This is a genomic window from Ornithinimicrobium ciconiae, assembly GCF_007197575.1.
GTDB lineage: Bacteria > Actinomycetota > Actinomycetes > Actinomycetales > Dermatophilaceae > Ornithinicoccus > Ornithinicoccus ciconiae.
This window is the reverse complement of record NZ_CP041616.1, coordinates 3,313,378-3,369,326: the sequence shown is the minus strand read 5'-3', so window position 1 is coordinate 3,369,326 and position 55,949 is coordinate 3,313,378. Positions and strand designations below refer to the sequence as shown.

Sequence of the window (55,949 nt, the reverse complement as noted above, 5' to 3'; positions counted from 1 at the left end):
GGTTTCCGGCAGGTGACCTGCCCCAGTCGCGACCAGTTGATCCGCGGGTGGCGGACGTGACGGTCCTCGCCGGTGCCCTCCCAGGTGATGCCGATCGCGCCGACCAGGGTCAGTGCCTCGGCGACCCGCGGCAGGCTGACCTGCAGCAGGGCATGTCCGCTCCCTTGAGTGAGTCAGGAGTGCAGCAGTCTCAGCCGCACCTCACTCACTTCATGCTCCTCCCCGTTCGCGGGCGCCTCAATGGGTAGTTTTGCCCACGCTCTGGACACCCGATCACGCCTGGTGACGTGATCGGCATACAGCTCGGGATGTAGGCCGGGTGCGCCAGGCTCGCGTCCATCAGCACCTGCTCTGCCTTGGTTCCATGCCACAGCGCTCTCGTTGCCGATGGGATTCGCATGGTAGCGTATTCCCATGAAGGCGACGATTGACTCGGGCGGACGGCTCCTGCTGCCGAAGAGCCTGCGGGACGCATTGGGCCTCGGCCCCGGTTCGACGGTGGATGTGTCGCGTTACGGCAGTGGAGTCCAGATCACACCGGGGGGTCGCACGGCTCGGTTGGAGCGGACCGAGGACGGTCGCTTGGTGGCAACGTCTGAGACTGTCGTCACCGACGACGTGATGTTCGGGTTGATCGACTCGGGCCGGCGGTGAGCAGCGAGCCGCAGGTGGTGCTCGACACGAGCGCGGCCGTGCCGTTGCTTGTGTCGTCGCACGAGGCGCACGCCATGGTCTCCTCCTGGGCGGTCGGGCGAGTGCTCGGTCTCAGCGGTCATGCTCTTGCCGAGACCTATGCGGTCCTGACCCGGCTGCCCGGCGACTCTCGGGTGAGTCCCGCCGACGCGGTGCGGCTGATTGATGACAACTTCCAGTACCGACTGGTGCTCGACTCCGAAGTGGCGGGAGATGCTCATCGAGAGTTGGCGCGTTGCGGGGTGTCGGGCGGAGCGACCTACGACGGACTGGTCGCCCTGACCGCCCGGGCACACGACGCGGTTCTCGTCACCCGAGACGCCCGGGCCAGGCCCACCTACGAAGCGGTGGGTGCGCAGGTGCAGGTGCTCGTCGACACGCGGTGAGCGCCCTCGCCAAGGCGTACGAGTCAGTCGGGCCGCCGCTCGCACCCTTGACGACTGGACAGCAACGACGTGCTGCACGTCAATCCCTGTCGCGCACCTGATCATCGTGGAGCGGGTCGCTCAGCGGCGCAACGGGTTTCCTGCCTGCCACACCTCGCGCGGTGCCTCCGGGGAGGCGAGGACCTCGATGTCGGTGAGCGGGTCGCCGTCGACGAGCACAAGGTCGGCGACTGCGCCCGTGGTGATGCGCCCCAGGTCAGCGCGGCCGATGAGGTCGGCGTTGACCGACGTGGCCGAGCGCAGCGTCTCGAACGTGCCGACGGCGTCGGCCTGCAGCCGCAACCCGGTGAGCTGCTCGGTCTCCAGGGCGCCCATGAGGTCGGTGCCGAAGCCGACGCGCACGCCCGCGTTGAGGGCGATCTGCACGGCGCGCTGGCCCGCGTCGAGGACCTCGGCGTTCTTGGCCCGGGAGACTTCCGGCATACCGAGGTCTTCGCCGTGCCGGTCCATCGCGGCGTAGGTGGCCAGGGTGGGCACCAGGAAGGCGTCGTGCTGCGCCATCAGGGTCGCGGTCTCCTCGTCAAGGAGGTTGCCGTGCTCGATGCTGCGGATGCCGTTGTGCACCGAGTGCACGATGGCCTCGGGGGAGTAGGCGTGGGCCGCGACATAGCTGCCGCGGCGGGCGGCCTCCTCCGAGACGACCGCGAGTTCCTCGGCGGAGTACTGCGGGATGCGTAGCGGGTCGGCCAGTGAGATGACCCCGCCGGAGGTCATCACCTTGATCGCGTGGGCGCCGGTGCGGAAGCGCTCGCGCACGGCCCGGCGCAGGTCGTCAACCCCGTCGACGACCTCGACCGAGTGCCCATCGCACAGGCAGACGTCCAGGTCGGGGGAGCGTGGGTCGCCGTGACCACCGGTCTGGCTCAGCGCCGCACCGGTGTAGAGGTAACGCGGCGAGGCGAACAGTCCCTCGTGGATGGCCGCCGCCAGCCCGGCGTCCCCGCCGGCGACGTCGCGGACCGTCGTGAACCCGCGGCCCAGTGCCCGGCCCAGCCGGCGAGCGGCGACGTGCGCGACATAACTCAGCGGTCGGCCCTCGTTGATGGTCATGTCGAGAGACACGGCATAGGCGTGGAAGTGGGCGTCGATCAGCCCGGGCAGCAGCGTGCGACCACGGCCCTCGATCGTCTCGACCGGGCCACTGGCCTGGTCCTCGGCGCCGGGGCCGACCGCGACAATCCGTCCGTCGCGGACCAGGACCGGGCCGTCCTGCAAGGAGTCGGACTCGCCGTCGAAGACTGCCACGTCAGTGAAGAGGAGGGTCACGTCCCCACGATAGACGTGCGCGTCCTCGCCGTATGCCGTGCGATCGCCCCGGGTGCCGAGGTGAGGGACAGTGCGGTGTGCCGCCGCAGCTGGAGCGGCACATGAAGATGCAGGCCGTGCTCGACCAAGGCAACGACGATGCCGTCCGCGAGGCGATCACGGCGGCCTACGAGATGCAGCGGCGCTAGGTGCGTCCCTGCCCCTGGCGGTTCTCGGCCCGGTCCGACAGGCCCTTGAGTCACCTCGTGAATCACGCGAACTCGTCATAGAAGTTCACGCTCTTCTTTGAGATGTCCCCTGATTTGATCCTCTTCTTGATGTGGCGATACTCGCTTGACGTGATCAACCGGCCATAGTCGGAGTAGATGTTTTTGAGTCCGCCCTTCTTCATCTTCATTTCGCTCAAGGGCTTGGAGGGATCCCACTTCGGAGCCCCTGAGACGTTGAAGTGGATGGTATGCCCTCGTGACGCCGTGAAGTCGATGCCGAGCTTGCTCGTCCTCCGGAAGAACGCTGAGTAAATCCACTTGTTGAGGTCCGGGATTTGCTCCGTGGTGAACATCGTCTTGAGGTCGGCGTCGGCAGTGGCGGCCTTCCTTTTCCCACGCAGCCACCCACTAATCCTCGACGGAGTCAGGGGGGTCGATTTGGCGTGCTCGGCGTCCTTCAGGTTCTTCCCGAAACGGGTGCCTCTCATCCGGTCCATCGCGTCCGGGCCTTCGCCACCCAGGTCGTACAGGCCGATCCAGTCCTTCCTTCCTTTCAGGTAGGCAATCCAGGCCTTGAGGTCGTCATCATGCTGCAGCCCGGGATCCGCTTGGGTGAACTTGGACGACCAGTCAGCTATGTCGTCAACCTCCAGGGCTTCGCGGACGTGAAAGATGCCGGTCGCCGCAGGGTTCATTGCCTGGTTGATCCCAGCGTCCGCGTTGTATGCGTCGATGGTGCGGCGAGCGTGATTCCTCCCTTGGTCCTGGACAGCAAGGCGCTTCGACGTTTCCTTGCGAGCGGTGGATGTCCCGTAGAGGAGGCCGCGCGCATCAGCTCGATCGAGGTCCTTCAGCGGATCCTTGCCACTCTTGACCTTGGATCGTTGTACTACCGCTTGCTGGCGCGCTAGCACCCCGACCGCGGCGGCGTTGCCAGCCGTCCGTTGGAGGGCCATCAGGGCACCGGGGGTCAGGCCAGAGGTCGGGGCGACCCTGGGGTGGGGCGTGACGGGCTCGTCCGTCAGCGGCGGACGATGGCGCAGATTTTGCTGATCCTCGAGGCTCGGGTTGTGCCGACGCATGCTGCCTCCATCCGACGATCCCCCCTGGTGTCGAACATACTGAATCTGCTGCATCCATCACGGGCGAGTGGTGCAGCCGATCGGGCAGTCTTCGCTGCCCGGCTCGCCTGCCGCGCGCGGGGGGCTCCGTGCTCCTCCCAGGACTCCGCCAGCGACACGTCGGCGAAACCGCGGACGCTGTTCGGACGACACAGGCCATGCATGATGGGGACCTGCGTCAACGGAGAGGACAGCACCATGACTGAGCCGCCCCAGGCCGGTCTGGCGCGCGCCGCCAAGCTCTCCACCCTGCCGCTCGGTGCCGCTGCCCGTGCCGTCCGCGGGGTGGGCCGGCGGCTGTCCGGTCAGTCAGCCGAGGACGTCCTCGCGCAGCGCCAGGCGGAGTCCGCACGCCAGCTTTTTGAGGTGCTCGGTGGCCTCAAGGGCGGGGCGATGAAGGTGGGCCAGTTCCTCTCCCTCATGGAGTCGACCCTGCCCGATGAGCAGATGGAGGCCTATCGGGAGAGCCTGACCCGGTTGCAGTCCGCAGCGCCGGCAATGTCCTTCGAGGCGGTGGGCCGGGTCCTGGAGGAGGAGCTGGGGGAGGACTGGCGCTCCCTCTTCAACTCCTTCGAGGAGACCGCGGCCGCGTCCGCCTCCATCGGCCAGGTGCACCGGGCCGTATGGCGCGATGGTCGCCCGGTGGCGGTCAAGGTGCAGTATCCGGGGGCCGAGCAGGCGCTGATGGCCGACGTCACCGCGCTCAGCAGGGTCGCCCGGGTCAGTGGCAGTTTCCTGCCCGGTCTGGAGATGGAGCCGATCCTGGACGAGCTGCGTCGCCGGCTCCACGAGGAGGTCGACTACCGGCTGGAGGGCGACGCACAGCAGCAGTTTGGTCAGTTCTATGCCGGCGACCCGACCTATGCCGTCCCAGGAGTGGTCGACGTGACCCAGCGGGTCCTGGTCACCGAGTGGCTGGACGGCGTGCCCCTGTCCAGCCTGATCGACCGCGCACCGCAGGCCGACCGCGACCGTGCGGGCACGGCATACCTGCGGCTGTTGCTGGAGGCCCCGCAACGTGCGGGCCTCCTGCACGCCGACCCGCACCCGGGCAACTTCCTGCTGCTGCCGGACGGGCGCCTCGGGGTGCTCGACTATGGAGCGGTCAACCGGCTCCCTGAGGGTCTGCCTGACGGGCTGAGCCGGGTGCTCGGCGCTGCAGCCCACGGTGACGCCGAGGAGCTCGTCGAGGTGCTGCGTGACGAGGGCTTCGTGCGACGGTCCGTGGCGGTGGACGCCGAGGCGGTCCGCGGGTTCGTGAACCGGTTCCTGGGACCGTTGCAGGCGGAGGAGTTCACCTTCAGCCGCGAGTGGATGCGCGAGACCTTCGCCGACCTGCAGGACCCCCGCGCCGAGGGTTTCCGGGTGAGCCTGACGCTCAACCTGCCGCCGCAGTATGTGCTGGTGCAGCGGGTCTGGCTCGGTGGGCTGGCCGTGCTCTCGCAGCTGGAGGCGACGGTGCCGATGCGCGAGATCGTCCGGTCGGCGATGCCTGACGCCCTGCGCTGACCTCCGCCGATCGCCCGCTGACGAGAGAGGGGTGTCTCAGTCACCCGGTGACTCAGACACCCCCAGGGAAAGAACCTACGAAATCGTCAGGATGGAGACTCCGGGAGGTGCTGCCCGGACCAGTCGCTGGTCGGCGGTCAGCAGGGTTGCCTGGAAGACACGGCACAGCACCACGTAGTGCGCGTCGGTGACCCGCAGCGACTGGCGCAGGTCCCAGATGTCGTCCAGCAAGGGCTCGACGGAGACGCGTGTGCAGGGGAGCCGTTGCCACGAGGCGAGCGCGCGGTCCGCCTCGTCGGCCGTGATCACGTCGGCACGAGAGAGCCGTGCCAGCGCGGAGAGCACCTCGGTGTCGATGAGGTCCGGAGCGAGGAGTTCTGCGCCTTCCAGCCGACCGAGGGCCAGCTCGCGCAGGGGTCCGGGGAGGACGGCGTTGACGGCGGCGCTGGCGTCGAGGACTAGCCTCACGGACGCGTCGATCGGTTCTCGGGCGCCTCCGACTGGGTGCGCTCGTCCGGGTCATAGTCCATGCGGACCTCGTCAAGGGTCTGCACGACGTCGATGTGACGACTGGGCGTGCGGTCAGCCCGCTGCTCGGCGACCCACTCATCGATCGTGGGCCGGGCGAGATCGCGGCGTAGCAGACGCACGACGTATTCGGACATGCTCACGCTCTGCTCCCGTGCACGCTCGGCGAGCGCGGAGTGAAGCTCGTCCGGGAGGTTGCGAATCTGGAGCATGCTCATGTCATGAATCTAACATGAAGTGATCATGTGTCAGCCGCGTGGACGACTGCGTGCGCTTGGGAAGCTCTGTTTGACTGTTAACACAACTATGACGTAGGCGCTATAGTTGTGTCTATGGAAATCACCACACGGGAGGCGGGCGAGCTGCTGGCCGTGACGCCGGCGAGAGTTCGCGCGCTCATCGCAGCTGACACGCTGCGCGCTCGACGGGTGGGGACACAGTGGCTGATCGACATCGACAGTGTGGAGCAGCAGGCAGCGCTGACTTCGGCGCAGGCAAGGGGCCGTGGCATGGCCCCCCGCGTCGCGTGGGCCGTTGGAGATCTTGTGGATGGGGGAGGTGCTCAGTGGCTGTCCGCCGCGGAGCGCTCCCGTCTGCGTAAGCGTGTCAAGGGCGTGACCAAGGTTGAAGTAGTGCAGAAATGGCTGAGGTCCCGTTCGACCCGCGTCACTCGGTGCCGCATCGGAGTGAGTGACATCGAGGCGCTCCTGGCAGAGCAAGGTGTGGTCCGGACCGGGGTCAGCGCTGCCTCTGCCTACGGGCTGGGACTCGGTGGTGGAGCCAGTGCCGATGCCTACGTCACCAAGGACTTCGAGGAGCGTCTCACCCGGGACTTCTTCCTGATCGAGAGCAGGACTGGCAACTTGACCCTGCGAGTTGTTGACCACGACCTGCACCTGCGCACAGGCCGGTGCGTGGACGCCCAAGTCGTTGCCCCGCGCGTGATGGTCGCTGTCGATCTGGCAGCTGACACGGATGCCCGGACGCGCAGCCTCGGGCGCAGCCTATTGGAGGCCGTGCTCACCGAGTTCAGGGCAGCCGAGTCATGACCGATGATCCAAACCGGGCGGTCCAGGTTTTCCTGGCTGCCATCGCGGCGATCACTGGACAGCAGCCATCGGTGGTGGCAAGCGTCTTCGAGTCGGCCCAAGCGGAGGTGCCGAAAGTGGCGAGAGCAGGTTCAACGGCAGTCGACCGGTTCATAGACCAGATCAGCACTCGACTTGGTCTGGCGCCAAGGGTCACTGCCGAAGAGGCGATCACCCACCGTGATGTGCTTGCCCTGTCCATTGGCGAAATCGAGGACCTGACCCACAGGGACCTACATGCTTTGAGTTTTGCTTTGCGGCACGTGACAGAAGTGGTGCCGACCCTGGACCGAGACCAGGTGGCGTTCCCACCTTTGCCGGCCCACCAGACGGCGATGTGGCGGATACTGCTCGACCTGGAGCAGACTGACCTGCCGTGGGTGCTCGTCGGCGGGCAGATGACGATGCTTCACTGCCTCGAGAACGGGATCGTGCCGCCCCGGACGACTGATGACGGGGACATCGCGCTGAATGTCTGGGTCCGTCGCGATGCGCTGCGACGCACGAGTCGGTTCCTTCACGATCGCGGCTTCACGGAGGACAAGACCAGTGACGGTTATGGCTATCGCTTCCGGCGGGAGGAGAAGACCCTGATTGATGTGCTGCTCCCCGAGGGAATTGATCGGCAGGACTCCCATCCGACAACAATCTCAGGACGACCCGGCGTAAGCGTTGAGGGTATGAACCAGGCGCTCAGCAGAGCCGAGCGCGTGCCCGTCACCATCGCTGGGGTTGACGGGCACATCCGACGTCCGGACCTGCTGGGCGCAATCGTGCTCAAGGCAGCTGCCTATGTCATTGACAGCCGAGACGTCGAGCGGCACGCTCAGGACATCGTGGCCCTGACCGAGATCGCGCTCCAGGATCCTCGGGCCACGCTTTCCCGCGTCACCCCGCACGACCGCCGGCGGCTCAGGCCCTTCGTCAACAAACTAACCGCAGATCACCGCTACCGGCGGCAGGCTGCCGACCGTGAGGCCGTGCACCGGTTCCTGATCCGCTTCGTCGACGAGCCGACCTGAGTCGGAAGCTGGGTTCAGGCCGATCAGCCCTCCGGCCAAAGCGCAGCCCGCGCCAGGGCGACCGCCCGGTGGTCCCCGGGATGTGCCACCGCGTCCTGGCCGCGAGACGTGCGCTCTGTCGTGGCACGCAACGCCATCCACACGGGCCTGACGTTCTCTATCACGTGCCAGCTCTCCACTCCGGAGGGGCCGGTCCCCAGCCCGCAGGCCGTGAGCAGGGCGGCGGTCGGCTCGACGTGGTCGGAGACCGCCTGTCCGGTCGCGGCCGTGAAGAGGGCAAAGAGAGCCACAGTGGCCCGCTGATAGGGATGCTTGTCCTGCAGCAGGCGCGCGGCGATCGCCGCCAGGTAGTCCTGGTCAGAGTTCAGTGACTGCGCCAACTTGGTCCTCCCGGTTGCCCTTGCCATACCAGTCTTCGTCGAAGCCCAGGTCGGTGTAGATCTGCTGGACGTAGGTCGGCTTCATCCACCCGGCGCTGGTCAGCGCGTCGTCGCCGGCCAGGTCCACCATGTAGCGGAACGGCCGCGCGATCAGCGCGATGTCCTCTGCGGTGAGGTCGGCCTCCTGCTCGGACTGCGCTCGCACGCACAGCCGAGACAGCTCGGTCGCCACCGCCGGCGACGCCAGCGCGCGCAGCGGCTCTAGTGCCTCGGGCCAGTCGACCGGCTCGATCCCTGCGGCCCGGGACATCGCCGCAAGGACCTCATCCGCATCGAGCCCGACCAGTGCATCATCACCAGCATCGAAAAAGGGTCAGGCGCCGCTCTCGCCTTGACGGTTCTAGGGGCAGAGGTGACCCGGTCAGGTGGTCGGTCCGGGCACGGGGGAGCGCTCGTGTCGCTGGTGGACCACTGTGCGGGCTTCTCAGTCGGCCGGGCTCACGACGCCGTTCTCGTAGGCGAGCACGACTGCCTGCACCCGGTCTCGCAGACCGAGTTTGCCCAGGACGCGGGCCACGTGGGTCTTCACGGTGGTCTCCCCGAGGAACAGTTCCCCCGCGATCTCCTGGTTCGACCGACCTCGCGCCAGCAGGACGAAGACCTCCTGCTCGCGGGGCGTGAGCCTGGCCAGCAGTCTCTGGGCGTTCCGCGCCGGGGGTTGCCGGGTGAACCGCGCGATCATCCGTGAGATCACGGTCGGAGCAAGGATCGACTCGCCCTGTGCCACGGCTCTGACTGCCGCTGCCAGTTGCTCCGGCGACGAGTCCTTGAGCAGGAACCCACTGGCGCCGACGCGCAGAGCCTCATACACATACTCGTCGAGGTCGAAGGTGGTGAGCATGAGCACCCGTGCGTGCTGACCCGGTTGCTGCAGGATTCGGCGTGCAGCCTCGAGCCCGTCGAGAACCGGCATCCGGATGTCCAGGAGCACGACGTCGGGCCGCATCTCGGCGGCAAGGGCGACAGCCTGGGCGCCGTCCTTGGCGTCCGCGACGACCTCGATGTCCTCCTCGGCCTCGAGGATCAGCCTGAACCCGCGACGGACCAGGTCCTGATCGTCTGCGATGAGAATGCGCAGGCCGCTCACCCTAGGGCTGCTTCCGGCCCCAGGGGCAGAGTCGCCAGCACACGGGCTCCGCCGGCCGGGAGCTCGCTCAGCTCACAGGAACCGCCATACATCTGCGCTCGTTCCTCCATGCCGCGCGTCCCCAGGCCCAGTGCGGTCCCCTCCCGCAGCCCGCGACCGTCGTCCTTGACCTCGATCGTCACCCGGTCCGGGTCGTACGTGATGACCACCTGCACGCAGGTGGCCTCAGCGTGCCGGATCACGTTGGTCAGCGACTCCTGGACGATCCGGTGCGCAACCAGATCCACCCCGCCCGGCAGGCTGCGACGATGCCCCAGGACGCTCAACTCGACGTCCAGCCCGCCGGCCCTGGCCCGGTCGACCAGCAGTTCGAGCTCGGACATGCCGTGGGCCGGCCCGGCCGCGGCACCGGGGTCAACGAGGTCCAGGAGGGACTGCAGCTCGTTTAGCACCTCGGCGCCCGTGCTGGCGACGGCGGTGAGCGACTCGGCCGAACCGGGACGCCCTTTCTCCAAGGCGCGTCGCGCCGCGCCCGCCTGCACCACCATGACCACGAGATGGTGGGCTACCACGTCGTGGAGCTCTCGGGCCAGGCGCGTCTTCTCCTCGACCACCGCCGCCCTGGCGGCGTCCTCACGCAGTGCTTGCAGCTGGACGGTCTGGTGTCGGACCCTCGCCAGGATCTCGCCTTGGCGCTGCATCGCACGGACCCCGAGAGCCGCGAGCGCCACCAGTGCCAGCGGGAAGGCGTAGTCCGCCACGGCCGTGAAGCCAGCGGCGAGGTTGAAGAGCACGACTGCGGTGGCCGCGAGTCCCAGCCCGAGGATGAACGTCCAGGGCCGGTGGCTGCTAGCTGCGGCCGGCCCGGCGTGAGCGACCTCCTCGGCTTGACACCCTGGGCCGGGATCGCTGGCGTCCGCCCCACGCAACATCCCCAGGGTGATGCGCATGTCCTGCAGGGCCGATCGACCCTCGGCCTCCACGATGCACAGGCGCTGGGCGGCGGCCTGCGGATCGGTGCGACGCTCGAGAGCGGCACGTCCCGCCAGCTCGATCATCTGCCGCACGCGCTGGGTCAGGGTGACCTGGACCTCTGCGGCGATCTGCTCTCGTGACTGGCGGGCGTGCCACGACGCGGCCACGGCTGTGGCGGTGGCGATCTCCAGCGCCTGTCGCTCCAACGTCTGCCGGGTCGTGACACGAACCCGGACGGCGTGCCCCACCCCGATCGATCCGGTGACGATCGTGGCGGCCAGGATTGCGGACACCAGGCTCTGGTCGATGAGACCGATGGTCAGTCCTCCGGCCAACGGCCCCGCCATCGAGGCAGCGGACATCACGGGCGAGCCGGCGTGGCGGGCGCAGGAGTAGGTGGCCCAGAGCAGCGCGAAGTAGCAGGTGAACGTCCCGTCCACCACGCGCACCGACTCCGCCACAACCTGGACAAGGAATCCGGCACTGATGACCAGCATGCCAAGCGCTGGCTGTGACCGCCGCCATACCAGGGGAGCGGTGAGGACAACGACCAGCATCAGGCGACCGGGATCCGCTCCGTAGGCGAGCCAGGTCTCGACCAGGCCGGCCGCGCACAGCACCGCGGGAGGGCCCGCACTTCGCCACCACGTCACAACGCCAACCTAGGCGACGGCAGTGGGGGAGATCGTCCTCCTGGGGGAGGACGGAAGGTCCTGCTGCGGTCCACCGACCACGGCCCGCAGGGGGACGTGACAGGAGGCGCGGAACCGTCAGCCTGGTGATCCCAACCGCACGACTCAGGAGAACCTCATGCCTCGACCCACCCTCACGCAAGCAGACCTCGTGGCGCTCTGCTGCGCGCCGATCCTGATGGGAGCGGCGATGCTTCTTGATCTCACGCCGCTCGCCGACGACACGACCGAGTTGCTGACCCTGGTTGCAGCGAGCCCTGGACGGTGGATGTGGGCGAATCTCGTCTTCCTGTGCGCGGGGGTGGCGTGGACGGTCGCCGCCCTCGGCCTGCTCCGGCGACTGGGATCACGATCACGCACCGTCGCGCTGGGCGCCGTCGGTGTGGCGGCCGGAGGTGTCACGCTGGGGCTGATCGAAGCCACCATGGCCTATCTTCCTGCCCTGGCACAGAGCGGAGCATCCATGTCCGATCGGGTGGGCGTTGTCGAGACGCTCGACGCGTCACCCCTGGTCCTGACCTTCGAGCTGGTCCATATCGTCGGCTGGCTCGGCGGTCAGCTGCTGATCGTGGTGGGTCTCTTGCTCACCCGTGCCGTCCCGCGCTGGGTGCCTGTGACGCTGCTCGTCGGTCTTGTCGGACTGGTCGCCTTCGCCACCGGACCCGGCCTGGCTCTCGCCAGCTGTGTCCTGGCAGCGGGCTCGACCGGCCTTGCGGTGCACTTAGCGCGGGCCCGCCAGCTCCCTGCACCGGCGCCGCACACGCTCAGCGTCCCGTGAAGCGGCACACCGACGATCGCACTGGAACTGGTAGTTTCGCTGGCACTTTCGAACTGAGCCACGGGCCTCATTGCCTGCTGGTCAGAGCTCGAGGAGGGACACGGTCTGAATGCCGCAGTGTCGGCGGAGCACCTCGAAGTCCCGGTCCCGGTGAAGCACAGGCACATCCAGGCGCAGGGAAACGCTGGCAATGAGGCAGTCGCCGAGGTTGCGGACGGACTCGCCTTCGCGGCGGCACGCACGCTGGAGGCGCGCCGCAGCCAGTGAGTCAACAACGGGTTCGGTGGGTGTCACCTCGAAGGACTCGAGCATCCGGAGGCGACGATCAGCAGCGACCTCATCAGCCGTGCCACTCAGCAACTCCATCAGCACGGTCTCGGGGACCACGAGCCGTTCCTGCTGCCGGATCAGGGACTCAAGATGGTCACCAGCCTTGGAGGGACCGGGTCGCAGGAACTCGATCCACACCGAGGTGTCGACGATCACGTGGAGACCGCCCAGTCTCCCTCGATCTCCTCGTTGTCGACCTCGAACCCGCTGCCCCTCATGGCAAGGATCTCGTCCAGGGTCAGAGGCTCGCGAATCAGCTGCCGGAGGGCGAAGTCGACTGCGGCGCGCTTGGACTCAAGCCGATAGCGCGCCATCACTGACGTGACCAGCTCGTCGTCAAGGTCGATGTTGGTCCGTGCCATGACACCATAATACACCTGCATGTGTATTCGATCGTTGGGCGACCAGTGGCTCCATGAGCCACCGTGAGCGCACGTCGTCAGCGGGTCCGGCGCTCGCGCGCGAGCGCCAAGAACGGCTCCAGCAGGCTCGGGTCGTCCAGGGCGGTGCGCTGCACGACGGTGTCGGGGTCAGCCCCCTGCATCATCCGCTTGAGCGGCACCTCGAGGCGCTTGCCGGTGCGGGTGTGCGGCAGGGCGCGCACCTGGTGGATCTCGTCGGGCACGTGCAGGGGGGAGGCCTGCGTCCGGATCGCTGTGCGTATGACATCCCGCAGGTCATCGTCCAACTCACCCTCGGGGTCGGCCAGGACGACAAAGAGCGGCATCCACCCACGTCTCCTTGGACTTCAGCACGATGCCGTCCGGACCCAGCGGGATGCGCAGGAGATAGGGCAGCGTCGTGCCCTCCTCCGGGTTGCGGGCGATGAGGAAGTCTTCGGGCACGGCACCAGGGTAGGGCCCGGCGTGTCAGAGACCGCGTTCTCCCGGTCACCCCTCCACGCCTGAACCTCAGCCGGCGAGCTGGTCGCGGCGCCGGGCCAGATAGGCCCGCTCCGCGGGGTTGCCGGCCAGCGTGATCGCCCGGTCATAGGCCGCGCGCGCGTCACCGCTGCGGCCGAGCCGTCGGAGCAGGTCGGCGCGGGTGGCGTGGAAGGCGTGGTAGCTGTCCAACGCGTCACTGAGCCGGTCGACCTCGGCCAGCCCCACGTCGGGTCCGTCCAGCTCGGCAACCGCGATGGCCCGGTTGAGCCGCACGATGGGCGAGGGGTCGATGGTCAGCAGGCGGTTGTAGAGCGCGACGACCTGGGACCAGTCGGTGTCCCGCGCCGACGCGACCGACGTGTGCACCGCGTTGATCGCCGCCAGCACCTGATAGCGCCCGGGCGGCTCTCCCTCTGCCGCGACGGCGGCGAGCCGCTCGCGGACGAGCGCATGCCCCTCGGCGATCAAGGCGTGGTCCCACGCGCCGCGGTCCTGCTCCTCCAGCGTCACCACCTCGCCCGTCCGGGAGACACGCGCCGGGCGTCGTGCATCGGTGAGGATCATCAGGGCCAGCAGCCCGGCCACCTCCCCGTCGTCGGGCCGGAGCTCGCGCAGCAGCCGGCCGAGGCGGATGGCCTCATCCGTCAGGTCCACGCGCAGCGGGTCTTGGCCCCCGCTGGCCAGATAGCCCTCGTTGAAGACGAGATAGACCACGGCGAGCACCCCCACCCACCGCTCCCGGATGTCGCCCGCCAAGGGCACCCGATAGGGGATGTGCGCCGCCTTGATCTTGGCCTTGGCGCGGGTGATCCGCTGCGCCATGGTGGTCTCCGGCACGAGGAACGCGTGGGCGATCTCGGCGACGGTGAGGCCGCCGAGCAGGCGCAGGGTGAGCGCCACCCGGGCCTCCATGGAGAGGGCGGGGTGGCAGCAGGTGAACAGCAGCCGCAGCCGGTCGTCCTCGACCGGGCCGGTCGGCTCGTGCGGTGTGTCGTCCAACAGCATGTGGGCCGCCTGGTGCTTGTCCTCGCGGTGGGACTCGCGGCGCAGCCGGTCGATCGCCTTGCGCCGGGCCGTGGTGGCGAGCCACCCGCCGGGGTTGGGGGGTATGCCGTTCTGGGGCCACCGCTCCACGGCGGTGGCGAACGCCTCGGCCGCGGAGTCCTCGGCGAGGTCCAGGTCGCCGAAGCGGCGTGCCAGGCCGGCGACCACCCGCGCCCACTCCTGCTGGTGGGCACGGGCGACCGCCTCAGCGACCTGCGGGTCTGTCACGAGTCGAGCAGCGACTTGAACGACTCCTCGGTCTGGAACGGGCGGACCTCGATCGTGCCGCGGCAGGCCTTTGACCCCTCGGCGGCCAGCGACAGAGCCTCGTCGAGGTCGGCGGCCTCGATGACCCAGAAGCCACCCAACTGCTCCTTCGACTCCAGGTAGGGGCCGTCGGTGAAGACCGGCGTCTCACCCTGGCCGTCGACCGTGGTGGCGGTGGTCGCCGCCTCCAGGCCGTCGGCGAAGACGAAGTGGCCCTCGCGCTCCAGCTTGTCGTTGAAGGCGCCGGTGTCGGCGAACGACTCCAGCATCGCCTCCTTGGACTCGTACCCACCGAGATCGGGGCGCTCCGTCGGCCCGAAGACCGACAACAAATACCTGGGCATCTCACTCACTCCTTGCCATGTCGTTGGTGGTGCTCTCCGCCGGCACGATGGGCGGCGGGAAGCGGTGCACTTCCTGCGGCCAGTCGAGGGCGACCGCGAGCCGTCCGGCCCAGTCGCGGGCGGCGGCGTCATCGGGGACCTCGATCACGGTGAAGCCGCCGAGGTGTTCCTTGCTCTCGACAAACGGGCCGTCGGTGAAGACAGGCTCCCCGGCGACCGCCGTGACGCTGCACAGCGTGGTGGAGGCGTCCAGGCCTCCGTCGCCGAACACGAAGACGCCGGCCGTCTCCATCTCCTTGATGACTACTCCGACCGAGGCGGACTTGGCGCGCAGCTGCTCCGGCGTGTGCTCACCCACCCACTCGTCGTTGAAGCTGATCAGATACTGCGTCATGTGTTCTCCTTTCCGGCCAGGGGGTGCTGCGTCCTGACCGTTCGCCCGCGGCAGCCGGACGGCCACCGTCTACCCACTCCACGAACGGCCTGGCCCGGATACGACATCATCCCGCGAGCGCGACCCGCCGCACAGCCTGCATGCACCGCTCCACATCTGCCTCGGTGGTCGACCAGTTGCTCACCGAGATCCGCAGGACTCGCTGCCCGTGCCAGGTCGACCCGGTCATCCACGTCGTGCCGTCGGCGAGCAGCGCCTTGACCACCTCGTCGGTGCGCTCGTCGGAACCGAAGGTGGCGCAGACCTGGGTGAACACCACGTCGTTGAGGACGGTGACGCCCGGGAGGGTTTGCAGTGCGTCCGCGAAGGCGGTCACGTGCCGGCAGAGTCGCTCGACCAGCTCGGCGACCCCGTCCCGGCCGAGGCAGCGCAGCACGGCCCACACCGGGATCGCCCTGCCGCGACGCGAGAGCTCAGGGACCTTGTCCAGCGGCTGGCAGGCCTCGTCCCGCACCAGATAGGCGCCGTGCGTGCCCATCGCCGACTGGAGCGCCCCGGCATCACGCACGATGCACAGGCCGCTGTCGTAGGGCACGTTGAGGGTCTTGTGCGCATCGGTGGCCCAGGAGTCCGCCGACTCGTAGCCCTCCACGAGATGCCGGTGATCGGGTGATGCTGCAGCCCACAGCCCAAACGCCCCGTCGACGTGCACCCATGCGCCGTGCTGGTGAGCTGTCTGCACCGTCTCGACGAACGGGTCGCATGCCCCGGAGTGGATATTGCCAGCCTGCAGCACGACGAGCACCGGTCCGGCGTCGCCCCGGCCGAGCGCCGCGTCGAGTGCGTCGGGCAGGATCCGTCCTTGCTCGTCGACACCGACGACCTCAGGAGCGCCCAGACCGAGGTAGCGCAGCGCCACGTCCACCGTGTCGTGCCGTTCGGCCCCCACCAGCACCCGGACCGCAGGTCCACCGGTGAGTCCCCGACGAGCGACATCCCACCCCGCTCGTCGCAGCACGGCGTCGCGACCGGCGGCTAGACCGGTGAAGTTGGCCATCGTCGCCCCGGTCGTGAAGCCGACCGCGCTTTGGCTGGGCAGGCCCAGCAGGTCCAGCAGCCACGCGCTGGCGATGTCCTCGACCGCGCTGTGAGCCGGAGTGAGCGTGCGCAACCCACTGTTCTGGTCCCAGGCGCTGACCAACCAGTCCGCAGCGAGAGCCGCCGGGTGGGTGCCCCCGATGACGAACCCGAAGAAGCGGCCCGACGCCATCGCGGTCAGCCCCGGGTCGCAGGCACGCGCCAGCAGTGCCACGGCCTCCTCCGGCGGACAGCCACTGTCGGGCAAGTCGGTGCCCAGCGCAGCCATCACCTCGACGATAGACGCCTGCGGAGGCGCCGGTCGCTGGTCAAGGGAGTCCAGCCAACCCACGGCGTGGTCGTGCGCGACGTCCAGTGCTCGGGAGTATCCGTCCATGTCCGGAGTGTCCTCCTGCTGCGTGCCCTTGGCCAGGCATCAGAGATGAATGGGTGCTGGGGGCAAGCCAACTCGCGACGTGAGGGCCACGACCAGCACGGAGTCCGACAGAGGCGTCGAACTTGCCCGAGTGCTCTGACCCTGCTCCGGCCGGTCCGGGATGCTCCGCCGCTCCGGTCCAGCGTTCGTGTGATGCCGCAGCGGGGTCGAGGCTATGTGCGAAGCGCCTCCTCTGGATGGGGACGTAGTTGCAGGGGCCGCAGACCTCGCGTTGTCAGGGAAAGGGCCCACGGGCCTTTGCCAAGCTTGACGACTTCTCGCCGCAGACGGTCCTCGTGTCGGAGGAACAACTCCATCCGACCCTGTGAGGTCAGGTCCTTCTTCGCGCCCAACCAGACCGAGCGGACGCCGTGCTGGTGGTAGAGAGCGAGTTCTGCTGGTCTGGTGCGGATGCGCTAGTCGCGAGTGATGACGATGAACTGTCGCTCGCCGACGAGGGGCAACCAGTCAACGTCTCGCGCACCGAGCGGCACCTCGGGCAGACCCCTCATGACCGGGGTAGAGGACGTCGTTGCGGCCTTGGCGCCGAAGGAGCTTGCCCACTCCCAGGGTGTTTTCGTCGGTGAAGTAGACCGGCGCACCCCGCACCATCAGGCCGCGATCTCGTGGCTCGCGATCATCTCGAACCGGATCGCTGCCTGGACCTGCGCTGGGGTCAGGTTGTAGAGATCGACCAGGTCTTCGTAACTGCTCCCGGCCCGGAACTCCTCAGCCAGGGAGTCAGTGCGGACGTTGCGCACCGCAGGCTGACCGAAGGCGTGATTTGGATCCATGAGGACACCCGGCGCCTCGGAGTGGGCGCGGATGGAGCTAGCCACGTCGTCTGTGTAGACCACGGATGAGAAGAAGCGCTCCGTCGGCGCCGCCAGGATGAGTTGCCCGCTTCGAATGACCACAAACTGCAACTCGCGCTCCAGACCGACCTGAACTTGCACCTGACGCACCAACTCCCTCCCGTCGACGTCGAGAAAGGGACGGGCGTGAGCCAGCGGATAGCGACCAAACTCCTTGCGCAGCAGAGCGATCGCCGGTCGCATGTGCTGGACTGTGGCACCTCGTCTGCGGAACTCAGCCAGCAGTCTGGACTCGACCATCTCGCCCCAGGTGACTGCGTCAGACCCGGTGCGCTTCTCGCGCAGGACCGGCTCGTAGAACTTGCCTTGTCGGGTGTAACCCTCTAGCCAGCGTCGGGCTGTCCCGGAGTGCACGTTGACCAAGCGGTCCACGTCTGCATAGGAGTAGATCGCACGATCCAAGAGGGTGACAGCCATGGACTCAGTGTGGCACGCGGCGAGCTGCTCGAGCTCTCGAGAGTTGAACCTGTGGACGACCTCGCCCTACCCCAGGATCCGGCGGCCCGATCTCCGGGAACAGGTCATCCTGGAAGCCCAGGCCGTGGCTCCAATCTCCCGTGCCATCGTGCACCCCGCTGGCAGACGATCTTCGAGAGGGCGGTCGGGGTGGGGGATGGGATGGCCCGTCCGTAGGTGGTCGCTCGTGGGAGAGATGTTCGCAGGGCGCTACGAGCTGGTCGACCCTCTGGGAGAGGGCGGTTCCGGCGTGGTCTGGCGTGCCTGGGACAGTCGGGAGAAGCACTTCGTTGCCGCGAAGGTGCTGCGCCAGGTCGACGCAGGCTCCCTGCTGCGTTTCATTCGCGAGCAGGGCCTGCGCATCGAACACCCCCGCGTGCTGACGCCGCTGAGCTGGACGGGTGAGGACGACAAGGTCCTGTTCACGATGCCGATCGTGCGCGGCGGGTCGGTGGCCACCCTTGTCGGAGACTTCGGCCCGCTGCCCCCGCGGCTGACCGCAGTGCTGCTGGACCAGGCGCTCGCCGCCCTCGAGCAGATCCACGCCCAGGGCGTCGTGCACCGGGATGTCAAGCCGGCCAACCTGCTGCTCGATGCCACCGGACGCGGCCGGCCCCACCTGCGCCTCAGCGACTTCGGGATCGCCGCCGCGGTCGACGAGCCGCGCCTCACGCACGGGCCGGTGACGCTGGGGACGGAGGGCTATCTCGCTCCGGAATGCCGCCAGCCCGGGTGGGACCCGGACCCGCGTGCCGATCTGTATGCCGTGGGCAGGTGTGCCGTAGAGATGCTCACCGGGGCGCGTCCCCACGAGGGTGGTTCGGTGGGCCTGGGTGGTTCGGCTGGCCGGGGCGGGTCGGCTGGCCGGGGCGGGTCGGCTGTGCCCCCGCTGCCGGAGGGCACGGAGGTCCCTGAGGCGCTGGGCGAGGTGATCCGGCGCCTGACCGAGTTCGACCCGGCCCGGCGCACCGCGACGGCCGGGCAAGCCCGGGCCGACCTGGCTGCCACCGGCCTGCTGACCGGTGGCCCCGAGGAGGTGCTCGGGGAGGTTGAGGTGTTCGACCAGGTGCCCGACCTGCCAGCAGGATGGACCGAGGACGGACCCGAGCCAGGGCGCGATGTCGCCTCGCCGTTGCTCGAGCCGGTCCCCGGCGTGGCGGACCCGCCCGACCCGCAGTTGCAGCTGCCGCCCATGGCGGCGCGTCTCGCGGGACTCCCGCTCGCCGTCCTGCTGCTGCTTGCCGGGGTGCTGGTGCTCGCTGTCACCGCCTACCTGGCGTGGGGCTAGCGACGATGGATGCTGTCCGAGGCGACACCGAACCCTTCACGATCCAGGTCGGAGGACGCCCACGGGTGGACCTCCTGGCCGCACTGAGCGCCGCCGGGGTGCAGCTCAACGCGTTCGCCGAGACGCTCCTGGAGCAACCCGATTTCGACCTACCGGACGTGCAGACCCTGCGGATTGTCACGCGCACGGTCGGAGAGCTCGGTCTGCCGGAGGGTGGCAGCCAGTCGGCGGTCTTCACCGCAGCGCTCGACCAGGGCCTCACCCTGTGCCCCCTGGTGGCTGGACCCGACCTGCGGCTGGCTCTTCGCGACCAGGCGGATGCCCCGGACTCGATCATGTCCGCGGGTCGGGTGCCCTCCGGGTCTCTCCACGTGGCGTCGGCCCCGGTCACTGACGACCCCGCATTCCCGAAGGGGTTCTATCTTCGCGTCGTCGACGGGGTGCCCTGGCTGCGTGGCTACCGGTGCGACGACGAATACGTCTGGCCGCCCGAGATGGTGCTGGCCCTTGACCTCGCGCACCGGGCAGCATCGGTCACGGGGTGGGCCATGCCAGACCATCGCGAGTCGGGGTCAAGGGTTGCGCAGGGCCCTGACCAGCACGAAACCTCCGGCGCGGCACCGCGACCTGTTCTGACCGACTGCGGAATCCCCTGCGTGTGCCTGAAGTCCTGCGACCAGGGCCGGCAGAGGGTTGCGTCCCCTCGTCCGCTCACTCAGCACTCTCGCGTGCCTCCGCCCCGGCTGCGGCGAACCGGGCTGCAACGGCCATCATGAAGGTCCCGAAACCCACGTAGAGCAGACCCAGGGCGATCGGCACCCGGACCCACCATGGGACGCCGTCGATGACGTCGAGGAAGAGGCTGACCAGCAGGGCGACCGCGACGGCGAGCGCGACGGCGCCCAGGGCCAGCCCTGGGCCAGGGTGACGCCTCACCCAGCGCTCATAGATCGCCCCCGGTCCCTTGCCGGTGGGCTCCTCCTTGCCGAGGTCTCCCAGCGTCTGGCCGACCACGCCGAGACGGGTGGCCGGCTCGATGCGCTCGCCCACCGGCAGCGGGTCGGGACTCTCCGGCGGCGCCTCCGCCAGGGTAGCCACCTCGGGTGGGCAGTCCAGGGCGCGGGCGACCGCCGACAGGAATGTCGCGCCGTCGGTGGAGTCCAGCGCCGACTGCAGCTGGCGCCGCTGGTCCTCCGGCATCCCCGGGTGCGGCTGGAGCTCGGGTGCGCCCGCCCGTGACGACGTCAGCCAGCGGGCGAGCCCGGCGACCTCGGCGTCCCCGCGGGTGCGGTCCGGCACCACCTTGGTCAGGGCAGGTGCCCAGTCCAGGTGCAGATGGACTGCCTCAGCGCCCTTGGCGGCGACATAGGTGACCGTCCGCTCCTCGCCGGACCGTGCCATGCGCACGAACGGGTGCCGGGCGCCGATCTTGTCCATCGGGTGGGAGAGGAACTTCTCGGGGGCGAAGTCCGAGGCCAGGACCAGCCAGCCGTCACGCCCGTGCTCGTATGTCGTGTAGGCCGCGCCGAGCTTGGCTGCGACCGTCCTGACCACGGTCAGGTCCTTGTCGGGCCAGGCGTAGACGTGGCGGGTGTTGGGTGCCTCACGCAGCACGCTCGCGGGGACCTCCTCGATCGGCTCACCCTGCGGGGCCGATCGCCACTCTGTCGTCGACCAGGATGATGGTGTTCCACGCCTTGGCCAGGGCCGAGATCACCTCGGGAACCTGTGGCCCGGGCTGCACCTGCCCGTCCGCGTCGGCGACGGCGACTGCTCCGTCCTGCCGCACGGCCAACCGCAGGGGTGCCAGGTCCGGCCGGCCGCTGGACTCGCGGAAGGCAGCGACGAGCTGCTGCTCGCGCAGCTGGTCGGTCAGCTCCTTCTCGCGCAGCAGGTGCCACCCGACGGGGGAGCGGTCCCGGACCACCATCACCGTCAGCTGTCCCCAGTCCTCCGGCCCGGTCTGTGCCCCCGGTGCACCCTCTGCTGCGGTCATGGTGCTCCTTTCCTGCCCGTCATCCTGGCATGTTGCCGCCACACACTGACACGGCATACGCGGGTTGACTGAGCCGCTACAGCATGCCGACCAGGGTGAAGGCGATCAGCACCGAGGCCAGGGAGACAGACGTGAACCCGCCGACCAGCATCGGCGCCAGGATCCGTCCATCTCGGTCTCCCGAACCAATCAGAGTCCGGCCGGAGGCCAGACTCCGAGGATGAGCGCCATGACCAGGATCGTGATGAGCTCGTGCAGCGCGTTGATGGCCGTCAACCGCAGCGTCCGGGTGTCAAACAGGTCGTGCACCAGAAGCCGCGCGGCCGTGAAACCCAACCAGAGGATGGCCCCGGTGACCAGAGCGTTCACCAGATAGCCGCCGCCATAGAACTCGTGCGCCAGATAGGTCGATCCGGCCAGCACCCACGCTGTCACGAACGAGGCGAGGATCACCACGGGATAGAGCCACGGCGGCCCGCCCCGGACAGACTCGTCGGTGTGCCCGGCAGCCGCCATCCACTGGCGGCCCATCACCGCAGGGGTTTAGTAGAGCATCCCGACGACCATGCTGGACACGACGGCCAACAGCACGGCCACGTAGTTGATCTCAGGGACCACGAGTTCCTCCTGTAGGGGCCTGGGTTGAGCGGGCGCGCCCAAGTGAAGCAGGGTTGCTCGTCGGCGACCCACCACCACGCCGGAGTGCCTCAGCCGGCCGTCGACGCCATCGGCATACTCAAAATATGACTGCAACCACCATCAAGGTGCCTGCCTCGACACGCGACAGGCTGAAGGCGCACGCCGCCCAGTACGGCGAGACACTGGCGGCGCACCTCGAGCGGCTGCTCGACCTCGCCGAGCGGGAGGAAAGACTCGCGCAGGTGTCCAGGATCACTCGTGCGGGCCTCGATCGTCATAGAGCCAGTCGTCTGCAGTCCGGATGCGCTCGCGGTCCTCGTCAGTGAGATCTCGCCGGAAGTCCGCCGCAAGTTGACGCGAGTGGTCGAGCCTCTTCAGCTGGGCAGGGGACAGCCCACGCTCGTTGCGCACCTCGCTCAGTCGTCGGCGCACTGCATCCTCTACGGCTGCCGTCTGCGTGAGTCCCGTGGCCTCCGCCAGCTCACGAACCAACTGGTGCGTCGTGGCGTTCTTGATGTTAAGGCTCATGGTGGACGCCTACCCTAGGCAGCGAGCGATCTACCACTCTCTACAGGACCCGCCCCCAGTGCCGCGGAGTGAGGAAGTTGCCACAGGTCCGCTGGTATGCCGGAAGCGCCCGCGGCAGTTGCGGGTCAAGTCTGTCTAGAAGAGCCCGCGGACCGCTACCGTCAGGTCCATGGACGTGGATGCTGCGACGCAGACGATGATCGATAACGTGCTAGCAAAGACGGGCAAGCCGCTCGAGGAGTGGTTCTCGGTGCTGGACGCAGCGGGGCTCGAGAAGCACGGACAGGCGATGGCTCTGCTGAAGTCGGAGCACGGCATGTCGCACGGCTTCGCCAACCTAGTCGTGCGGCTGCACAGCGATCGCGACGCGGGGCCGGTGACGCAGGACGACCTGGTCGACGCGCAGTATGCCGGCGCGAAGGCGGGCCTGCGGCCGATCCTCGACCGTATCCTCGACGAGGTGCGCGGCTTCGGCGACGACGTGGAGGTCGCGCCGAAGAAGACGAGCGTGTCGCTGAGGCGCAGCAAGCAGTTCGCGGTGGTCGAGGCGGCAAGTGCGAAGCGCGTGCAGGTGGGCCTGAACCTGCGCGGCGCCGAGCCCACCGAGCGGCTGCGCCTGGCCGGCGGCATGTGCACGCACCGGGTCGATGTGACGAGCGTGGACGAGTTCGATGCCGAGCTCGTCGGCTGGCTGCGTGCCGCCTACGACTCGGCCTGACCTGACGCCGCGGGCAGGCGTTCGAGCGGCACGAAGTGCGCCGCAGCCGATCCGTGCTGCAGCGCCGGGGTCGGTCGGTGCGCGGGATGGTGGCCAGCACGAACCCGTCGAACCGGTCGTTCATGTTCAGCCAGCACCCGCGTCGTTGCGCCCACAATGACGCTTGCGACTCGCAGCCCCCTGAACTTCTCACCGAAGAGCAGCCGGGCACAAACATTGGTGTCGGCGGCGCTTGAAGTTGGGCAGGTTCGGCGCGGTGGTTTCCTGGCATGTCGCAACGCCTCCCTAGAGTCCGGGAGTGCGAGGTCGTTGTCACGTCGTGTGAAGAAGGGGCCGGGGCGGCGCCCGCTGTCGGCCAAGCGTGCTCGATTCGTGCAGTGTCGGGAAAGGGGGTGGAGCATCTCGGCCGCGGCCCGCGAGGTCGGGGCCTCCGCAGTGTCAGCAATAACTGGCTCGGGGGACCAAGGTCTACCGCCGCGGTGAGATCGTCGGCTTCATGCCACCGCTGGAGCGGTTGGCCGCGCGGCAGATCAGCACCCGCTACCTGTCGCAGGACGAGCGGATCGAGATCGCGGTGTCGGGGCGCCACTCCGCGATCTGAACCCTGGTGCTGCCCGGCCGACCCGGGGACTTCCGCAACGAACACCACGAGCCCGACACTACCGACCCTGGGGCGTATCATCCCGGTCACTGCCGAAGCCTTGACCAGCACCCTTACTGTCAGCACCGACTGTCACCCATAAAGTGGCACGAGTCAGGTTGTAGTATTCGAGGAACCCAAGGTTCCATGGCGGCACCGACCCCAGGGGCCATAGTTTGGTGTCCGGGCAGCAGCCGAACCTGCAGCCCCCACCCCACACGCGCCCACCGTTGGTGGGACAACATGAGGAGCCGTAGTGATTCACCCCCGGCGTACCGTCAGGCTGCCTCTATTGAGATCCGTGGGTCTAGCGAACTTCAGTCTGTACAAGTTGTCGCCGGAACTGACGGTCGATATAAATCCGGGTGTGTTCTGCCTGGCAGGTGCAAACGGTTTGGGCAAGTCGAGCTTCATCGCCGCACTCAACTTTGGTCTCACCGGGGGGGTTGCCCCTCCGACCGTTAGCATCCAACATCTGCCGAAATATCGCCGAGACGCCAGTCGCTACAGCGAGAAATACTTCACTGGGCGGATTGATGAGCTGGACCGTGCGACAGCCGAAGTGTCCCTGAAATTCGAGATCGGCGACTTGGCGTTCCACCTAACCCGGAACTTTTTCGAGCCAGATAGCCTTCGATACCTCGCCGTAAGCACTGCTCATGGCGAACGGATCGTAGAACATGACTCGCGCCTTGATTCTGAAGCTAGGCAGGACGCTTATGAAGAGCTGATAGTCCAGGCGACCGGCCTGGAAACATTTGACCAGTTCGTGTTCTTGCAGCACTTTGTCCTGTCATTCGATGAATGGCGACACCTCCTATTTTGGAACGAGAGGGCTACGGAGCTCGTTCTCTACCTTGCGCTGGGGCTCAATCCAGACCTTGCCAAAAGGGCGGATGAGTTGCGCAAGGCGGCGACGGGAGCTGGTTCTCTCGCTAGGAATTTCCAGTACCAGGCAACGACCTCTAGGCGAGAACTGCGTAGCGTGACTGCGCAACTGAAGACGCAAGCGAACGTGCAGCCAGCTGTTCTTGACAGGTATACCGAGGCGCAAGGGCAACACGAAGGTTTGCTCACGGAGCGGCATCGGTTGTCCCAAGCCCTGCGTGATGCCCGGTTGGAGTTCGCCGAAGCCAGTGCACGGCAATTGACAATTCGCAATCAATACGAGTCGGCATTCCAGGGGCGTATGGGCGATCCTTCGCTATCGAGGCTACATCCCGTGATTGGTCTAACCCTCAGCGATAATCAATGCCGAGTCTGCGGGACACAACATGAGGACGGCCCCGCAAGCATAACCTCGGCGCTTCGTACGAGTGAGTGCCCGCTGTGCGCGACGCAACTGCCTCAGCAGCCGCCTAAGTCTGAGTCGCGTCGACTGTTACAGGAACTCGACGCGCAGTTGCATGATGCTACAAGCCGAGCCAGCTCGGCCGCACTAACGGTTGGGCGACTAGAGCGCGAAGCCTCTGACATCGAAGGTACGTTGACCACTGTTGAGTCAGAGATTGCCTTGTTCGAAGCAGAGAACGAGTTGAGCACGGCCTTTCTCAAGGGCGATGTACACGCCGAGCTGCAGCGCCGAGTAAAGGATTTGGAGTCTGCCGTAGATGTCGCGATGATGCGAAAGTCGGAGCAACTGCAGCTTCGCGCTCAGGCCATTGACTCTCTCGAACCGATCCAAACAGAACTGCTGTCAGCGTGGCGAGCTGCGGAGGTAGAGTTCGTGCCCCGGTTTAGAAGGCTTGCTGAATCATTCATCGGCCTCCCTCTGCAGGTCCAGCTCGATCTGGGTCCAGGAGCCTTCGGAATTGCTCACCTGGCATTGAGTGTGAACACCACACACCGCCGAAACTCGGAACAGTTGTCGGAGAGCCAGCGGTTCTTCTTAGACATCGCGCTACGGATGAGCTTGGCGCAGCACATGACTGGCGACGGAGCTTGCTGCATCTACGTGGACACACCGGAAGGGGCACTGGACATCGCTTACGAAGCGCGCGCAGGCGACATGTTCAGCAAGTTTGTAGCAGACGGCGACCAAGTCGTGATGACCGCTAATGTGAATACGTCACAACTGCTTCGGCGGATGGCACAGCGATGCGGGCACCGGTTCATGCAACTAGTCAGGATGACGGAGTGGACCACCCTGTCAGACGTTCAGAGTTCCGAGGAGCAACTGTTCACGGACGCTTACGAACTGATCGAACGAGCGTTAGCAGGGGATGACATGGCGTCGGGGTCAGAGAATGGCTGAAACGGGGGGGCAATGGAGCGGCCCCAACACGGGATGGGGCCTCTTGCCGAACAACGAGCCCGAGGGGGCATTGTTTCCTGCGGGGGAGGGTGAATACGTCGATTCAAGCGATCCGCATGAGTCGTGGCTGGGCTTTAGGGAACTTGCGTCGGTGGCCACCTTCGACGCCCTAACAGTGATGACGCTGCTCGGAGAACTGGATGCTCCGACCAACGCTGACATTCATGCCTTCTGCTATCTGGGGTGCCTCATGTCGATTTACGATGGGCGTCCAGCGTCGGACTGGGGCTACGCGTTTAGCGCCGTTCCCCCCACCTTGCCCTTCAGTCCAGCCGTCCAGGGGGCTGCCGATGAGCTGTTGCAACGGGGGCTCGTCGAGCGGATTCACAAGGCGGACTCGCTCAATGGCGGCGACCGGCGGCTCTTTGTTACGGATGAAGGGCGTGACGAGTGGGAGTTCTTCGCGAGCCTAAGTGCCTTCGAGCCACGGCTACGCTACCTGCGAGCCGCCACCGCGACCGCGCGTCTTCGATCAGTACCCGCTGTTGCCAACGCGCTGACAAACGAACCTGGACTCGCCCAGGCAAGCAAATCTCAGACAGTACAAATGCTCCTGCGAGAGATAAGTTCCAAACCGCTTTACGAGCAGTTCTTGCTTATAGAGTCCGTTCTGGGTGGCGAGCACTCCAACCTCGTCGTCCCAGCTTCTGTTTACCTCAGGGTCTTGGAAGAGCAGACGCGCCTCGAAGCCGAGGGAGACGCTCCGACCGGCAGCGATGACGCGCCACCAGACCCAAGGGGCGTGAACTCTTGACTACCGAGGCTGGCCGGAACGCGAAGCTGCTCGACCTTGTCACCCGTGTCGTTCAGAACAGCTTCGAGGCTGCTGCGCAAGAGCGATTTGGAGATGCGGGCGTCGAGCGTTTAGTCGAACTAATCGACGACGCAAAGGCGCTATTTCGCCATGTTCCCCACGAATGGATGACGGACGGGCTCACCTTGACACTGCCAATTTCCTTTAACTCTGGTGTTCGCATTGCGGGCGGCGGTAGGACTATTACGGGGTTCGAGGCCCTCGCGGGTCGGCCAGTCAGTGGGTTGACAATTGTAAAGACGGATCCTCATAGTTTCGAAGTAGTTAATCACGTAGGGCATGGCCTAACTGCTGGCGAGTCAGCCATTACGTACGCTTACATCCATGAAGTGTCAGAGGAAATCACTATTGATGGGGAGACCTGGTCCGTTGGCGACACGGGGTGGCCCTGTGCGATGGCAGTACCGATCTTCACTTCACTGGAAGAGGCCCTCGACCGATACGTCTCCCTCAACCGCCGGCCAGACTATTGCGCCCATATCGCCCAAGCCTGGCGAGACCAGAATCGCCTAGCCTTTCTACCAAAGCCAGAAAAACACATGCGTCGGTCATTGTTCCAAGCACTGCGACACTCCCTCTCGGGCGCTCACGTCGAGCAAGAGCAGAATCAAGACGAGAGTAAGCCGGTGGACATCGAGGTCACATGGTGGAACCCGGGTCGAGTGGCAATCATCGAGGTAAAGTGGTTGGGCAAGTCCGGTCCCCTGGGCGAGCGTTGGTCGACGCCTTACAAGGAGAAGCGTGCCATCGATGGGCTTAACCAGCTGGCTGACTATCTCGATCGCAGAGACGGTACTAACCCGGAGATTCCTGTGACCGGGTACCTATTCATCTTCGATGCCCGCCGGAAGGACCTTCGCCCGCTCGAGATGCATGTTTCTCGAGAACGTGGGATCCATTTTGAAGACTTGGATCCCCGTTATCCGCAGGAAGTTCTCGACAGGCCGGACATGGGTCGCCCGTTTCGCGTGTTCCTAGAACCTATCTGCTAGTAGAGAATCGTCACGCGGGCTTACGCATAAAGACTACGCTCTCTCTGACGAATTGGCTCTCAACTTTACGTCGTGGCAGCCATCGCGCTACTCGAATGCATTCGACTTCAAATCCCGCAAGCTCGGCCAACCGCGCTAGCACCACGTCAGAGGCGATGACGGTCGGATGTTCGGAGCGCCCATGCACGCTGTTGCCCACGACATAGACACAGGATCCACCGGGACGCAGGGACCTGCTTGCCGCGTCGAAGGTTCGAAGCATGTCATCCACATAGCCGGTAACTAACCGTTCAAGTTGGTTGGCATATCGGGATTGGGGTGGAATTGCCTCGAGCATGGGGTTGATGAGTTCTAATACGTCCGCATGTCGCGCGTCCGCAACGAAGGCGAGATCTCGGGTAAACTTGACGCTCGGATGACTTCTTAAGGTGGCGTGACGTTGGCCGCGAAAGCTCTCCGCACTTTCTATGAAGCCGAGTGCCCAAAGCTCGATCTTGTATACCTCGGTGTAGTCAATGTTGTTTGGGTACGGAGGACTGAATAGCACTAGGTCGGTAGAGCTTGGGTTAACTCCTAGCCATTCTGAGTGTGTCGCACTACCCAACGCCACCTGGACGTCAGCCTCCCAGGGTGGGATTCGGCGATATTGGTCAATGTCTATTGCGATGCGCCTGATGGCTTGCTCGAACATGTCGTACGGCGACTGGGGCACTCGGCTATCGAGCCTTAGAGCGCGACCGTCGCGGCGGAGACTGCTTGCGGGTCCAACGGTCACGGCTAGAGCGACTCGGGCCAGTTTCCGAAGAATGTGCGGCAGTTCCATTTGTTCGATGGTACGGCGTAGCGCTACCAACGCCGACACATTCGCAGGGGGGAAGTAGGCTTCATTCTGGAAGGTGGAAAGGCTTGGCCAATCTGACCTACGGATCCTCCGTTTGCGAGCCTCTGGTACAACCCCGGAAAGTCGCTCTAAGAGATCGTGCTGGGGTTCAAGGATTGCACTCACTTTTGCCTCAGATAGTGCCTGGAGGAACGGGTTCACCTCCAGTCCTCGACCCCGTAACGGAATCTGCCGCGGAAGCGCAAGGTTGAGCGCGGCAACCAGAGTTGTGCCCCCGCCGCTGAACGGGTCCACTAGGGAGAGCCCGTCGCCAAGTGCGTGGTTGGTGTCTGCGAGAATACGTCCCAGTAGCGCGTGGCTATAGGCCTCCTTTAGATGGAACCAACGGTGGACGGCAGCGTCCGAGTTGCCGGTAGGAACCACCAAACTCGCGTACTTCTCGTCCTCATATAGTTTCCAGTTCGCTTGAAGACGCCGATAGTGCTCTTCGAGATTTTGGGCAGGACTATGAACGGGCGTGGTGAGAAGCCGGCCAGAATCCTCCCGCTCGTGCGCGGTTTGAGGTGCCACGGGTCGGCTGGGGTTCTGACGTTCGATGCCGCTTGGAGCGGTTGGTTTCGGGCCGTGCCCTAGCATTTGGCCGTGCCTCCTCTGGCAGTCGACATGATCGCGCGGTTGGGTCGTGACCATCGACGGCATGTCCCGGCTCGTCGGCGCTTCAGGATACTTGATGCGGGACTGCAGACTCCGGCCGCCCGAGGGCGGGGTGTCCTCGCCCTCGCCCGGCCCAGGGCCAGCACCACTCGCAAGGAAGCCCCCCCGGGTCGCTCGCCCAGCCTGTTTGCGCCAATCGCGTAATGAACCTGCCTTGCCGGGTGCCACTCCGGGCCGGCGGCGCTCCACATGCCGACCGGCCCCTCACAAGACGATCACCGCAGCAGCGGCCGAACCGGACCACTGCATGGTCTCGGCGGCCTCGGACGCCTTGTGCGTTGACGACCCGTCCTCTACTGCTCACCGCGACACCCGACGTGCGTCCTTTCGGCTCCCTTCTGTTGTCAAGGGGTGGGGATCGGCTCTTTTGAGTGTGCGTCGACGCTTGTCGCCGTCAAGGTCGTTCGTCCGGTGGGGCGCTGCACCTTGACGGCTCCGGCACGTCGGCGCGGGTGCTGAGGAGCCGGTCCCGGGCGGGGGCTTTCCAGTGGTCTCGGTTGAGCGGTAGCGTCGTGGGTGCGGGTCCGGGAAGTGGCTGATCCGAAGTGCCGGTGTGCGGGTGCGAGCCGGCCGCGCTGGATAGCAAAGACGCCCCGCAGTGCCCTCCCGGACCCGCCTCGAGCCGTGCCTCGGTCACGCGTTGAGCGTCGGTGACCAGCTGCCGGTAGATGGCATCAGAGATCCGGCGTTTGAGGCAGCGCAGTGCTTCCATCGGCTTCTTGCCCTCGGCTCTCTTGCGCCGGTAGTAGGCCCGGCCCTCGGTGTCCAGGCGTAGTTGGGTGATGGCGGCGATGTGGATCATGTGGTTCATCCGCCGGTTCCCGGCCCGGGAGATACGGTGCCGGTTCTGCTCTCCGGAGGACGCGTCCAGGGGCGCGGTGCCGGTCCAGGACGCGAACCGGTTCCGGTTGACGAACCGGGTGATGTCACCGACATCGGCCAGGATCCGCGCGGCGACCACAGGCCCGACACCATGCAGGTCCATCAACGTTGAGCCGCGCTCCATGACCATGGCCTTCAGCTCGGCGGTGGCCTTCCTCATCTTGGCCTCCACGGCGACCAGCTCGGCCAGTTCCTCGGCCGCGATCCGCCGACGGGTCTTCCCGGCGACGTCACGTGGACGCACCGAGGCGAGCAGTGCCTTGGCCTGACCTGTGGTGATGTCCTTCTTCGCCTGTCCGGGCAGCAACTCGGCCAGCAGCGCCTGCAGCCGGTTCACCACGGCGACCCGTCGCCGGGTCAGCGCCTCCCGCCGGTCGGCCAACATCCGTAACGCCTCGAGTTCGCCGTCGACCTTCAGAACCCGCAACCCGTGGGCGCGGACCGCGACCATCGCGATCGAATGCGCATCCAAGGCGTCCGTCTTCCGGTTGTGCCCGGTGTCAAAGAGCCGGACCCGGGCAGCGAGCTTGGCAGGCACATCCACGACGTGCTCACCGGCCTCCAGCAACCGTTGCGCCAAAGGACGGCCCGCACCGTTGGCGCCCTCCACCGCCCAAAGATGATCGGGCCACGACCTCACGTACCACGCATCGCCGCGTACCCGGCTTGGTCGGTGCTGAACCGCCCCGCACCAAGCAACTTCTCCTGCTGGTCGACGACCTCGATGGTTGCCGACAGTTTGTGGGGATCAACCCCGATGATGACCTGTCCCATGATTCTTCTTCCCAACCTGACGCTCGTACCAACTGATGGTCGGCGAGGTGGGCAGTGCTATTACGAGCAGGGCAGTCCCTTCTTGAGCCACGCCTCGTCAGCGATGCCCGACGGGCTGCAGACCGAAAGAGAGCCACACCCGATCACGCTGGTGGGCAGCCGCGAAGAGAGCGTCCCGTCGAGCACCTAGGGTCGAGTCTGGCCAGACACCGGCCCTGCGTCCAGTGTCTAACAGCCGCACATGGGGTACTGCAAGCAGCGGGCGTGGCCACCCGTGCGCGGTTACGAAGTTGACCCGTTCGGCAACGGGGCCTGAGTGTCTAGGTCGCGCCGATCCTCTGCACCGAGCGCGCGACGTTGAGCCCTCCCGCCGCCGTAGCCGAGGCACTCTGGCATGGTGAGCCCATGCCAGTCGAGATCGGGATGTGGCGAATTGACGGTGGCGCACCGCGCCGGCTTGGACGTCCGCGCTGCCGTCGGAGGCGACGCTCGAGAGCTTCCTGGAGCAAGACCCTTCACTGCTGGGCGAGCGGCTCCTGGTGATTGGGCGCCAGGTGAGGACTCCCCATGGCAAATACATCGACCTGCTGGCAATGGACTCCGAGGGCAACCTGCACGTCCTCGAGTTGAAGAGGGACCGCACTCCGCGCGATGTCGTCGCTCAGTCCCTCGACTACGGCTCATGGGTCTCGACCCTGGACAGGGACACCGTGATAGACCTCGCCAACCGGCACCTGACTGTCCCGTTTGAAGGGGCATTCGAGGAGGCCTTCGGAAACTCGCCCCCAGATGAGTTGAACGGGGCTCTCCAACTCACCATCGTTGCAACCGAGCTCGATAGCAGTTCCGAGCGCATCGTGACCTACCTTCGCGAGTTTGGAGTCCCGATCAACGCGGTATTCTTCAGCTATCTGGAGGATCAGGACCGTCGCTACCTGGCTCGCTCCTGGTTGGCCAGCGAGGACGAAGGCGGAAGTGGCGCCTCGCCCGGCCGGACTCGGAAGGGAAAGCGTGCCGAGTGGAACGGACAGGACTGGTTCGTCTCGTTCGGCGACGACGGCAGCGGTCGCTCATGGGAAGACGCTCGGACCCTTGGGTTTGTGTCAGCGGGCGGTGGCGCGTGGTACTCCCGCTCGTTGAGGGCGCTGCCGGAAGGCGCTCGGGTGAACGTCCACATCCCCGGCCGGGGATACGTCGCAGTTGGCACCACACTCCGCGAGGCACAGCGGTTCGCCGACGCGGAGGTCAGTGTCGACGGCCAGTGGGTCCGCCTCACAGACCACCCTCTGGCCGGCACCTACCACCACGGACCAGATGGCTCCGCCGATGCAGAGCTCGAGGAGTATGTCGTGCCCGTCCAGTGGGAGGTGGCGAAGCCAGCCTCCGATGCCTACTGGGAGAAGGGCATGTTCGCGAACCAGAACAGTGCCTGCAAACTTCGGCAAGAGTTCACGCTCGAGCGGCTTGCGGAGCGCTTCGACCTAGGCGATGGCGGTTGAGCCCTCACCTCGTCTGCCCGCTTGGGTCGATGCTCGCCATCCCCGGTGGCGCTGCACGTGGTCACGTCACTCGCGCAGGGACCACGGCTCACACCCGCTCGTCTCGAAGAAGCGGTCGCTCTCGTTGATCGTGACGATCATCTGCCCCGACCCGAAGTTGTTGTCGATGATGGAGTCGAATCCATCGCTGCCGCTCAGGCGGGCCCAATAGCAACTGCCGGAGGCCTCGGACACATACGTGCCAGGCTCCACATCGACGCCGACCTCGAAGGTCCCGTCACCGGGGATGGAGGCCTCAGGCGCGGGTGGGTCCGCGGTCACCGTCTCCGTGACCGTCTCTGAGACGGTCTCCGCCTCAGCTGTCTCGGTCACTGTGTGGGTTTCGGTCGCACCGGGAGCAGTGACAGTGACCGTGGCCTCGGCAGGCGTCGGTGCTGCCGCCGTGCTGTTCACGGTGACCGTCTCGGCCGACGGGGTAGTGGTGGCAGGTGCGCCACCGTTCCCGGCAAGGCCGATGCCCAGGCAGGCGACGGCAGTCACGCCATAGCCAACGATGTGCTTCTTATTCATGATGATTCTCCTCTTGGTCAGTCGCGGATGGTGATGGTCAGGCCCATGCCTGAGTTGGGGTGGTAGTTCCACCGGGCCTCGAAATCGCCCCAGCTGTTGGTCTGCATGCCGTCTAGGGCACGCGTCGAACTCATGTGGTCGCTCACCGCTGTGGGCGTCTCCAAGGCGACGAGGATGCACACGAGGTCCTCCATGGAGTCGCCTGAGAGGTCCTCGTCGCCTTCGGTGTCGAGGAGGAGCGTCTCTCCGGCGTCGGCGACGACGCCTGCATCACAGGTGTTGGCGGCGGACTGGAGCGGGGTGCCGATGTGGGGAACCTCTGAGGCGCTCTGCGTCGTGGGTGAACTACCTGCGCAACCTGTCAGCAGGAGGCCGCACGCCATGAGACTCGCTGCCCAAGACGGGGGGACGGTCATGCCACGTCGGAGTCGACCATGGCCGCCTCCGCCTCTAGGTCCGTGACCTCGATGGCGACCCCATGCAACGCGTCGAGCGCTGCGCTGAGGTGCCGGGTGATGCCGGTCTGCAGGGACTCTGCCTGGGTGTCGATGGTGGTCGCGCCATTCCGGATGCTCACGACAGCCTTCTTCACCTTGTTGATGCCGTCCAGCAGGTCGAGAGCGGCCGTGATGTTCTCCTCCGCCGTGTCCAGCCCCTCGGTGTCCCGGCGGGCGGTCGCGGCAAGGGCTGCGGTCCGCATCAGCTGGACGACGGTGCGCAGAAGGTCGACCTCATCGACGGTGGGGTCGAACGCGATGACGAGCCGACGGGCGCCGAGGACGCGGATGACCTGGCCCTGGTTCTGGCTTGCGTCACGGACGATGCCGATGGAGGCGGCTGCCTCGCGGTTGCGCTCTGCCTCGTCCAGGTAGTCGTTCCACACCCGACGGTCGGTGGAGTCGTGCATCTCGACGACGACCCGTGCCTGACCACCGTCGACGGTCAGGACACCGTCGCCCTTCTTGGAACGGCCGAGTGCACCGCCGAAGCTGCCGGTGCTGGCGTACTCGTCCCCGAGGCCAGCGGCAACCTGCTCCAGCACGGAGTCCACCTCGGCCTCGAAACCGCCGCCCTTGAGCGGGGTGACGCTCGCAGTCCTGGCGGCCGCTGCGGCTGCGGCCTTTTGGACCTCAACCGCCTTGGCGAGCTCGTCCACCTTCGTGGCGAGCGTCAGGTGGTTCTTGTCCATGGCGGCCGTCAGCGCCGCCTGCTGCTCGGCCAACTTCGAGGCCTGCTTGGCGAATGGGGACGTCGGGTCGGCCGGGTCGAACTGGCGGCTGACCTTGTCGAGAAGCTTGTCGGTCTGCTCTACGGCCTGCTCCTTGATGCGCTGGCCGGCAGCGTCGAGGATGGGGGCCAACCTGGCCAGCAGCTCCGGGTTGTCACCACCGACGAGACGCTCGACCTCCTTGCGCAGCGCCTTGGTGGACACCTCCACCGTTTCCGAGAACTTGGCGCGTGTGCTGCTCTCCGACTCCTGCAGCGCCTTGCGGGTTTCCTGAGCCGCCTTGGTCATCGCCTCGGCGGCGGCCGCGGCGGCCTTCGCCGTGGCATCGGCTGCCTGCGTGCTGGAGGTGGTCGTGCGAGCGCCCACCTCGGAGATGAGCTGCTCGAGCTCATACGTGTCCTGGGCGCTGCCGGCTCCCGCGATGGCCCGCGCTCCGACGGCGAGCGACTGGCTGACGAAGGAGCTCAGGTTCGCGTCGGCGAGTTCCTCCAGAGGCACGGTGGCACCGCGACGGCCGGTGGACCAGCGCCGGGCCTCGCCGACCACCTCGGCGTCGGTGACGGTGAGGTCGTGGATGATGAGAGCCGGCTGCGCCGGGTCGCAGTATGCCGCGGGGCGGCCGGTCGTGGATGTCGCCATCTGTCTGTCCTCCTGTGGGCGGGCTGCCGGGTGGCTGCCGATGCCTCCAGAGTTCCGTCATACGGCAGGATCCTGCGAACCACAGGTCTGATAAGGAGGGTTATCACTCCTTTCCTTGTCCTGGGTCGTGCCTGGCTCTAGGTTGGACTCCGAACAGCACATCTGCCCGGGAAGGAGGAGCGCATGGCGACACACACGCCGCAGTCCACCCTGCAGATGTCCCTGGCCGATGTCGCGCGCCTGGCCGGGGTCGCCCGTCCGGTCGCCTCCGTCTGGCGCAGCCGCCACGCACCGGGTCACCCGTTCCCCCGCCCGGTCGCTCGCGTCGCCGGGCACGACCGCTTCGACGCCTTCGAGGTCGCCGACTACCTGGCCGCCACGGGCCGCGGCAACACCACGGTCGAGCGGGCCGATGTCGCCGCCCACGCCCGGCTGGCCCAGGTGGGCGGTCTCGATGAGGATGTCGTCTTGTCCGGGCTCACCGCACTGCTCGTGCTAGGCGCCGAGCTGGGCGAGCCCCTGGCCGCCCTCGACGACTCCCACCTGCTCGCGCTGGCCGGGGAGGCTGATCCCCAGGACGAGATGCTCCGACGCGAGGTCGCGGCCCTCGGGTCGCACGCTGTCGAGCTCGCCGCACACGCCGACGCGCTGGCGGACGCCTCCTACTCGGCCCGCGCCGCCTTCGAGCTGCTGCTGGAGCAGCAGCTCGCCCGCGGCATGGGGGACCTGTCCGCCCTCGCGCTCCGGTCCGAGGCGAGCGCACTGGTGGGCCGGCTGGCCGCCGAGCTCGCGGCCGACGCTGGGTGGGAGGCACCACTCTTTGTGGGGCCGGTCCCTGGCGTCGGCGACCTGTTGCTCCAGGCAGCGGAGCAGTATGCCGGCGGGCTGGCTCCCAGTGTCGCCGTCGCCCCCGACGACAGTCCGGTGGGGAGGTTGCGCCGGCGTCGGATGCGGGTGCACGACCTGCACCAGGTGACCCTGCAGCGCACCGAGTCCGGTGACTTTGTGGTCCCGTCGGGCACCTTCGATGGCTCGGTGCACGTCATGCAGGTGCCGGTGGCGCAGGAAGCCGCCGGCGACGCCCGGGTCCTGGAGACCGTCGCGGACGTGGTCGTGCAGCTGGCGCAGGACTCGCGGGTCGTGGTGGTCGGGCCAGCATCCGCGCTCACCGACCGCCCCACCAGCGCCGACGCAGATCGGGCTCGCGACGCAGTGCTGCGCAGTGGCCGCCTCCGTGCGGCGATCCGGCTGCCTGCTGGCCTCCTGGTTCACGCACCACGTCAGCACCTCGCCCTGTGGGTGCTCGGCCCAGCACATCCGGAGGTGCCGGTCGCAGATCGCTGGACAGTTGTCGGGGACCTCACGGACGCCGCACTTGACGCCATCACGACCGACGACCTGGTGACCGACGTGCTTGCCTCACTGGTGGACCCACGGTTGGTGGGACACCATGCCTATCGCTTCGTCCACCGCGTGGTGACGTCCACCCTCATCCCTGGTCGTGTCCCTCTTGTCGACACCCGCAGTCCGGTCGTCTCACATGGGCGGGGGACCCGCACGCTCGACGATCTCATCTCGCGACGGGAGTGCCGACTGATCCCTGGCAACAGGGTCGACCCAGCGCATCTGCAGCCGAACGGGCGGGCCGTGATCGGTCCCGAGGAGCTCACCGGGTCACTGCCCCCCGGCTCACGGGCCGTGGATCCGCTGACCTTCCCCGCGGCATACCCCACCTCCCGGGACACCGAGCCGGGTGACGTCATCTTCTGCACCTCGCCGCGTCCGGCCGCGATGGTGGACCGCGACGGTGGCACGGTCGTGCTTGCCCCCGCACGGACACTGCGGGTCACCCCCGACTCCGACAAGGGAGTGCCCGACCTGGTGCCCGACGTCATCGTCGCCGACATCAACGGGACCAGAGGGCGCGACTGGCGCCGCTGGCAGATCCGGCTGGTGTCCCCGAAGCGCCAGGACTCACTGCATGTGGAGCTCGCGGGCATTGATGCCGAGCGTCGCGAACTGCACGACCGACTCGCCCAGCTTGACCACCAGGCCATCCGTGCCATGGACCACGCCACCGCCCCACGACAGGAAGGCCGCTGATGCCACCGAGGAAGAAGGCAGCGCCCACCGCGCCGTCGACGATGAAGGAACTGAAGGACACGCTCTGGAAGGCGGCCGACAAGCTGCGCGGCTCGATGGACGCCTCGCAGTACAAGGACATTGTCCTCGGCCTGGTGTTCCTGAAGTATGTCTCCGACGCCTTCGATGCCCGCCGCGAGGAGCTGCGGGGCGAGCTTGCGGAGTTCTACAGCGACGCCGACCAGCTCGAGGCCCAGCTCAACGACATCGACGAGTACACGGCGCACAACGTCTTCTACCTGCCGCCGTCAGCACGGTGGTCCTTCCTTGTGGCGCACGCCAAGGGGCTGCCCGCGCAGGAAGGGCAACCGGGCAAGACCGTCGGACAGCTCATCGATGAGGCGTTCGACCTGATCGTCGGGACGAACCCGTCGCTCAAGGGAGCACTGCCACGGGGCTTCAACCGTGAGGCGGTCGACCAGCGACGCCTCGGCGAGCTGCTGGACATCCTCAACTCCGCGCGCTTCACCGGCGAGGGGGCAGTGAAAGCACGCGACCTGCTGGGCGAGGTCTACGAGTATTTCTTGGAGAAGTTCGCCCGCGCCGAGGGCAAACGCGGAGGCGAGTTCTTCACCCCGCCGTCGGTGGTGCGCACCCTCGTCGAGGTGCTGGAGCCCACCTCGGGGCGGATCTATGACCCCGCCTGCGGTTCCGGCGGCATGTTCGTCCAGGCAGAGAAGTTCCTCGAGGCGCACAACAAGGACAAGAGCGCCCTGTCGATCTATGGCCAGGAGCTCAACGAGCGCACCTGGAAGCTGGCCCGGATGAACTTGGCGATCCACGGGCTCAACGGCAACCTCGGGCCGGTGTGGGGCGACACATTCGCTCGCGACCTGCACCCGCAGATGCAGGCGGACTATGTGATGTCCAACCCGCCGTTCAACATTAAGGACTGGCACCGCACCGACGACGATCCACGCTGGCGGTTCGGCGTTCCGCCAGCGCGGAACGCCAACTACGCATGGATCCAGCACATCCTGAGCAAGCTGGCCCCCGGTGGGTCCGGTGGTGTGGTGATGGCTAACGGGTCGATGTCGACCAACTCTGGGGGAGAGGGTGAGATCCGCGCTCAGATCGTTGAGGCGGACCTCGTCTCGTGCATGGTGGCCCTGCCGACGCAGTTGTTCCGGAGCACCGGCATCCCGGTGTGTGTCTGGTTCTTCGCCAAGGACAAGACGGCTGGGCCAAAGGGAGCGACGGACCGCACCGGTCAGGTGCTGTTCATCGACGGTCGCGACCTGGGCTTCATGGTGGATCGCGCCGAGCGCGCGTTCTCCGACGAGGACATCGCCAAGATTGCAGACACCTTCCACGCCTGGCGCGGCAGCCCGTCCGCAGTGGAGAAGAGTCTGGGGTATGTCGACGTCCCCGGCTTCTGTCGATCTGTCACCTTGCAGGAGATCAAGGACTCCGGATATGCGCTGACCCCGGGCCGGTACGTCGGCGCGGCCGACGTCGAGGACGATGGCGAGCCGATCGAGGAGAAGATCGAGCGGCTCACGAAGGAGCTGTTCGCACAGTTTGATGAGTCGACCCGGCTTGAAGCGAAGGTTCGATCTCAATTGGAGCGGTTGGTATGACGACGACCATCGGAAAGCTCGCCGAGGCCGGAGTACTAAATTTCGGCGACGGGTACAGAACCAAGCGCTCCGAGCATGGGCAGCCAGGTTTCCGGATCCTCCGCGTGGCGGACGTGACGGAGGGTACAATCTCGCTGGACGGCCAGGACTTCGTTGCGGAGCAGTGGGTCGGCCAGGTCGGCCAGAAGTTGTCCCAGGAGGGTGATGTGCTGGTCACCACCAAGGGAACGGTCGGTCGGGTTGCGATCATGCCCGAACTTGAACAACGCCTCGTCTACAGCCCGCAACTCTGCTACTTCCGGGTGAATCGGCACGAGGTGCTCGACCGGCGATGGCTGAGTTACTGGTTCCGTTCACCGAGCTTTATCGAGCAGGCCTCACATCGTGCGAACAACACGGACATGGCTGCCTACATCAACCTTGCAGACATCCGTTCTCTAGTCCTGCCGACGACACCGATCGCCGCGCAGCGGGCGATTGCGGAGGTGTTGGGGGCGCTCGACGACAAGATCGCCGCCAACGCGGCGTTGGTGACCGCTGCAGAGGCGCTCATGAAGGCGCTGGCGGGTTCAGCGCCAGATCGCGCGCCACTGGCGCAACTGGGAGTGCAGACGACCGCCCAACTCCAGCCCCACGAGTTTTCTGACAGAGTCGCACACTTCAGTCTGCCGGCGTTCGACGAGTCCGCGTCGCCGGAGGTGACTGCGGGCGGCTCCATCAAGAGCAACAAGTTCCACCTCTCCGAGCCGACCGTGTTGGTGTCGAAGCTCAATCCCCGCATCCCGCGTGCCTGGAACGTTCCGGTCGTCCCCCCCGAAATGGCGCTGGCGTCGACAGAGTTCGTGGTGCTAGCTCCGCAAGGCCTCGACGTGTCAGAGCTATGGGCAGCGGTCGCCCAGCCCGAGGTGTGGATGACACTCCAGGGGAAGGTTGCAGGCACCTCAGGAAGCCATCAGCGCGTGCGTCCGGCCGAGGTAATGACCTTGTCAGTGAAGGACGTGAGAGAGTTGCCTAGCTCCGCACGGGCGAGTCTCCGGATGCTCGGGCTCCGCGTGTTCAACGCAAGGCACGAGAGCAAGAGTCTGGCCGCGACTCGCGACGCGCTGCTGCCAGGGTTGATGTCGGGGAAGATCCGCGTCAAGGACGCCGAGAGCGTCGTCGAGGAAGTGGTCTGAGATGTCCATCGACTTCGCGGGCCTCAGTGAGGCTGAGTGGGAGCAGGCTGCGCTTGACGACCTGGCCGAGCAGGGCTGGGAGCCCAGGCACGGCAAGGCGATTGCCCCTGGCTCGGGTGAGCGCGAGACCTGGTCGGACATCGTCTTGCCGACCCGCTTCCTGGACGCGCTGCAGCGGCTCAACACGACCGTGCCGGTGCAATACCTCAAACAGGCGGCCGATGAGATCCTCCGTCCAAGCTCCAACGACGCGATCACCGAGAACCGGCGGACTCACGTCTACCTGACCGAGGGATACCGCGGGATCAGCTGGATCGATCACGAGGGCGTCGAGCACAACCCGACGATCCGACTTGTCTCAACGGAACCATCTGACAACGACTGGCTGGCGGTCAACCAGGTCACCGTGCGTGACCTGGAGGTCGAGCGCCGGCTTGACATCGTCCTCTATTGCAACGGCCTCCCGGTCTCGATCCTCGAGCTCAAGAAGGCCGGTGCGCAGAAGGCAGACGTCGCCGCGGCGCACGCCCAGCTGCGCACCTACGTCCGCGAACTCCCGATGATATTCCGCTTCGCCGTCATGACCGTCGCCAGCGACGGAGTGCTCGCGAAATACGGCACGCCCTTCACGCCGCTCAACCACTTCTCACCGTGGAACGTCGACGAGGACGGTCAGCCCATCGGCTACGCCGACGCATCCGAGCATGCGGGTCCCGGCACGGGACTTGAGCAACTCATCGCCGGTGTCTTCCACCAGGACCGGTTCCTGCAACTCCTGCGCAACTTCACGGCATACGACAGCACCGGCGACGACGGACTGCTGAAGCGGATCGCCAAGCCGCATCAGTACTTCGCGGTCAACCGTGCGGTGGGGGAGACCATCAAGGCCGTCGGATCGCACGGCAAGGCGGGAGTCGTCTGGCACACCCAGGGTTCTGGCAAGTCTATGGAGATGGAGCTCTACACCCACTACGTCCAACGGCATCCTGCCCTGGAGAACCCGACGGTCATCCTGGTTACCGACCGCACCGAGTTGGACGGCCAGCTCTACGGCGGGTTCAAGAGGAGTCTGCTGCTGCCGGAGGACCCGGTGCAGGTGACCAAGCGTGCCCAGCTGCGCACGATCCTCAGTGACCGGCTGAGCGGCGGGATCATCTTCACCACGTTGCAGAAGTTTGGCCTCTCCAGGAGTGAGCGGGAGGCGGGCGAGAACCACCCCCTGCTGTCCGACCGACGCAACATCATCGTGGTGGTCGATGAGGCGCACCGCAGCCACTACGACGACCTCGACGGCTATGCGCGCCACCTCAAGGACGCCCTGCCCAACGCGACGCTGATCGCCTTCACCGGCACCCCGATCTCCTTCACGGACCGCAACACGCAGCAGGTGTTCGGCGACTACATCGATGTCTATGACCTGACCCGGGCCGTGAACGACGGTGCCACCGTGCCGGTCCACTTCGAGCCGCGTCTCATCAAGGTCGGCCTGGTCGACGGGGTTACCGAGGACCAGTTGGACGCTGCGGCCGACGAGGTCACCGTGGGCCTGGATGACGTGGAGCGCGACAAGGTCGAGCGCAGCGTCGCGGTGGTCAACGCCGTCTATGGTGCGCCAGCGCGCATCGAGAAGCTGGCCGAGGACCTGGTGGGGCACTGGGAGCAGCGCCGGGCCGTGATGGACGAGTTCATCCAGGGGCCGGGCAAGGGCCTGATTGTGGGCGGCACGCGCGAGATCTGTGCGCGGTTGTATGACGCGATCGTCGCGTTGCGGCCTGACTGGCACTCCGACGAACTGGAGAAGGGCCGCATCAAGGTCGTGTACACCGGTGACCGGACCGACCAGCCGCCTGTGTCTGATCACGTGCGGCGGGAGTCGGAGAACAAGGCGATCAAGGCGCGCCTCAAGGACGAGGACGACGAGCTGGAGCTGGTGATCGTCAAGGACATGATGCTCACCGGCTATGACTCGCCACCGCTGCACACGCTCTATCTCGACCGGCCGCTCAAGGGTGCCCTCCTGATGCAGACCCTGGCCAGGGTCAACCGCACCTTCCGGGGCAAGCAGGACGGTCTGCTGGTGGCCTATGCGCCGCTGGCTGAGAACCTGCAGGCGGCACTCGCGGAGTACACCCCCACGGACCAGGAGACCAAGCCCCTGGGCCGTGACTTCAGCGGCGCCGTGACGCTGACGCACGAGCTGGTGGACCAACTCGATGCGCTCACCGCTGGCTTTGCCTGGCGTCAGGCCTACTCCGATCGCGCGAGTCGTGGCGACGCCAGGGCGTGGTTCCACGTCGTGACGGCGATGGTGAACCACCTGCGAAACCCGGCCACGCCGGGCAACCAGGCGACCGAAGGATCTGGCGAAGAGGCGGGCATGGGCCTCGCGACGGCATACCGTCAGACCTCCACCGCCCTCGCACGCGCCTGGGCGCTGTGCTCGGCCTCGGGGCAGTTGGAGGAGATCCGTCCCACGGTGCGCTTCTATGAGGAGGTGCGCGTCTGGATGGCCAAGCTGGACGCCGAGGAGCGGCAGGCCAGCGGCGAACCCATCCCGGCAGATGTCGAGCGGCTGCTCGGCTCGCTCATCGCGCAGAGCACCGAGATCGGGGAGGTGCTCGACATCTATGAGGCGGCCGGCATGCCGCGGCCGAGTCTGATGGACCTGGGTCCGGAGTTCGTCACCCAGGCCCAGCAGGCGGAGAACCCGCACCTGGCCATTGAGGCCCTGCGTGACCTCGTCGCGCGGGAGTCCGTCAAGGCCACCGGCACCAACTCGATCCGGCAGCGGGCGTTCTCCGAGCGGATCCAGGAGCTGATGCGCAAGTACACCAACCAGCAGCTCACCTCCGCTGAGGTCATCGCCGAGCTCATCGCCCTGGCGCAGGAGACGGTGGCCGAACACGACCGGGGAAAGCGCTTCGACCCGCCGCTGCAGGTCGACGAGCTCACGTTCTATGACGCCGTCAGTCTCAACGAGTCTGCGCTGGACGTGCTCGGGGAGGGGAAGCTCGCCGAGATTGCGCGCGACCTGGTGGCCGCGATGCGGCGCGACATTAGGACCGACTGGACCGTGCGCGAGGATGTGCGAGCGAAGATGCGGACCACGATCAAACGGCTGTTGCTCAAGCACGGTTATCCGCCGGACCAGTCGGCCGCGGCGGTCAAGCAGGTGATGGATCAGATGGAGGCGATGGCGCCGAGGCTGGCTGTGACTGGTCGGAGCGCCTTCGCCCGGAGACGTAGAGGTGTCGGAGGTCGATCAGGTTCATGAGGAGATGGGCCTGATCAATGCCTTCGGCATGTTCTGGCGACGGGACGAGGTGGACTGGTCGCCGACCGCCGTCAAGCTGCTGGGTGTTCAGCAGGCCGGCAGCGATCACGTCGACTTCGGTGCGCAGGCGGGCGTATACCTCCTGTATGACCAGAATCGGGTTGTCTATGTGGGCCGTTCGCAGAAGCCCCGTCTCGGCAACCGACTGCGCGATCACACCAAGGACCGGCTGAGTGCGCGGTGGAACCGTTTCTCCTGGTTCGGTGTGCGAAGTGTCGGCGCGGACGGCGCACTCGGAGCGCTGCCAAACTCGGGGATCGGCGTCGAGACGCTGATCGCGACGATGGAGGCGCTGTTGATCGAGGGGCTTGAACCACCACAGAACCGGCGCCAAGGGGACGGTTTCGTCGCTGTTGAGTTCATCCAGGCTGTCGACCCAAAGGTGGCCAACCGAGAGAAGAAGAAGTTGCTGCTGGGGCTCGTCGCTGAGAGTTGATGCACTACGGCACGGCTGATTGTGATCGATAATCGATTAGTAACGACTGAGGATCGCGCACAGCGATTGTCACCCGACCGAGGGCGGCCAAGCCCCCTGCAGCTGGCCGTCGTTGTTCTGGCGCTGCTGGTCGCTGGTGCGCAGAACGTCAACTCTTCATGATGTTAGGCGTACTGGAGCGAACTGTCGGATAGGGCAACCGCGTCCGCCGACGATCGCATGCCGGGGAGCAGCACCAGAGCGAGGTGTCCTGCCGGGTGGCACCGTCCGGCCCACCGGGGTTCCCTGGAAGGGACCACTTCCCCGACACATGGAGGTTTGCCATGAGCCAGGTCACCGAGTCCGTCGACGTCAACGTCCCGATCCGGACGGCCTACGACCAGTGGACCCAGTTCGAGACCTTCCCGCAGTTCATGGAGGGCGTGGAGTCCGTGACGCAGATCAGCGACACGCGCAACCACTGGACGGTGGAGGTGGGCGGACAGACCCGCGAGTTCGACACCGAGATCAGCGAGCAGAGCCCGGAGGAGCGGATCGCGTGGACCACGGTGGGCGGCGACGTCAAGCAGGCCGGTGTCGTGACCTTCCACAAACTGGATGAGAACACGACGCGGGTCACCATCCAGATGGACTGGGACCCGGAGGGGTTGGTGGAGAAGGCGGGGGCGGCCGTGGGGGTGGACGACCGGCGGGTCAAGGGCGACGCCAAGCGCTTCAAGGAGTTCATCGAGTCCCGCGGCACCGAGACCGGTGCCTGGCGCGGTGACGTCCCGCGCGACTGAGCAGCCGCCAACCGGCTTCCGGTATGCCGCGCCCGTCCCACTCTGTGGGGCGGGCGCGTCCCGTCTACCGCGGCGTCAGCGCGGGTCAGACGCGCCCCTTGAGCAGGGCCCGGAAGTAGACGACGGGTTCGACATAGCGGTCGAAGGCCCACAGCAGCCGGCGCGGGACGGTGAGGTCGATCAGACTGGTCGTCGGCTGGGGAGTGCCCGTCCGGTCGAACTCGGCGAGCAGCAGACGTCGCCGATCCACGGTGATGGGGATGATCGTGTAGCCGTCGTAGTGCCGCAGACTTTCACCGGTCCGTCCGCGCCGGATGTTGTCGGCGAGCACCTCGACCTGGCTGCGCAGCGCCCCACCCGACGGGCGCGTCCGGACGTGCGCCACGTCGCCCAGGCTCCACACGCGGGGGAGGCTGTGGTGGGCCAGCGTGCCTGGGTCGATGTCGACTAGGCCGCCGGTGTCGTCGCTGGCCAGCGGGGCGAGCCAGTCCGGGGGGCGGTAGTGCGGCACGACGAAGGCCTGGTCCACCCCGTCCAGCACCTGCTCGCCGTCCGGCGTGCTCAGCGTGACGGTCCGGGCCTGGTGGTCCAGCGCACCCACGGTCGCGTCGTGGTGGACGGTGATCCCGAACCGCTGCAGGTGGGGCTCGACCTGCCGGTCGGCGAAGCCCAGGCCCAGCAGGGAGGAGTATGGCGTGACGAGCCGGACGTCGATCTCCTCCAGGACCCCTTCGCGGCGCCAGTGGTCGCACGTCAGGAAGAGCGGCTTGAGCGCGGTGCCGCAGCACGGTGCCGGCTCCGGCGGGATGGTGAAGACCACCCGGCCACGCGTCATACGTTTGATCGCCGTCCAGGTGTCCTCGGCGCGGGAGCTGAGGTGCGCGGTGGCTGACCATCCCGCCTCCATCGCCTCGGCCAGGCCGGGGGTGGCCGCGAGGTCCGGCTCGAGGCCGGGGGCCACGACGAGGTCGCCGTAGCCGACCCGCTCACCGGTGTCGAGCTCGACCTCCCGCTCGTCGGCGTGGACCGCGACCGCGCGGTGCGGCAGCCAGGTGCAGCCGCTCGGGATCACCGCCGCCATCGATCGGGTGAGGCGCGACATCGACGCCTGCCCGCCACCGACGTAGTTGAGCAGCGGGCGGTAGCGGTGCACCGGGTCGGGGGCGATGACGGCCACGTCCCGGCACCCGATGCGGCGCAGCCGCGCGGCGAGTGAGATGCCGGCGTTGCCACCCCCACGATGACGACGTCGTGCGATGCCATGGCCCCTCCCGTCGTCAGGTGTTGCAGTGCGACCGAGCCTACGTCGGCGCCACCGAGGTCGGGCCGGAAACGTCACCCGCCGTGGTGCTCACCCGCGGGCTTCGGCCACCGTCCTGGCGCCGACCAGCATCGTGCCTGCCAACGCCGCGAACGCTGCGGGAGCGCTGTCGCTCGCATAGTCCCGCACCGCCTGCCGGGCGACCTGCAGCACACCACGGGCGGCACCCTCACGCAGCTCCTCTGGCAGCGTCTCGATGTCGGTCGTCTTCGCAGCCCCCACGATGCGCCGCGACATCTTGGCCGCAGCAAACAGCCAGGCCTCCTGCTGCCAGGTGGCGAGCAACTCCTCCAGGAACGGCTCCCCCCAGACCCGCTTGTCGAGGCGGTCTGGCCAGCGGCGACGGAACTCGGTCTCAAAGGCGTCCCAGGTCTGCGTGATCAGGCCCAGCGCCCACTGCGCGCGCTCGTCCTCGCCCAGCGCATAGGCACGGGCGGCAGCAATGGTGTAGTTCGCCCACAGCGCGCCAAGGTCGAACGCGACGGGGCCATAGAAGGCGAACTCGGAGTCGAAGACCTTGATGCTGTCGCACTCGGTGCTGTCCTCGGGCTTGCGCACCATGATCGAGCCGGTGTGCAGGTCGCCGTGGATGAGGGCCTCGGCCTTGGTCATGAACAGCCACTTAGCGCGGCCCATCGCGGCCACGAACTCCTCATCCGCTGCCAGCTCGGCCGCGTCCACCTCGTTGGCCGGGAGCACGCTGTTGCGGCCCGCGTCGACGGACGGCTCGGTGAAGACCAGGTCCTCGGTGATCTGGCACAGCTGCGGATTGACCGAGTCGGCGAGGCGGGCGGCCAGTTCCTCCCGCTCCAGCCCGAGGGCAGAGGTCCCGGCGGCGACGCCGGCGACATAGCGCCCGGCGGCTGCCGCCGCGCCGTCGTGGATCTGGCCCTCGTTGAGCGCGGTCCGCCAGACCGTGTGGTCGCTCAGGTCCTCCAGGGCGATGATGAACCGGTCGTGGTCAAAGTGCAGGACCTCGGTCACCAGGCCCGGCGCGAGCGGCCCGTGGTGGCGCAGCGAGTCGGCCTCCAGGCGGGAGCGTTCGGGCGTCATCGGCCAGTCCGGGCCGGTCATCCGCACATAGGGCAGCGACTGCTTCAGGCACAGCCCGCGGCCTTGGGCGTCCTTGGCGACGAAGACCAGGTTGAGGTTGCCGTCACCGATCTCGTCCACGGACACCAGGTTGTCGGCGTCGATCTGCTCGGCCAGCGAGGGGACGCTGCGGATGTGGTCGGCAACCGTGTCGACCGTGAGGAACTCGTAGTCGTGAGCCATGGGGATGAACGCGTCCTTCGTGGGTGCGGGCCTAGGTGGCCGAGGTGTAGCGGATCTGTTTGCGGGACAGGGTGTAGGAGAAGATCAGCGCGAGGATCAGGACCGCTCCCTTGGCGGTGTCCTGGTGGTAGTACTGGAAGCCCTTCATCGTCAGGCCGGTCAGCACGATTGCGATCAGCACGGCACCGAGCAGGGTGCCCCAGGCGTTGGGCTTGCCGGCGCCGAGCACGGAGCGACCGACCAGGGCCACCGCGACCGCCTCGAGCAGGCTGGAGGCACCGGCGTTGACGTCACCCTGCCCGATGCGCGAGACCAGGATCATGCCGCCGACCGAGGCCAGCAGCCCGGAGATGACGTAGGCCAGGCCGCGATAGAAGCCGACGCGCACACCTGCGAGGCGGGCGGCCTCGGGATTGGCGCCGATGGCATACATGACCCGGCCCCACTTGGTGCGGCTCAGGAAGAACCAGGAGGCGATGACCAGCACCAGCATGATCACCACCGGCAGCGGGATGGGGCCGACGAAGCCCCGGTCGATCTGCAGGAAGCCCTCGGTGAACCGCCCCGGCGCCTCCGACCCGTCCCGCAGCACCATGCCGCTGGTGACCGACTGGCCGGAGACCGGGATGAGCTTGGCGCCCTGGATGACGAACATCATGCCCAGCGTGGCCAGCAGGTCCGGGATCTTGCACACCACGATGAGGAAGGCGTTGATCAGCCCGACCAGCACGCCGGCCAGCATCACCACCCCGACCGCGGTCATGCCGGTCATGTTGTAGAAGACCATCGTCAGCGCGGCCATCTGCACGGCCAGGCCGGCGACCGACCCGATCGAGAGGTCCAGACCGCCGACGACCATCGTGAACATGATGCCCAGACCCAGGATCGCCGTCACGGAGACGAACTTGAGCATCGAGAAGATCGAGGAGGACGTGGCAAACGCCGGCTCGGTCAGGGCGAAATAGATGAACAGCACGATCGTCACGGCGATGAAGCCATACTTGACGATCACGTCCCGGGCACGGTCCAGGGCCGTGGTGTCCGCTGTGGTTCCGGCCATGGGTCAGGCAACCTCCGACATGCTCGCGATGATGGTGCTGTTGTCGATCTCGGACGCATAGGCGTCCAGATAGATCTGGCCCTCGGCGAGGACCACCACCCGGTCGGCGACCTCGCGCAGTTCCTCGACGTCGCTGACGAGGACGACCACGCAGGCGCCGGCGGCGGCCTGCTCCCGGGCCTTGTGCGCCAGGTCGCGCCGGGCGCCCAGGTCGACCCCGCGGAACGGCTCGTCCATGAGCATGATGCGCGGCGACTGGCGCAGCCAGCGGGCCACGACGACCTTCTGCTGGTTGCCGCCGGACAGGGAGTCCATCTCCTGGTCGGGGCCGGTGGCCACCACGCCGTAGGAGTTGATGATGTCCGCGGCCATCCTGCGCTCGGCGCGCCGGTTGATCACCGACCCCGGGCTGATGGAGGACAGGAAGGGCAGGCTGCCGGTGGTCGCCAGGGTCCAGCCCGGCAGCATCGACTGGGCGGCGCGGTCCTCCGGGGCCAGATAGATCCCGCGCCGCACGGCCTGGCTGGTGGAGCGGGGGGCGAAGTCGGCGCCGTCCAGGCGCATCGAGCCGGCGCGCAGGCGCTCCACCCCGTAGACAGCCTGGGCCAGCTCGGTCTTGCCGGCGCCGATCAGGCCGATGACGCCGGTGACCTCGCCATAGCGCAGGTCCAGGTCCAGCGGCGCGGACCGGGGGAGCAGTTGCAGGCCGCGCAGCTCGAGGGCGACCTGGTCGCCGCGCTGCTCGGTGAGGTTGTTGACCTCCACCTGGAGCGCCTTGCCCAGCATCGCCTCGACGGCGGCGGGCATGTCGAAGGGCTGGGTCTGCTCCTGCTGCAGCCGGCCGTCGCGCAGCACGACCAGGTCGTCGGCCAGGGAGCGGACCTCGCTGAGCCGGTGGGTCACATACATGACGGCCACGCCCTCGTCCCGCAGCCGGCGGACCAGCGCGAACAGCCGGTCTGCCTCGGCGGCGGACAGGGTCGAGGTGGGCTCGTCGAGGATGAGCACCTTGGGGCGCTGGTTGAGCGCCCGGGCCAGCAGCAGCAGCTGACCGTCGGCGATGCCGATCTCGAAGGCGTCCTTGAGCAGGAAGGAGTCCGACCAGCCCAGGTCGAGGGTGGCGGCGATCTCGCGGGCGCGGGGCAGCAGGCTGCGCAGGCTCCGCACCGGGGGCAGCGAGGCGCGCACCATCTCCTCGAAGACGAGGTTCTCGGCGACCGTGAGGTCGGGGATGATGCTGTCGTCGACCCGCTGGTGCACGGTCTGGATGCCGTGCTGCGCGGCGGTCATCGGGGTGGAGATCTCCACCTGCTCACCGGCGACCTCGACCTCGCCGCCGTTCTTGGCATAGATGCCGCTGAGGATCTTGATGAGGGTGGACTTGCCGGCGCCGTTCGCGCCCAGCAGGGCGGTGACCCGCCCGGCCAGCAGGTCCATGGTGACGCCCTTGAGGACTCGGTTGGGGCCGAAGTCCTTGGTGATGTCGGTCAGGCGCAGGGCCACGTCGCCGGAGCCGGTGTCGCCGCTCGTCGGTTCGTCCTGCACGTGGTCCTGCCTCTCTCGTATGCCGTGTGGTTGCCGAGCGCGGGAGGGCGGCGGCCGGTCTGTGGCCGCCGCCCACCCGTGGTCGGATCAGAAGGTGACGCTCGGGATCCAGTCGGCGGAGGAGACGTCGGAAATGTTGAGTGCCGGCTCGACGGCGCGCAGGTCCTCCATGTTGTTGACGTCGTTCTCCCGCAGGAAGTCCGCGGTGACCAGGATCGGCGGGAACTCCACCTTGGTCTCGGTCAGCTCACCGGCCATGTGCAGCGCCAGGGTGCGCACGACCACAGCGCCGATGGCGTTGGGGTCGGTGGCTCCGGTGGCGACCCACGGGCTGCCCTCGGCCTTCATCAGCTCGATGTCGGCGGTGGAGATGTCGGCGCCATAGACCAGGACCTCGCCCTCCAGGTCCGGGTTCTGCTCCAGGGCCGACAGGGTGCCCTTGGTCAGCTCGTCGTAGGGGGCATAGATCGCCGCCACGTCCGGGTTGGCCTTCAGGGCGTTGCTGACCATCGGCGCAGTGTCCGTGGCGGTGGAGTTGGTGTAGGTGCCGGTGAAGAACAGCTCGGTCCAGTTGTTCTCTGCCTTGTAGTCCTCCCAGACGCCGTCGCGTCGGTCCAGCGGCGCGATGCCCTTGACGTTGACGTAGCCGACGTTGACGTCACTGCCGACGTCCTCAACCATCTTGTCGAGCACCAGGGAGGCCATCTCGATGTCGGACTGCTGGGTCTGGATGGCGTCGGGGGCGCACTCCTGGATCTCGACGTCATAGATGATGACCGGGATGCCGGCCTCGATGGCCTTGTTGACGCCCGGGCACAGCGTGTCCGGGAAGCCATGGCGCACGATGATGCCGTCGGGGGAGGCGGCGATGGCCTGGTCGAGCTGGGAGGCCTGCGTCGCGTTGTCGCCCTGAGCGTCAAAGACGGCGAGCTCACCACCCAACGCCTCGACCTGCTGGCGGGTGCCGTTGAGGTATTGCTGGAAGTAGTCGCCCTGACCGCTCTGCTGGACGATGGCGATGTTGACACCGTCGCCGTCGAACGGAGCGGGCGCCTCGGCCGCGGCCTCGGAGGTCTCCGCCTCGTCGGCGTTGCCACCCTCCTCGGCGGTGCTATCAGCGGCCTCGGCGGTGGTGCCCTCCTCAGTCGGCGCGTCGCCCTCGGCGTCGCCCTGGCTGCACGCGGACATCGCGAAGACGGATGCGCCAAGCAGTCCTGCCAGAAGAACCTTGCTGTTCCTCATGATTGTCCTCTCCTTGCAGCGGTGGCTGCGATCTGCTCAGCCCGCGATCCTCGCGAGCAGGGTGGGGTGGGGGGTGTTGGCTGGTTCGACCACGCCGCGCTCGGTGACGACGGCGCTGATCAGGTCGTGCGGGGTGACGTCGAAGGCAGGGTTGAAGCCGACCGCACCCTCGGGCGCGGTGCGACGGCCACCGAAGTTGACGACCTCCTCGGGGTCGCGCTGCTCGATGTCGATGTCGTCGCCGGTGGCGGTCGCCAGGTCGACGGTGGAGGAGGGAGCGGCCACGACGAACGGGATGCCCGCGCGGGCGCACGCCAGCGCGAGGGAGACCGATCCGACCTTGTTGGCGGTGTCGCCGTTGGCGACGATCCGGTCGGCGCCGATGATCGCGACGTCGACCAGCCCGCGCAGGATCGTGCTGGGTGCGGCTCCGTCGACCTGGACGACGTGCTCGATGCCGTCCTGGGTGAGCTCCCAGCTGGTCAGCCGGGACCCCTGCAGGAGGGGGCGGGTCTCGTCGGCATAGACCAGGCCGAGTCGGTCCCGGTCGTGCAGCTCGTGGATGATCCCGTATGCCGTGCCCCAGGCACTGGTGGCCAGCGCCCCGGTGTTGCAGTGGGTCACCACGCGCACCCGCTCCAGGCCGGTGCGCTCCAGGATCCAGTCCGCGCCGAGGCGGGAGAGCTCGCGGTTGGCGGCCTCGTCGTCGGTCACGACTCCACGGGCGAGGATGAGCACCTGGTCGGCGCCCTGGGTCATCGCGCCGCGGACCTGGTCCACGCCCCAGGCGAGGTTGACGGCGGTGGGGCGGGCCAGGCGGATGCGGTCGACCTCGGCCTGCAGCCGGCTTTCGTCCCAGCCGTCGCGGCTGGCCTGGTTCATCGCGACGACGACCCCGAGCGCACCGGCTGCGCCGAGGGCGGGAGCCCCTCGCACGGCCAGGCTCTGGATGGCGGCGACCAGGCCGTCCACCGTGGTGATGTCCAGGTGGGTCTCCTGGGCGGGCAGCACGGTCTGGTCGAGCAATCGGATCCTCGGTTGCGGGGACTCGACCCATTCGACTGCCAGGACCATGCTTCTCCTCAGGAGGACGACGTTGTCATACAACTTGTGAACTGAAGGTAAGCGGCTGGCAACAGGTTGTCAATAGATTCTGGTCACATCGCGTTCCATGACGCGTACAGTGTCTTCGGCAGCAGCCCGGGGAGCCGGGCACCGGAATTCCTGGGAGGACGCATGGCCCGCAGCGGCACCCTCGTTTCCCGCGTGGCGGAGGACCTGCGCAGCGCACTGGCAGCAGGCCAGTACCCAGCGGGTTCCAAGCTCCCGCCTGAGACCGAGCTGGGCTCCCAGTTCGGCGTCTCCAGGCCCACGGTGCGCGCGGCCCTGCGTGAGCTGGAGGCGCTCGGACTTGTCAGGACCTCACACGGTGTGGGCACCTTTGTTGTCGAACAACCTGCTGTCCGCACCGGCCTGGAACGCCTCGACTCCATCACCGAGTCCATCCGCGCCGACGGCCACGTGCCCGACATGGTCTATGCCAGCCGCATCCTGCGGGCGGTGATGCCCGAGGAAGCCGCGCGGATGGAGGTGCCCGGCGACACCCAGGTCCTGGAGATCCGCCGCACGATCCTGGCCGACGGCGAGGTGATGGCCTACTCCTACGACCTGATGCCGGCCCACCTGCTGCCCAAGGGCTTCGACCCCGAGGAACTCACCGGCTCTCTGTTTGACTTCATGAAACAGCGCCTCAACCGGGTCCCGGTCACCGCCTTCGCGGAGGTCCACGCTGTGGAGTCCAACCACGTCGGCTGGGGGAGCGAGGCAGCCACGCACAAGCTGTTCCTGCTGCTCAACCAGTTGCACCACGACGCCACGGGCGAGCTGATCCTCTACTCCCGCACCTACTTCATCGAGGGCCGCTACTCGTTCTCGCTCGTCCGCACCGTCTAACTCATTTTTGGGAGGTTCGGACCACGCCCGCGGTTGTCTCTCCGTTAGTCTTTGGGTGTGCTGCCCGTGGATGTCGACCCGGAACGCTTACGCGATGTGTGCGAGCGCTACGGCGTTGCGTCCTTGGAGGTGTTCGGCTCTGTCGCTCGTGGCGAGGACCGGATCGACAGCGATGTTGACCTCCTCTATGTCCTGAAACCGGGCACTCGCCTCGGCTTCCGGCTCTTCGACCTCGAGGACGAGCTCGCTGTGCTCTTCGGCCGCCCGGTCGACCTTGTCGCGCGCAGATCGATCAACAAGTACATCCGCGAGCAGGTCCTCGCCGACGCGCAACCTGTCTATGCGGCGTGAACTTCTGCTGCTGCGCGAGATGCGCGACGCAGCAGTGGCAATCCGGGAGCTGGTCGGTGATCGAGACGCCGAGCAGGTGGAGTTGGACGCCATGCGACGCTCGGCGCTCTTGTGGCACTTCACGGTCCTCGGAGAGGCCGCAAGTCAGGTCAGGCAGGGGACCAAAAACGCACACCCGGACATCGCCTGGCGCGCAGCGACCCGGCTGCGGAACCGCATCGTTCACGGCTACTGGAACATCGATGTCGAGACGCTGGTCGGGACGGCCAGCGAAGATCTCCCTCGAATGATCGCTCAACTCGAGGATGCCATCGCTGCGCTCATGGGACCCGAATAAACGAACTCCCGCCACCTCGAATCGGATGTCAGAGGCTCTCGCGCAGCGCAGTCGCGTTGGTGCGCAGGTCGCCGCGGTGCAGCGCGCCACCGATCAGCAGGACGACGTCCTGGCCGAACAGGTCGAGGATCTCGGGCACCCGCTCCAGCGTCATGCCGCCCCCCGGGGTGGGCAGCGCTGAGCGCACGCCCGGGCGTGCGACGGCGCACTCGTCCCGGATCTGGGCGCACTGCTCGACCGAGAAGCCGAATCTGCCGCCGTAGTTGGGGAAGACCACCATGTCCGCCCCGGCCAGCCGGTTGATCAGCCCCAGCAGGATGCCGTGGTCCAGGCCCTGGCCGGGGTTGACGACGTGGGAGCCCAGCATCGAGGGATGGCTCATGATCGGCAGGGCCAGGTCATCGTCGTCGGCCAGGGCCCGCATGGCGTCGAAGCCGGTGATTCCGGGCAGCACGAGCAGCCCTTCGGCGCCGAGCTCCTTGGCCTCGTCCGCCCGCTGCAGCACCTCGTCTGCCGGGACGTTGAGCGAGGGCAGATAGCGCGCGCTCGTCCCGGCCATCTCGTTGGCGTCCAGGACAGCCTCCGCGCACCGCGCCACCCGCTCGCGCCACGGCGACCACGGCTGGTCCCCCAGGGAGTGGTCGTCCTTGATCAGGTCGATCCCCGCCTCGGCGAGCACGCCGGCCGTGGCCGCGAGCTCCTCGGAGGAGGAGCCCATCGGCTTCAGGGCGGTGGCCAGCAGCGGCCGCGACGCCACACCCAACAGCGACCGCATCCCTGACACGCCGAACCGTGGGCCGCGCAGACCCAGGTGCTCCGGAGCAGGCAGCTGCACGTCGACCACGCGCACGCCCTCGAACAGGGACACGTTGCCCCACAGGACGTTGAGCACCTGACCCAGCCCACCGGCATACACCCCCGCGGCGTAGGAGATGACCACCGAGCCCTCGTCGCGGTCCTCGACCTGCCCGACCACCTCCTGCTGGATCCAGTCGGGCGCCAGGTCGGCGGGGAACTCGATGGTCTGCTCGACCCGGATCGCCTCGGCGACCGCGTCCACGTCACCGGCGATCGCATAGCGCACATAGAGCCGCGAGGGATCCCGCCCCAGCACGGTCGGCGCGCTCACAGGGCCTCCGCCTTGGCGGTGCTGTGCACGTCCGCGACCCGCAGCTCGGTCAGATCCTCGGCGGTGATGCCGAGCGGCTCGCCGGTGAGGCCCTCGACAGCGCGGACCAGGGCGGCGGCATCCAGCCCGTACTCCGCCAGCAGGTGCCCCTGCGAGGCGCCGTGGGCGTAGGTGTCGTCCAGCCCGAGCCGCACCAGCCGGGTGCCGATGCCGGCGTCGGCCATGACCTCGGCGACCGCTGACCCCAGGCCACCGGTGCGCAGGTGGTTCTCCATGGTGACCACGCCACCGCCCGCCGCGGCGAGGGCGTCCAGCACCGTGGCGTCATCGAACGGCTTGAGCGTCGAGATGTGCAGGTGGCGGACCTGCACGCCCCGCTCGCGCACGGCGGGCAGGGCCCGCATGGCCTCCTCGGTGCAGATCCCCTCGGTGAGGACCAGGACATGATCCGGGCCGTATGCCGAGTGGTCGGGTCCCAGCTCGCGGGCGCGGCCGAGCGCGAACGGCTCGGACTGCGGGAACAGGCGGGGCATCTCGCCGCGCAGCATCCGGACGTAGACGGGGCCGGGCTGGGCGTGGATCACGTCCAGCACGCTCTCCACCTCGGTGGCGTCGCCGGTGCTCAGGATCGTCAGGTTGGGCACCGCGCGCAGCACCGCCAGGTCGTCGATCGCCTGGTGGGTGACGCCACCAGGGGTGGTGACACCGGGCAGGAACCCGATGAGCCGCACCGGCAGGGACGGGTAGGCCACCGACATGAGCAGCTGGTCCAGCGGCCGGCGATAGAGGAAGACCGCGAAGGTGTGCAGCCACGGCTCGAAGCCCTCCCGGGCCAGGCCGGCGGCGAAGCCCATCATGTTCTGCTCGGCCATGCCCATGGAGAAGTAGCGCTCCGGGTAGGTGTCGCGCCACGGCCCGACCTCGCAGGAGTTGGTGAGGTCGGCGGTGAGCACGAGCACCTCGGGCTTGTCGGCGCTCCAGTCGATGAAGTTCTGCAGGTGCGGGCGGCGGACCAATTCGACAGGGGTGGGCCCCTCCTCGGTCGCGGGGTTCTGCTGAGTCATCACAGGCTCCTTCCGGCCAGCTCGGCGTAGGCGTCGGCATATTTCGCGCGCTCGTCCTCGCTGGTGAATCGCAGGTAGTGCAGGACCGGGCGGCGCTGCTCCAGCAGCGGCAGACCCCGTGTCGGGTCGGTGTAGGCGAGAACGAAGTGCGGCTTGTCGCTCGCGCTGTCCATCGCCCCGGTCAGC

At 67.2% G+C, this 55,949-nt stretch carries 56 protein-coding genes and 1 pseudogene (1 of these 57 running past the window's edge); 22 read left to right on the top strand and 35 right to left on the bottom strand.

The window, feature by feature from the left end; genetic code table 11:
- Positions 1-414: 414 nt before the first annotated feature.
- Both FNH13_RS15590 and FNH13_RS15585 read left to right on the top strand, forming a co-directional pair.
- Positions 415-654: an AbrB/MazE/SpoVT family DNA-binding domain-containing protein gene (locus FNH13_RS15590; RefSeq protein ID WP_143784284.1), complete on the top strand. Its 240-nt coding sequence runs from the start codon at positions 415-417 to the stop codon at positions 652-654.
- Positions 651-1,079, top strand: a complete 429-nt coding sequence (locus tag FNH13_RS15585) for a type II toxin-antitoxin system VapC family toxin (RefSeq protein WP_143784283.1) — start codon at positions 651-653, stop codon at positions 1,077-1,079. Before FNH13_RS15590 ends, FNH13_RS15585 begins: the two co-directional genes overlap by 4 nt.
- A gap of 120 nt (positions 1,080-1,199) precedes the next feature.
- Here the strand turns inward: FNH13_RS15585 and FNH13_RS15580 are convergent, their stop codons facing one another.
- Together FNH13_RS15580 and FNH13_RS15575 are read right to left on the bottom strand one after the other, a co-directional pair.
- Positions 1,200-2,405, bottom strand: a complete 1,206-nt coding sequence (locus FNH13_RS15580; RefSeq protein WP_143784282.1) for a metal-dependent hydrolase family protein — start codon at positions 2,403-2,405, stop codon at positions 1,200-1,202.
- Between the two features lie 250 nt (positions 2,406-2,655).
- Complete coding sequence (locus FNH13_RS15575) at positions 2,656-3,696, bottom strand: hypothetical protein (RefSeq protein WP_143784281.1); 1,041 nt, start codon at positions 3,694-3,696, stop codon at positions 2,656-2,658.
- Between the two features lie 237 nt (positions 3,697-3,933).
- Between FNH13_RS15575 and FNH13_RS15570 the strand changes: the two genes are divergently transcribed.
- Positions 3,934-5,244: an ABC1 kinase family protein gene (locus tag FNH13_RS15570; RefSeq protein WP_143784280.1), complete on the top strand. Its 1,311-nt coding sequence runs from the start codon at positions 3,934-3,936 to the stop codon at positions 5,242-5,244.
- Positions 5,245-5,319: 75 nt separating this feature from the next.
- On the opposite strand, the gene FNH13_RS15565 is transcribed toward FNH13_RS15570, so the two are convergent.
- Both FNH13_RS15565 and FNH13_RS15560 read right to left on the bottom strand, forming a co-directional pair.
- Complete coding sequence (locus FNH13_RS15565) at positions 5,320-5,712, bottom strand: type II toxin-antitoxin system VapC family toxin (protein WP_165700149.1); 393 nt, start codon at positions 5,710-5,712, stop codon at positions 5,320-5,322.
- Positions 5,709-5,990, bottom strand: coding sequence for a FitA-like ribbon-helix-helix domain-containing protein (locus tag FNH13_RS15560; protein ID WP_143784277.1), 282 nt, complete (start codon positions 5,988-5,990; stop codon positions 5,709-5,711). Before FNH13_RS15560 ends, FNH13_RS15565 begins: the two co-directional genes overlap by 4 nt.
- A gap of 114 nt (positions 5,991-6,104) precedes the next feature.
- On the opposite strand from FNH13_RS15560, the gene FNH13_RS15555 reads away from it, so the two are divergent.
- Both FNH13_RS15555 and FNH13_RS15550 read left to right on the top strand, forming a co-directional pair.
- Complete coding sequence (locus FNH13_RS15555; protein ID WP_143784276.1) at positions 6,105-6,821, top strand: MerR family transcriptional regulator; 717 nt, start codon at positions 6,105-6,107, stop codon at positions 6,819-6,821.
- Complete coding sequence (locus FNH13_RS15550; RefSeq protein WP_143784275.1) at positions 6,818-7,882, top strand: hypothetical protein; 1,065 nt, start codon at positions 6,818-6,820, stop codon at positions 7,880-7,882. The genes FNH13_RS15555 and FNH13_RS15550 overlap by 4 nt, the downstream gene beginning before the upstream one ends.
- A gap of 23 nt (positions 7,883-7,905) precedes the next feature.
- Here FNH13_RS15550 and FNH13_RS15545 read toward each other — a convergent pair whose 3' ends face one another.
- The 4 genes from FNH13_RS15545 to FNH13_RS15530 form a co-directional block, all read right to left on the bottom strand.
- Complete coding sequence (locus tag FNH13_RS15545; RefSeq protein WP_143784273.1) at positions 7,906-8,262, bottom strand: hypothetical protein; 357 nt, start codon at positions 8,260-8,262, stop codon at positions 7,906-7,908.
- Positions 8,240-8,572, bottom strand: a complete 333-nt coding sequence (locus FNH13_RS15540) for a hypothetical protein (RefSeq protein ID WP_143784272.1) — start codon at positions 8,570-8,572, stop codon at positions 8,240-8,242. Before FNH13_RS15540 ends, FNH13_RS15545 begins: the two co-directional genes overlap by 23 nt.
- A gap of 174 nt (positions 8,573-8,746) precedes the next feature.
- Positions 8,747-9,409, bottom strand: coding sequence for a response regulator (locus FNH13_RS15535; RefSeq protein ID WP_143784271.1), 663 nt, complete (start codon positions 9,407-9,409; stop codon positions 8,747-8,749).
- A complete protein-coding gene (locus FNH13_RS15530) occupies positions 9,406-11,037 on the bottom strand; it encodes a sensor histidine kinase (RefSeq protein WP_143784270.1) in 1,632 nt (543 codons plus the stop codon). Before FNH13_RS15530 ends, FNH13_RS15535 begins: the two co-directional genes overlap by 4 nt.
- Positions 11,038-11,194: 157 nt before the next feature.
- Between FNH13_RS15530 and FNH13_RS15525 the strand changes: the two genes are divergently transcribed.
- Complete coding sequence (locus tag FNH13_RS15525) at positions 11,195-11,854, top strand: hypothetical protein (RefSeq protein WP_143784268.1); 660 nt, start codon at positions 11,195-11,197, stop codon at positions 11,852-11,854.
- 81 nt (positions 11,855-11,935) lie between these two features.
- Here the strand turns inward: FNH13_RS15525 and vapC are convergent, their stop codons facing one another.
- From vapC to FNH13_RS15485, 9 genes are all read right to left on the bottom strand, one after another.
- Positions 11,936-12,340, bottom strand: coding sequence for a type II toxin-antitoxin system VapC family toxin (gene vapC / locus FNH13_RS15520; RefSeq protein WP_165700148.1), 405 nt, complete (start codon positions 12,338-12,340; stop codon positions 11,936-11,938).
- Entirely contained in the window at positions 12,337-12,546 is a 210-nt protein-coding gene (locus FNH13_RS15515) for a type II toxin-antitoxin system VapB family antitoxin (RefSeq protein WP_165700147.1), read from the bottom strand. The genes vapC and FNH13_RS15515 overlap by 4 nt, the downstream gene beginning before the upstream one ends.
- Before the next feature lie 77 nt (positions 12,547-12,623).
- Positions 12,624-12,911 carry an AMP-binding enzyme gene (locus FNH13_RS15510; RefSeq protein ID WP_143784266.1) on the bottom strand — a complete coding sequence of 96 codons (288 nt, stop codon included), beginning with the start codon at positions 12,909-12,911 and terminating at the stop codon, positions 12,624-12,626.
- Positions 12,874-13,029, bottom strand: coding sequence for a hypothetical protein (locus FNH13_RS19140; RefSeq protein ID WP_165699940.1), 156 nt, complete (start codon positions 13,027-13,029; stop codon positions 12,874-12,876). The genes FNH13_RS15510 and FNH13_RS19140 overlap by 38 nt, the downstream gene beginning before the upstream one ends.
- 66 nt (positions 13,030-13,095) lie before the next feature.
- A complete protein-coding gene (locus FNH13_RS15505) occupies positions 13,096-14,340 on the bottom strand; it encodes an RNA polymerase sigma factor (RefSeq protein ID WP_143784265.1) in 1,245 nt (414 codons plus the stop codon).
- Positions 14,337-14,723, bottom strand: coding sequence for a YciI family protein (locus tag FNH13_RS15500; RefSeq protein ID WP_143784263.1), 387 nt, complete (start codon positions 14,721-14,723; stop codon positions 14,337-14,339). Before FNH13_RS15500 ends, FNH13_RS15505 begins: the two co-directional genes overlap by 4 nt.
- Position 14,724: 1 nt before the next feature.
- Complete coding sequence (locus tag FNH13_RS15495; protein WP_143784262.1) at positions 14,725-15,117, bottom strand: YciI family protein; 393 nt, start codon at positions 15,115-15,117, stop codon at positions 14,725-14,727.
- 106 nt (positions 15,118-15,223) lie between these two features.
- Complete coding sequence (locus FNH13_RS15490; protein WP_143784260.1) at positions 15,224-16,591, bottom strand: pyridoxal phosphate-dependent decarboxylase family protein; 1,368 nt, start codon at positions 16,589-16,591, stop codon at positions 15,224-15,226.
- A 650-nt stretch (positions 16,592-17,241) separates the two neighbouring features.
- A complete protein-coding gene (locus tag FNH13_RS15485; RefSeq protein ID WP_143784258.1) occupies positions 17,242-17,922 on the bottom strand; it encodes a DUF433 domain-containing protein in 681 nt (226 codons plus the stop codon).
- A 235-nt stretch (positions 17,923-18,157) separates the two neighbouring features.
- On the opposite strand from FNH13_RS15485, the gene FNH13_RS15480 reads away from it, so the two are divergent.
- Both FNH13_RS15480 and FNH13_RS19345 read left to right on the top strand, forming a co-directional pair.
- Positions 18,158-19,249 carry a serine/threonine-protein kinase gene (locus FNH13_RS15480; RefSeq protein ID WP_228266729.1) on the top strand — a complete coding sequence of 364 codons (1,092 nt, stop codon included), beginning with the start codon at positions 18,158-18,160 and terminating at the stop codon, positions 19,247-19,249.
- A gap of 5 nt (positions 19,250-19,254) precedes the next feature.
- The gene (locus FNH13_RS19345; protein ID WP_202878805.1) at positions 19,255-20,025 is read left to right on the top strand and encodes a hypothetical protein; all 771 of its coding nucleotides are present in this window, start codon (positions 19,255-19,257) and stop codon (positions 20,023-20,025) included.
- On the opposite strand, the gene FNH13_RS15470 is transcribed toward FNH13_RS19345, so the two are convergent.
- The 5 genes from FNH13_RS15470 to FNH13_RS15455 form a co-directional block, all read right to left on the bottom strand.
- Complete coding sequence (locus FNH13_RS15470; RefSeq protein ID WP_143784255.1) at positions 19,961-20,863, bottom strand: hypothetical protein; 903 nt, start codon at positions 20,861-20,863, stop codon at positions 19,961-19,963. The genes FNH13_RS19345 and FNH13_RS15470 overlap by 65 nt on opposite strands.
- A gap of 25 nt (positions 20,864-20,888) precedes the next feature.
- Positions 20,889-21,245, bottom strand: coding sequence for a hypothetical protein (locus FNH13_RS15465; protein ID WP_143784254.1), 357 nt, complete (start codon positions 21,243-21,245; stop codon positions 20,889-20,891).
- A gap of 189 nt (positions 21,246-21,434) precedes the next feature.
- Entirely contained in the window at positions 21,435-21,776 is a 342-nt protein-coding gene (locus FNH13_RS15460) for a DUF1761 domain-containing protein (protein ID WP_321169238.1), read from the bottom strand.
- Positions 21,777-21,788: 12 nt separating this feature from the next.
- Positions 21,789-21,998, bottom strand: coding sequence for a hypothetical protein (locus tag FNH13_RS19850; RefSeq protein WP_321169202.1), 210 nt, complete (start codon positions 21,996-21,998; stop codon positions 21,789-21,791).
- Positions 21,999-22,136: 138 nt separating this feature from the next.
- Positions 22,137-22,412 (bottom strand): type II toxin-antitoxin system VapB family antitoxin, encoded by a 276-nt coding sequence (locus tag FNH13_RS15455; RefSeq protein WP_143784253.1) that lies wholly within the window; start codon positions 22,410-22,412, stop codon positions 22,137-22,139.
- A gap of 169 nt (positions 22,413-22,581) precedes the next feature.
- On the opposite strand from FNH13_RS15455, the gene FNH13_RS15450 reads away from it, so the two are divergent.
- The 4 genes from FNH13_RS15450 to FNH13_RS15430 all read left to right on the top strand — a co-directional run bounded on the left by FNH13_RS15450 (position 22,582) and on the right by FNH13_RS15430 (position 27,890).
- Complete coding sequence (locus FNH13_RS15450; protein ID WP_143784252.1) at positions 22,582-23,130, top strand: DUF4287 domain-containing protein; 549 nt, start codon at positions 22,582-22,584, stop codon at positions 23,128-23,130.
- Positions 23,131-24,026: 896 nt separating this feature from the next.
- Positions 24,027-26,024 carry an AAA family ATPase gene (locus FNH13_RS15440; protein ID WP_143784251.1) on the top strand — a complete coding sequence of 666 codons (1,998 nt, stop codon included), beginning with the start codon at positions 24,027-24,029 and terminating at the stop codon, positions 26,022-26,024.
- A 43-nt stretch (positions 26,025-26,067) separates the two neighbouring features.
- Complete coding sequence (locus FNH13_RS15435; protein WP_143784250.1) at positions 26,068-26,838, top strand: hypothetical protein; 771 nt, start codon at positions 26,068-26,070, stop codon at positions 26,836-26,838.
- Positions 26,835-27,890 carry a hypothetical protein gene (locus FNH13_RS15430; protein WP_143784248.1) on the top strand — a complete coding sequence of 352 codons (1,056 nt, stop codon included), beginning with the start codon at positions 26,835-26,837 and terminating at the stop codon, positions 27,888-27,890. Before FNH13_RS15435 ends, FNH13_RS15430 begins: the two co-directional genes overlap by 4 nt.
- 1,899 nt (positions 27,891-29,789) lie before the next feature.
- On the opposite strand, the pseudogene FNH13_RS15425 reads toward FNH13_RS15430, so the two are convergent.
- Positions 29,790-31,101 (bottom strand): annotated as a pseudogene (locus FNH13_RS15425) (IS110 family RNA-guided transposase).
- 470 nt (positions 31,102-31,571) lie between these two features.
- Here FNH13_RS15425 and FNH13_RS15420 point away from each other — a divergent pair.
- Complete coding sequence (locus FNH13_RS15420; protein ID WP_228266728.1) at positions 31,572-32,600, top strand: endonuclease NucS domain-containing protein; 1,029 nt, start codon at positions 31,572-31,574, stop codon at positions 32,598-32,600.
- A 66-nt stretch (positions 32,601-32,666) separates the two neighbouring features.
- Here the strand turns inward: FNH13_RS15420 and FNH13_RS15415 are convergent, their stop codons facing one another.
- From FNH13_RS15415 to FNH13_RS15405, 3 genes are read right to left on the bottom strand one after another with little or no spacing between them, the layout of a single operon-like run.
- A complete protein-coding gene (locus FNH13_RS15415; protein ID WP_143784247.1) occupies positions 32,667-33,170 on the bottom strand; it encodes a hypothetical protein in 504 nt (167 codons plus the stop codon).
- A 17-nt stretch (positions 33,171-33,187) separates the two neighbouring features.
- Entirely contained in the window at positions 33,188-33,586 is a 399-nt protein-coding gene (locus FNH13_RS15410; protein ID WP_143784246.1) for a hypothetical protein, read from the bottom strand.
- Positions 33,583-35,037, bottom strand: a complete 1,455-nt coding sequence (locus tag FNH13_RS15405; protein ID WP_143784245.1) for a Fis family transcriptional regulator — start codon at positions 35,035-35,037, stop codon at positions 33,583-33,585. Before FNH13_RS15405 ends, FNH13_RS15410 begins: the two co-directional genes overlap by 4 nt.
- 183 nt (positions 35,038-35,220) lie before the next feature.
- Here FNH13_RS15405 and FNH13_RS15400 point away from each other — a divergent pair, with 183 nt between their 5' ends.
- The 6 genes from FNH13_RS15400 (at position 35,221) to FNH13_RS15375 (ending at position 44,486) form a co-directional block, all read left to right on the top strand.
- Positions 35,221-37,140, top strand: a complete 1,920-nt coding sequence (locus FNH13_RS15400; protein WP_143784243.1) for a hypothetical protein — start codon at positions 35,221-35,223, stop codon at positions 37,138-37,140.
- Complete coding sequence (locus FNH13_RS15395; RefSeq protein ID WP_143784242.1) at positions 37,140-38,759, top strand: class I SAM-dependent DNA methyltransferase; 1,620 nt, start codon at positions 37,140-37,142, stop codon at positions 38,757-38,759. Before FNH13_RS15400 ends, FNH13_RS15395 begins: the two co-directional genes overlap by 1 nt.
- A complete protein-coding gene (locus FNH13_RS15390; RefSeq protein ID WP_143784240.1) occupies positions 38,756-39,934 on the top strand; it encodes a restriction endonuclease subunit S in 1,179 nt (392 codons plus the stop codon). Before FNH13_RS15395 ends, FNH13_RS15390 begins: the two co-directional genes overlap by 4 nt.
- Before the next feature lies 1 nt (position 39,935).
- The gene (locus FNH13_RS15385) at positions 39,936-43,208 is read left to right on the top strand and encodes a type I restriction endonuclease subunit R (protein ID WP_143784239.1); all 3,273 of its coding nucleotides are present in this window, start codon (positions 39,936-39,938) and stop codon (positions 43,206-43,208) included.
- Positions 43,183-43,704 (top strand): GIY-YIG nuclease family protein, encoded by a 522-nt coding sequence (locus FNH13_RS15380; protein ID WP_202878804.1) that lies wholly within the window; start codon positions 43,183-43,185, stop codon positions 43,702-43,704. The genes FNH13_RS15385 and FNH13_RS15380 overlap by 26 nt, the downstream gene beginning before the upstream one ends.
- A gap of 323 nt (positions 43,705-44,027) precedes the next feature.
- Positions 44,028-44,486 carry an SRPBCC family protein gene (locus FNH13_RS15375; protein ID WP_143784237.1) on the top strand — a complete coding sequence of 153 codons (459 nt, stop codon included), beginning with the start codon at positions 44,028-44,030 and terminating at the stop codon, positions 44,484-44,486.
- 85 nt (positions 44,487-44,571) lie between these two features.
- Here FNH13_RS15375 and FNH13_RS15370 read toward each other — a convergent pair whose 3' ends face one another.
- The 6 genes from FNH13_RS15370 to mtnA all read right to left on the bottom strand — a co-directional run bounded on the left by FNH13_RS15370 (position 44,572) and on the right by mtnA (position 52,003).
- Complete coding sequence (locus FNH13_RS15370; RefSeq protein WP_202878803.1) at positions 44,572-45,663, bottom strand: NAD(P)/FAD-dependent oxidoreductase; 1,092 nt, start codon at positions 45,661-45,663, stop codon at positions 44,572-44,574.
- Between the two features lie 174 nt (positions 45,664-45,837).
- Positions 45,838-47,082: an S-methyl-5-thioribose kinase gene (gene mtnK, locus FNH13_RS15365; RefSeq protein ID WP_143784236.1), complete on the bottom strand. Its 1,245-nt coding sequence runs from the start codon at positions 47,080-47,082 to the stop codon at positions 45,838-45,840.
- A 31-nt stretch (positions 47,083-47,113) separates the two neighbouring features.
- A complete protein-coding gene (locus FNH13_RS15360; RefSeq protein ID WP_143784235.1) occupies positions 47,114-48,142 on the bottom strand; it encodes an ABC transporter permease in 1,029 nt (342 codons plus the stop codon).
- A gap of 3 nt (positions 48,143-48,145) precedes the next feature.
- Entirely contained in the window at positions 48,146-49,687 is a 1,542-nt protein-coding gene (locus tag FNH13_RS15355) for a sugar ABC transporter ATP-binding protein (protein ID WP_202878802.1), read from the bottom strand.
- A gap of 87 nt (positions 49,688-49,774) precedes the next feature.
- Entirely contained in the window at positions 49,775-50,929 is a 1,155-nt protein-coding gene (locus FNH13_RS15350) for a substrate-binding domain-containing protein (protein WP_143784233.1), read from the bottom strand.
- Positions 50,930-50,965: 36 nt separating this feature from the next.
- Positions 50,966-52,003, bottom strand: a complete 1,038-nt coding sequence (mtnA, locus tag FNH13_RS15345) for an S-methyl-5-thioribose-1-phosphate isomerase (protein ID WP_143784232.1) — start codon at positions 52,001-52,003, stop codon at positions 50,966-50,968.
- Between the two features lie 162 nt (positions 52,004-52,165).
- On the opposite strand from mtnA, the gene FNH13_RS15340 reads away from it, so the two are divergent.
- The 3 genes from FNH13_RS15340 to FNH13_RS15330 are packed head-to-tail and all read left to right on the top strand — an operon-like array spanning position 52,166 to position 53,570.
- Entirely contained in the window at positions 52,166-52,882 is a 717-nt protein-coding gene (locus FNH13_RS15340; protein WP_143784231.1) for a GntR family transcriptional regulator, read from the top strand.
- Between the two features lie 57 nt (positions 52,883-52,939).
- The gene (locus FNH13_RS15335) at positions 52,940-53,233 is read left to right on the top strand and encodes a nucleotidyltransferase family protein (RefSeq protein ID WP_202878801.1); all 294 of its coding nucleotides are present in this window, start codon (positions 52,940-52,942) and stop codon (positions 53,231-53,233) included.
- Entirely contained in the window at positions 53,223-53,570 is a 348-nt protein-coding gene (locus FNH13_RS15330) for a HepT-like ribonuclease domain-containing protein (protein WP_143784229.1), read from the top strand. The genes FNH13_RS15335 and FNH13_RS15330 overlap by 11 nt, the downstream gene beginning before the upstream one ends.
- Positions 53,571-53,598: 28 nt before the next feature.
- On the opposite strand, the gene FNH13_RS15325 is transcribed toward FNH13_RS15330, so the two are convergent.
- The 3 genes in view from FNH13_RS15325 to FNH13_RS15315 are tightly spaced (each overlapping or abutting the next) and all read right to left on the bottom strand, a layout consistent with a single transcriptional unit that may run on beyond the window.
- Complete coding sequence (locus tag FNH13_RS15325) at positions 53,599-54,699, bottom strand: RuBisCO large subunit C-terminal-like domain-containing protein (protein ID WP_143784222.1); 1,101 nt, start codon at positions 54,697-54,699, stop codon at positions 53,599-53,601.
- Entirely contained in the window at positions 54,696-55,763 is a 1,068-nt protein-coding gene (locus FNH13_RS15320) for a transketolase family protein (protein WP_143784221.1), read from the bottom strand. Before FNH13_RS15320 ends, FNH13_RS15325 begins: the two co-directional genes overlap by 4 nt.
- Positions 55,763-55,949, bottom strand: the end of a protein-coding gene (locus FNH13_RS15315; RefSeq protein WP_143784220.1) for a transketolase. Its footprint extends 722 nt past the window's final position; the window shows 187 of its 909 coding nt (coding positions 723-909); its start codon lies beyond the right edge, outside the window; its stop codon occupies positions 55,763-55,765. Before FNH13_RS15315 ends, FNH13_RS15320 begins: the two co-directional genes overlap by 1 nt.

What these genes read in the sequence shown, in the direction of transcription:
- FNH13_RS15590 (WP_143784284.1), top strand. Translation starts at nt 415, where the DNA reads ATGAAGGCGACGATTGACTCGGGCGGACGGCTCCTGCTGCCGAAGAGC.
- FNH13_RS15575 (WP_143784281.1), bottom strand. Translation starts at nt 3,696, where the DNA reads ATGCGTCGGCACAACCCGAGCCTCGAGGATCAGCAAAATCTGCGCCAT.
- FNH13_RS15570 (WP_143784280.1), top strand. Translation starts at nt 3,934, where the DNA reads ATGACTGAGCCGCCCCAGGCCGGTCTGGCGCGCGCCGCCAAGCTCTCC.
- FNH13_RS15560 (WP_143784277.1), bottom strand. Translation starts at nt 5,990, where the DNA reads ATGAGCATGCTCCAGATTCGCAACCTCCCGGACGAGCTTCACTCCGCG.
- FNH13_RS15555 (WP_143784276.1), top strand. Translation starts at nt 6,105, where the DNA reads ATGGAAATCACCACACGGGAGGCGGGCGAGCTGCTGGCCGTGACGCCG.
- FNH13_RS15550 (WP_143784275.1), top strand. Translation starts at nt 6,818, where the DNA reads ATGACCGATGATCCAAACCGGGCGGTCCAGGTTTTCCTGGCTGCCATC.
- FNH13_RS15540 (WP_143784272.1), bottom strand. Translation starts at nt 8,572, where the DNA reads ATGTCCCGGGCCGCAGGGATCGAGCCGGTCGACTGGCCCGAGGCACTA.
- FNH13_RS15525 (WP_143784268.1), top strand. Translation starts at nt 11,195, where the DNA reads ATGCCTCGACCCACCCTCACGCAAGCAGACCTCGTGGCGCTCTGCTGC.
- FNH13_RS15515 (WP_165700147.1), bottom strand. Translation starts at nt 12,546, where the DNA reads ATGGCACGGACCAACATCGACCTTGACGACGAGCTGGTCACGTCAGTG.
- FNH13_RS15510 (WP_143784266.1), bottom strand. Translation starts at nt 12,911, where the DNA reads ATGCCGCTCTTTGTCGTCCTGGCCGACCCCGAGGGTGAGTTGGACGAT.
- FNH13_RS15500 (WP_143784263.1), bottom strand. Translation starts at nt 14,723, where the DNA reads ATGCCCAGGTATTTGTTGTCGGTCTTCGGGCCGACGGAGCGCCCCGAT.
- FNH13_RS15495 (WP_143784262.1), bottom strand. Translation starts at nt 15,117, where the DNA reads ATGACGCAGTATCTGATCAGCTTCAACGACGAGTGGGTGGGTGAGCAC.
- FNH13_RS15490 (WP_143784260.1), bottom strand. Translation starts at nt 16,591, where the DNA reads ATGGACGGATACTCCCGAGCACTGGACGTCGCGCACGACCACGCCGTG.
- FNH13_RS15485 (WP_143784258.1), bottom strand. Translation starts at nt 17,922, where the DNA reads ATGGCTGTCACCCTCTTGGATCGTGCGATCTACTCCTATGCAGACGTG.
- FNH13_RS15480 (WP_228266729.1), top strand. Translation starts at nt 18,158, where the DNA reads ATGTTCGCAGGGCGCTACGAGCTGGTCGACCCTCTGGGAGAGGGCGGT.
- FNH13_RS19345 (WP_202878805.1), top strand. Translation starts at nt 19,255, where the DNA reads ATGGATGCTGTCCGAGGCGACACCGAACCCTTCACGATCCAGGTCGGA.
- FNH13_RS15465 (WP_143784254.1), bottom strand. Translation starts at nt 21,245, where the DNA reads ATGACCGCAGCAGAGGGTGCACCGGGGGCACAGACCGGGCCGGAGGAC.
- FNH13_RS15460 (WP_321169238.1), bottom strand. Translation starts at nt 21,776, where the DNA reads ATGGGCCGCCAGTGGATGGCGGCTGCCGGGCACACCGACGAGTCTGTC.
- FNH13_RS15455 (WP_143784253.1), bottom strand. Translation starts at nt 22,412, where the DNA reads ATGAGCCTTAACATCAAGAACGCCACGACGCACCAGTTGGTTCGTGAG.
- FNH13_RS15450 (WP_143784252.1), top strand. Translation starts at nt 22,582, where the DNA reads ATGGACGTGGATGCTGCGACGCAGACGATGATCGATAACGTGCTAGCA.
- FNH13_RS15415 (WP_143784247.1), bottom strand. Translation starts at nt 33,170, where the DNA reads ATGAATAAGAAGCACATCGTTGGCTATGGCGTGACTGCCGTCGCCTGC.
- FNH13_RS15410 (WP_143784246.1), bottom strand. Translation starts at nt 33,586, where the DNA reads ATGACCGTCCCCCCGTCTTGGGCAGCGAGTCTCATGGCGTGCGGCCTC.
- FNH13_RS15405 (WP_143784245.1), bottom strand. Translation starts at nt 35,037, where the DNA reads ATGGCGACATCCACGACCGGCCGCCCCGCGGCATACTGCGACCCGGCG.
- FNH13_RS15400 (WP_143784243.1), top strand. Translation starts at nt 35,221, where the DNA reads ATGGCGACACACACGCCGCAGTCCACCCTGCAGATGTCCCTGGCCGAT.
- FNH13_RS15395 (WP_143784242.1), top strand. Translation starts at nt 37,140, where the DNA reads ATGCCACCGAGGAAGAAGGCAGCGCCCACCGCGCCGTCGACGATGAAG.
- FNH13_RS15390 (WP_143784240.1), top strand. Translation starts at nt 38,756, where the DNA reads ATGACGACGACCATCGGAAAGCTCGCCGAGGCCGGAGTACTAAATTTC.
- FNH13_RS15385 (WP_143784239.1), top strand. Translation starts at nt 39,936, where the DNA reads ATGTCCATCGACTTCGCGGGCCTCAGTGAGGCTGAGTGGGAGCAGGCT.
- FNH13_RS15375 (WP_143784237.1), top strand. Translation starts at nt 44,028, where the DNA reads ATGAGCCAGGTCACCGAGTCCGTCGACGTCAACGTCCCGATCCGGACG.
- mtnK (WP_143784236.1), bottom strand. Translation starts at nt 47,082, where the DNA reads ATGGCTCACGACTACGAGTTCCTCACGGTCGACACGGTTGCCGACCAC.
- FNH13_RS15360 (WP_143784235.1), bottom strand. Translation starts at nt 48,142, where the DNA reads ATGGCCGGAACCACAGCGGACACCACGGCCCTGGACCGTGCCCGGGAC.
- FNH13_RS15350 (WP_143784233.1), bottom strand. Translation starts at nt 50,929, where the DNA reads ATGAGGAACAGCAAGGTTCTTCTGGCAGGACTGCTTGGCGCATCCGTC.
- mtnA (WP_143784232.1), bottom strand. Translation starts at nt 52,003, where the DNA reads ATGGTCCTGGCAGTCGAATGGGTCGAGTCCCCGCAACCGAGGATCCGA.
- FNH13_RS15340 (WP_143784231.1), top strand. Translation starts at nt 52,166, where the DNA reads ATGGCCCGCAGCGGCACCCTCGTTTCCCGCGTGGCGGAGGACCTGCGC.
- FNH13_RS15330 (WP_143784229.1), top strand. Translation starts at nt 53,223, where the DNA reads ATGCGGCGTGAACTTCTGCTGCTGCGCGAGATGCGCGACGCAGCAGTG.
- FNH13_RS15320 (WP_143784221.1), bottom strand. Translation starts at nt 55,763, where the DNA reads ATGACTCAGCAGAACCCCGCGACCGAGGAGGGGCCCACCCCTGTCGAA.